A 56,411-nucleotide genomic window follows, 5' to 3' on the forward strand; every position below is an offset into this window, starting at 1 on the left:
GACGATGTCGTCGGCTTCCCCGGTTCACGGCTCACCGCCGCCCTGACCGTGCTCGCCGCCCCCGACCGGCGCGGGGCGTGGCGCACCTGGCGGGCCGACGGCCCGAAGCACCCGAGCCCCAACGCCGGTCCGGTGGAGGCGTCGTTCGCGGGCGGGTTGGGCGTACGACTGGGCGGAACGCTCTCCTACGGGGGCCGGATCGAGCGCCGCCCGGTGCTGGGAGGCGCCAACCGGCCGGTGGAGGTGGCGGACATCGACCGCGCGGTGCGGCTGTCCCGCCGGGTGAGCGCGCTGGCGTTGGCGGTGTGCGTGGTCGGACGGCTGGCGGTCAGGAGGGGACGATGAGCGGTGGACTGCTGATCGCGGGGACGACGTCCGACGCGGGCAAGAGTGTGGTGACGGCGGGCATCTGCCGTTGGCTGGCCCGCAAGGGCATGCGCGTCGCCCCGTTCAAGGCGCAGAACATGTCGTTGAACTCGTTCGTGACCCGCGAAGGGGCGGAGATCGGGCGCGCCCAGGCGATGCAGGCGCAGGCCGCCCGGGTCGAGCCGAGCGCGCTGATGAACCCGGTACTGCTCAAGCCGGGCGGGGACAGCACCAGCCAGGTGGTGCTGCTGGGCAAACCGGTGGGCGAACTCAGCGCCCGCGGGTATTTCGGGGGGGCTGGGGGGTCGTCCCCCGGGGAAACGCTGTACGAAGGGCGGCGGGAGAAGCTGCTGGCGACCGTGACGGACTGCCTCCAGCAACTGCGCGACGCCCATGACGTGGTGATCTGCGAGGGCGCGGGCAGCCCCGCGGAGATCAACCTGCGCCGCACCGACATCGTCAACATGGGCCTGGCGCGGGCCGCCCGGCTCCCGGTGGTGGTGGTCGGGGACATCGACCGCGGTGGTGTGTTCGCGTCCTTCTTCGGTACCACGGCGCTGCTCAGCCGCGAGGACCAGGCGCTGGTCGCCGGGTATCTGGTCAACAAGTTCCGCGGCGATGTCTCGCTGCTGGAACCGGGGTTGGAGATGCTGCGCGGCATCACCGGACGCGCGACGTTCGGTGTGCTGCCGTTCGCGCACGGTCTGGGCATCGACGAGGAGGACGGCCTGCGGGTGTCCCTGCGCGGCACGGTCCGGGAGTCGAACTCGGCTCCCCCGTACGGCGAGGACGTGCTGCGGGTGGCGGTCGCCGCCGTGCCGCTGATGTCCAACTTCACCGATGTCGACGCCCTGGCGGCCGAGCCCGGCGTCGTGGTGCGCTTCGTGGACCGCCCCGAGGAGCTCGCCGACGCCGATCTGGTGGTGCTGCCCGGCACCCGTGGCACCGTGCGGGCACTGCGGTGGCTGCGCGAGCGGGGACTGGCGGACGCGGTACGGCGGCGGGCCGCCGAGGGCAGGCCGGTACTGGGCATCTGCGGCGGTTTCCAGATCCTCGGCGAGACCATCGAGGACGAGGTGGAGTCGCGGGCCGGGACGGTCGAAGGACTCGGACTGCTGCCGGTACAGGTCCGGTTCGCGCCGGAGAAGACCCTCGCCCGCCCGTCCGGCAAGGCGCTGGGCGAGCCGGTCGAGGGCTACGAGATCCATCACGGCGTCGCCCGACTCGGCGACGCGGACGAGCCGTTCCTGGACGGGGTGCGCGTCGGCGCGGTCTGGGGAACGCACTGGCACGGGTCGCTGGAGAGCGACGGCTTCCGCCGGGCGTTCCTGCGCCGGGTGGCGCAGGCCTCCGGCCGCCGCTTCGTACCGGCACCCGACACCAGCTTCGGCGCACTGCGCGAGGAGCAGTTGGACCGCCTCGGCGATCTGATCGAGGAGCACGCCGACACCGCCGCGCTGCTTCGGCTCGTCGAGGACGGCGCGCCCGCCGGTCTCCCGTTCCTGGCTCCGGGGGCACCGTGACATCCGGCGCGGCCTCTCGCACCGCACCATCACTCGTAGGAGGAACCCCCGCGTGAGCACCCACTACCCCTTCACGGCGATCGTCGGGATGGACGACCTACGGCTCGCGCTGCTGCTGAACGCCGTGTCGCCCGCGGTCGGCGGTGTGCTGGTGCGGGGCGAGAAGGGCACCGCCAAGTCGACCGCGGTACGGGCGCTTTCGGCGCTGATGCCGGAGGTCGAGGTCGTCCCGCACTGCCGCTTCTCGTGCGATCCGCGGTCCCCGGACCCCGGTTGCCCGGACGGACCGCACACCGCGGACGCGGAGGCGGGTGTCCACCGTCCGGCGCGGATGGTCGAGCTGCCGGTCGGCGCTTCCGAGGACCGGCTGGTGGGCGCGCTGGACATCGAACGAGCCCTCGCCGAGGGCGAGAAATCCTTCGAGCCCGGTCTGCTGGCCGCCGCGCACCGCGGGGTGCTCTACGTCGACGAGGTCAACCTGCTCCACGACCATCTGGTCGACCTCCTGCTGGACGCCGCCGCGATGGGCGCCTCGTACGTCGAACGCGAGGGCGTCTCGGTACGGCACGCCGCACGCTTCCTGCTCGTCGGCACGATGAACCCCGAGGAGGGCGAGCTGCGCCCGCAGCTGCTGGACCGGTTCGGGCTCACCGTCGAGGTGACGGCGTCCCGCGAGCCGGACCAGCGGGTGGAGGTGGTGCGCAGGCGGCTGGCGTACGACGAGGACCCGTCGGGGTTCGCCGCGCGGTGGGCGGCCGAGGAGGACGCGCTACGGCAACGCATCGCCGCCGCACGGCAGTTGCTGCCGTCGGTGCGGCTCGGTGACGCCGCGCTGCGCCAGATCGCCGCGGTGTGCGCGGCGTTCGAGGTGGACGGGATGCGCGCGGACATCGTGACCGCCCGCACCGCGACCGCGCTGGCCGCGTGGGCGGGCCGTACCGAGGTGCTGGACGAGGACGTACGGCAGGCGGCGCTGCTGTCGCTGCCGCACCGGCGGCGCCGCAACCCCTTCGACGCACCGGGGTTGGACGAGGACAAGCTGGACGAGACGCTGGAGCAGTCCCGCGGGGAGGACGACGACCCAGATCCGGGCGGCCCGAACGGCCCGGACGGCGGCGGTCAGCCCCCGCAGGACGGTCCGATGGGTGACCCGCCGGTACCGGAGCAGCGCACCGGCGAGCAGGACGACGCCCCGCAGCCGACGCCGCAGGACAGCACGGCCGGCCGGGCGGACGGCGGCGAGCAGGCCGCCGTGGCCGCGGACGAGCCGTTCAGGACCAGGCCTTTCACCGTGGCGGGCCTGGGCGACGGTGCGGCCGGGCGGCGGTCCAGGGCGCGTACCGAGCACGGCCGCACCACCGGCGCCCGCCGCCCGCAGGGCACCTTGACCAAGCTGCATCTGGCCGCCACCGTGCGCGCCGCCGCCCCGCACCAGCGGGCGCGCGGGCGCAGCGGTCCCGGGCTCGTGGTCCGCAAGGACGATCTGCGACAGGCGGTACGGGAGGGCCGGGAGGGCAATCTGGTGCTGTTCGTGGTCGATGCCTCCGGTTCGATGGCCGCCCGGCAGCGGATGGCCGCGGTGAAGGGCGCGGTGCTGTCGCTGCTGCTGGACGCCTACCAGCGGCGGGACAAGGTGGGGCTGGTGACCTTCCGCGGCTCCGGCGCGGAGTTGGCGCTGCCGCCGACCTCGTCGGTGGAGGCGGGCGCGGCACGGCTGGAGAGGCTGCCGACCGGCGGCCGTACCCCGCTGGCGGCCGGGCTGCTCAGGGCGCGCGAGGTGCTGCGGGTGGAACGGCTGCGGGACGCGTCGCGGCGACCGCTGCTGGTCGTGGTGACCGACGGCCGGGCGACGGACGCGACCGCGGGCTCCGGTGGACGACGGGCGGACGGCTCCGCACCGGTGGCGTTGGCGTCGCGCGCGGCGCGGCTGCTGGCCGCCGAGGGGGTGTCGTCGGTGGTGGTGGACTGCGAGACCGGCCCGGTACGGCTGGGCCTGGCGGGCGCGCTGGCCCGTGAACTGGCCGGTACCGCGGTGACGTTGGACGAGTTGCGCGCGGACGCGGTGTCCGCGCTGGTACGAGACGCCAGGAGGGCCGCGTAATGCCGCAGGGGAAGCCGAGTGTGGTGCCGGACGACGGCCTGACGACCCGTCAGCGACGTAACCGGCCGTTGACGATGGTGCACACCGGCACCGGCAAGGGCAAGTCGACCGCGGCCTTCGGTCTGGCGCTGCGCGCCTGGAACCAGGGTTGGCCGATCGGGGTGTTCCAGTTCGTCAAGTCCGCGAAGTGGCGGGTCGGCGAGGAGCGGGCGCTGCGGGTGCTCGGCGACTCGGGCGAGGGCGGCACGGTCGCCTGGCACAAGATGGGCGAGGGCTGGTCGTGGGTGCAGCGCGATCTGGAGTCCAGCGAGGAGGCGGCCCGGGAGGGCTGGGAGCAGGTCAAGCGCGATCTGGCCGCCGAGACGTACCAGCTGTACGTACTGGACGAGTTCGCGTACCCCATGCACTGGGGCTGGGTCGACACCGATGAGGTACTGGCGGTGCTGCAGGACCGCCCCGGCGCCCAGCACGTGATCATCACCGGCCGCAACGCGCCGCAGCAGCTGCTCGACGCCGCCGACCTGGTGACCGACATGACCAAGGTCAAGCACCCGATGGACGCCGGGCAGAAGGGCCAGCGGGGCATCGAGTGGTAAGTGTTCCGCGACTCGTCATCGCCGCACCCGCCTCGGGCAGCGGCAAGACGACCGTAGCCACCGGTCTGATGGCCGCCCTCGCCCAGCGCGGCCTGGCCGTCTCACCGCACAAGGTCGGCCCGGACTACATCGACCCGGGCTACCACACGCTGGCGACCGGCCGCCCGGGCCGCAACCTGGACGCCTATCTGTGCGGCCCGCAGCGCATGGCGCCGATGTTCCTGCACGGGGCGCGCGGCGCTGACGTGGCCGTGATCGAGGGCGTGATGGGGCTGTACGACGGTGCGGCCGGTCAGGGGGAGCTGGCCTCCACCGCGCAGGTGGCGAAGCTGCTGCGGGCACCGGTGGTCCTGGTGGTGGACGCTTCGTCGCAGTCCAGGTCGGTGGCCGCGCTGGTGCACGGTTTCGCCTCCTGGGATCCCGAGGTGCGGATCGGCGGCGTCATCCTCAACAAGGTCGGCTCCGACCGCCACGAGGAACTGCTGCGGCAGGCGCTGGACGAGTCCGGCGTGCCGGTACTGGGGGTGCTGCGCCGGGACGGCCAACTGGCGGTCCCGGCCCGGCACCTGGGCCTGGTGCCGGTGGCGGAACGGCACACGGACGCGGTGGCCGCGGTACACGAGATGGCGTCCCGGGTGCTGGCGGGCTGCGACCTGGAGCAGCTCCTTTCGCTGGCCCGCAGCGCACCGCCGCTCACCGACGCCGCATGGGATCCGGCAGCGGAGATAGCCGGTTGCGGGCCGTCGCCGCACCGGGGCGGAACGGGTGGGCGGGGGCCGACGGCGGAGCCGCGCCCGGTCGTCGCCGTCGCGGGCGGCGCCGCGTTCACGTTCTCGTACGCCGAGCAGACCGAGCTGCTGGCGGCCGCGGGCGCGCAGATCGTCCCCTTTGACCCGCTGCGGGATGAACACCTTCCGGACGAAACGGCCGCTTTGGTCATCGGCGGGGGCTTCCCGGAGGTGTACGCACCGGAACTGTCCGCGAACGAACCCCTGCGCGAGGCAGTGGTGGAACTGGCCGCGAGCGGCGCCCCGGTGGCCGCCGAGTGCGCGGGACTGCTCTATCTGGCAAGGGAGTTGGACGGCGCCCCCATGTGCGGCGTACTGGACGCCACCGCCCGGATGACCGACCGGCTGACGCTCGGCTACCGCGAGGCGGTGGCGGTGTGCGACAGCGCGCTCGCCGTGGCCGGAACCCGGGTACGCGGCCATGAGTTCCACCGCACCACGATCGAACCCGGCGCCGGGCAGGCCGCCGCATGGGGCTGGTCCCGGCCCGTACGCCGCCTTGAGGGCTTCGTCTCGGGGCCGAGCGGAGGCGTCCACGCCTCGTACCTCCACACGCACTGGGCGGCCGAGCCCGCGCTGGCCCGCAGGTTCGTCGAGCGGTGCACCAGGTGAGCGAGCGGCGGATCGTCGTCGGTGTGGGGGCCAGCAGGGGTGCGCCCGCCGACGAGGTGTACGCGCTGATCGAGGCCGTCCTCGCCGAGGCGGGCCTGCCGCCGGGCTGTGTCGCCGCGCTGGCGACCGTGGACGCGAAGGGCGGCGAGCCCGGGATCACCGAGGCGGCCCGGCGGCTCGGCGGAGTGCCCGTGGTGACGTACGACGCCGAGACGCTCGCCCGGATCACGGTTCCCACGCCGTCGAACGCCCCGCTCACCGCCGTCGGCACACCCAGTGTGGCCGAGGCCGCCGCCCTCGCCTCGGCCCCCGGCGGCGAACTCCTGGTCCGCAAGCGGAAGTCCACCCCGCTCGCCGGCCGGGCCCCGATGGCCACCGCCGCGCTGGCCCGGCGGCGCCGCGGATAACAGACGTGATCAGTCCCGTAACAACCCCGCAGGCCAGCGGGTTCACTCCTTGGTACGGCCGGTAGTGTGCCGCACGCACCAACCCAGCACCACCCGCAGCAAGGAGACACCTCTGTGACCTCGCCGCCCGCCCTACTGCTGATCGGTCACGGCACGCGCGACGACGAGGAGGCCGAAGCCTTCCGCTCGCTCGTCAGAACGCTCGGCGAGCGCAACCCCGGGCTACCGGTGGGCGGCGGCTTCGCCGAGTTGTCCACCCCGTCGCTCGACGACGCCGTCGAGGAGCTCATGGCGCGGCACGGCGCACGGCGGTTCGTGGCGGTGCCGCTGGCGCTGGGCGCCGCCGGTCAGGCCACAGGAGGGGCGCCGGCCGCGCTGTCCCAGGCGGCGCCGCGCCACCCCGGTACCTCGTACCTGTACGCGCCGCTCGGTTGCCGCCCGGCGCTGCTGGAGGCGTTGGAGCGGCGCCTCGACAACGTACTGGGCGACGGCCGCCGCTCCCCCTCCGACCGGGCGGCGACCACGGTGCTGCTGGTCGGCCGGGGGTCCACCGATCCCGGCGGCAACGCCGAGGTGGACAGGGCGGCCCGGTTGCTGTGGGAGGGGCGCGGGTACGCGGGCGTGGAGACCGCCTTCGTCTCCCTGGCCGCCCCCGACGTCCCGTTGGGCCTGGACCGGTGCCTGCGGCTGGGCGCGAAGCGGGTGGTCGTGCTGCCGTACTTCCTGTTCACCGGTGCGCTGCCGGACCGGGTGCGTCAGCAGGCCGAGGGCTGGGCGGAGGCGCACCCGCAGATCGATGTGCGGTACGCCGATGTCATCGGCCGCGCGCCGGAGTTGGCCGATCTGGTGATGGAGCGGTATCGCGAGGCGCTGGCCGGCGGCCTGCGGATGAACTGCGACTCCTGCGGATACGTCATCGGGCGGCCCGGCCCGGACGAGCGGACGCCCCCGTCGCACCACCGCCCCGAGGACCCCGCGCACAGCCGCGGACACCACCATGACGGTCATGCGCACTCGCACTGACCCCACCGACGGCCACGACCTGCGCCACGACCTGCGCCACCACGGCGACGCGGAGGTACGGGACGACGGCGAGGACCTGGTGGACCTCGCCGTCAACGTCCGCACCGGAACACCTCCTCCATGGCTGGTGGACCGGATCGCCTCCTCGCTGACCGGACTTGCCGCCTACCCGGACGGCCGGGCGGCCCGGCGCACGGTCGCGGAGCGGCACGGCAGGCCGCCGGAGGAGGTCCTGCTGACGGCGGGCGCGGCGGAGGCCTTCGTCCTGCTGGCCCGCGCGCACACGCCGCGCCGGGCCGTCGTCGTACACCCCCAGTTCACCGAGCCCGAGGCGGCGTTGCGGGACGCGGGCCACGATGTGCACCGAGTGCTCCTGCGGTACGAGTCCGGCTTCCGCCTCGATCCGTCGGACGTCCCCGAGGACGCCGACTTCGTGGTCATCGGCAACCCGACGAACCCCACCTCCGTCCTGCACCCTGCGCGGACGCTCGCGGAGTTGGCCCGCCCGGGCCGGACCCTGGTGATCGACGAGGCGTTCATGGACGCGGTCCCCGGCGAACCCGAGTCGCTCGCGGCGCGCCGCGATCTGCCGGGCGTGGTGGTCCTGCGCAGCCTGACCAAGACCTGGGGCCTGGCGGGCCTGCGGATCGGCTATGTACTCGCCGCCACGGAGACGATCGCGGCGCTGCAGCGCGCGCAGCCGCTGTGGCCGGTCGGCACCCCTGCGCTGGCGGCCGCCGAAGCGTGCTGTGCGCCGTCCGCGGTGGCGGAGGCCGAGGAGGCGGCGCGGCACATCGCGCGGGACCGCGCGTACCTGCTGTCCCGCCTGGCGGACTTCCCCGCCATCGAGGTCACGGGCCCGGCCGCCGCGCCGTTCCTGCTGCTGCGGTCGCGCGGCGCGGCGGAGGTACGCGAACGCCTGCGCAAGCTCGGCTTCGCGGTCCGCCGCGCCGACACGTTCCCTGGCCTGGGCCCGGACTGGCTACGGGTCGCGGTCCGCGACCGCGGCACGACCGACGCGTTCCTGAACGCCCTGGCGCAATCCGTCAGTTGACCTTCATCACAACTGCCGCATCCAGGATCGCCGAGGTGGGGGCGGGCGCGTCGCCCGCCTAAGATCTTCGAGCATGGACCTACTGAACCCCGGCTCATCAATGAAGCTCGACCGCATCGACCGCAGGCTGGAGCAGTTGGAGCGCAAGCTCGACGCCATCCTGGACCACCTGGGCATCGAGGTGGCCGGCCCGGACCTGGGAAGGGTCAACGAACTCCTACGGGAAGGCAAGACGATCCCCGCCATCAAGGCCTACCGCGAGGCCACCGGCGCGGGCCTGAAAGAAGCCAAGGAGGCGGTCGACGAACTGGCCGGCCGGATCTGACCCGGCCCGCCCCGCGGAACGCCCACCGATCGGCCGTCGAAGCGGCGGACCGGTGAGCGTGGGCGGGTGGGGGCCGTTACTGGCCGCCCAGTTCCTGGGGTGGGGTGTCGCGGCCCGGGACCTCGTTGGGGGCGAGGATGCGTTGGTCGCCGGGGTACGGGCGGGTCCAACCGGTGGCGGCGTACCAGTCGATGCGGTTGAGCTGGGCCGGGTTGACCTGGTCCAGCTTGGGCTTGGAGCCGCCGGTCTGCTGCATGGCGCTCCACGCCTGCCACTGCTGGGCGATGTCCTTGAACCGCTGCGGCACGTTGCCCGCTTCGGTGCCGGCGGCCGTCGACTTGGCGTCGGCCGTGCCGACGGCGGGCTTCAGGCCGTAGTCCAACGGGACCTGGTTGGACAGCGCCGTGTACGGGGTGAAGTCGGGGTGCTCGGTGAACAGGTCGTACATCGGCTCAGCGGCGCGGTCCACCTGGTTCATCGGCTGGGCACCGAGGATCTGCTCGATCGTCTTGACCACGTTGACCTGCGAGTAGTACGTGGAGACCACGGCGTTGCGCTTCGCGTACGGGCTGACGACCCACAGCGGGGCGCGGTGGCCGTCCACGTGGTCGACACCGTTTTGCGAGTCGTCCTCCAGGATGAAGACGGCGCTGTCCTTCCAGAACCTGCTGTGCGAGATGGTGTCGATGATGCGGCCGACGGCCAGGTCGTTGTCCGCGGCCATCGCGGTCGGATACGGGTCCTTGCCGCTGATGCCGTTGGTGTGGTCCTGCGGCAGCTGAATCATCGTCAGGTTGGCCAGCTTGCCCGACTTGACGGAGTCGGCGAAGTGCCGCTGCCAGATGTCGACCCGGTACTGGTCGGGGATGTCGGTGTCGAAGGTCGGGTAGTCCGAGTGGTTGATGGCGTTCACCGACGGCACGTCGGACGTGGTCGGGTACTTGCCGATCGGGGTGTTCAGCGGACCGGACGCCTTGCCCTCCAGGACCTGGGAGTCGTGGTACCACTGGGCCCAGGTCGGCGCGCCGGTGGCGGGCAGTGCGATGTTGCCCGCGTACTCGCTGAAGTCCTCGGCCGTCTTGCCCGCTCGCTGCACCGTGTTCCACAGGAAGCCGCTGCGCTGGTAGGCCAGCGCGTCATTGCCCAGTGCGGGGTAGCTGCGGTAGAAGGCGCCGAACTCCTTCTCGATGTAGTCGTTGGCGTCGGCCTGCACCAGCCAGTTGTGTCCGTCGGCGGACAGCGTGCCGATGTCGTAGAAGTTGTCCATCACGCCGTAGGTGTTCGCCAGCGCGTGCAGATTGGGGGTGACGCCCTTGCCGAACTGCGCGAGGGACGGATTGCCGTCACCCTTGCCGACGTCGCCCAGCACCTGGTCGTAGGTGCGGTTCTCCTTGTCGATCAGGAAGACGTGCTTGATCTTCGACGGACTGCCGAGGTGCGCCGGGATGACCCCCGCCCGGTCCTTCGCCGAACCGTACGAGGATCCGCCGCGCAGCAGCTTCTCCCAGTCGTTGTTGACGAAGACCTGGTGGGTGAGCTTGCCGAGCGCGGCCTCGGACGGCTGCCGGAACGTGGTGATCGATCCGGTGTCGTTGTAGGTGTTGTGGCCGGTGGCCGGATTGGTGCCCGGGCCCTCGCTGATGGTCGAGGGGGCGCCGCGGGTGCCGATGCCCTTGTCGTTGGTGACGACGATCCTGCCGGTGGCGTTGCTGCGCTGCACGTTGACCGGGTACCAGTCGGTCGGAATCAGCCCCTGATACTGGACGGGCGCTCGGCCGCCGTCCCAGTGGTACCGCACCAGCGCGTTGTCGCGGCCCACGCTGACCAGCAGGGTGTGCGGGTCGGTGAAGGCGAAGGCGTTGGGGTAGCTGCCGACCGAGGAGCCGGGCAGTGGGTTGACGTTGAAGGTCTGGGTGACGCGCCGGGCGCGGGTGTCGATCACCGAGACGCTGTCGTCGTTGGAGTTGGCGACCAGCAGTGAACCGCCGTGCAGGGTGAGGGCGGTGGGTTCGAGGCCGACCTTGATGGTGCTGCTCTGGGTCTGGGTGCCGAGGTCGACGACGGAGACGGTGCCGTTGGTGACGGCGCCGTTGCGCCGGTCGGCGACCACCGGCGTGCCGTCGGTCAGGTTGGTGTTGTCGCCCGCACCGGCCGGACGGCCGCCCTCGTTGGACACGTACGCCTCGTTGCCGGAAACCACCACCTGACGCGGGGCGATGCCGACCGGAATCTCCTTGACCAGGGCGTTGGCTGTGGTGTCGATGACACCGAGGGTGTTGCTGCCGTTCAGCGCCGTGTAGAGGGTGCGGCCGTCCTGCGACAGCGCCATGCCGGACGGCAGGTCCGCGCCGTTCTTGCCGGTCAGCGGGATGACGGTCGGGGCCGCGGCGGTCACCTTGCCGTCGGCGTCAAGGGAGAACCGCACGAGGTCGGAGGCCTGCGGAAACCAGAGGGACCTGCCGTCCGGCGAGTACAGCGGACCGTCGGCGGCCACCTTGCCGTCGCCGATCCGCTTGTCCGTGCCGACCCCGGTACCGATCTGCTGGACGATGTTCCCGGTCGCCACGTCCATGATGGTCAGGAAGCCGGTGCCCTGCTTGTAGGTGAGGGCGGCGAGCTTCCTGCCGTCGGGGCTGAGGGTGCTGGACAGCAGTCGGCCGTTGTCGACCAGGTGCCGGGTGCCGAGCGGGGTGACGCGCTGGTTGGACGGGAGCAGGATGCCCTTGGCGGTCTGTTCTCCGTCGACCTTGTCGGTGCCGAAGCCGCCGCAGGCGCCGACGGCGGTCGCCCCGGCGGTGACGCCTAGTACGACCGTGACGGTGAGTGCGGCGGTGGTCGTTCCGCGCAGTCCGCGGGATCTGGCCCGGCGGAAGGTGCTGTGTGGCTTCCTCATCCTGTCCCCTGTCGAGTGTCCGTGGCGTCGGAGCGGGCACCTGATGCGGCGCCGCATGTCACGTGGTGTCGAAGCAACCGTCGAACTCATAGAGCGGATTGGTGTGTTGTTGCCCGTCGGCCCCCCGTATCCGCTGCTGGCCCACCAGGGTCGCCGGGCCCTGGGCGCGGTAGCAGCCGGTGGGCTGCACGTTGACCTCGTACGCGATGGGCTGGGTGATCCCGCTCGGCGAGGGCCAGTGCACCAGGCAGACCCAGTCGTCACCGGGGCCGCTGCCACCGGACTTGCGGCCGCCCTTGGCGCAGTTGGCCCAGGTGTCCGGTGACGGCATGTTGTCGGTACCGTGCAACTCGGTCTGCTGCAGGACGAACAGGTTCCGGAACGTCGGGCCGATCGCGTGCTCCAGCCGCGGGCTGGTGATGTCGGGACCGGCGCCGCATCCGGCGGTCCCGCCCAGCAGGGCCAGCGCGGCCGCGGCCGTGGCCGCGCACCCCAGCAGTCTGTTCAACGGTCAGCCCTTCGTGAAGTCCCGGCGCCGCAGCAGCACATATCCGGCCGCCAGGCAGACCACGGCGTAGACAGCGCTCACCACACAGCCCTCGACCAGCGGTCCGTAGTACGGCGTGGCGGACATCAGCCCGTGCCAGGCGTCGAACGGCGTCGTCAACAGCGCGTGCCGGATCACGTCCAGCGCGTCCACGTACGCGTACAACTGCATCAGCAGGCCGACCAGCACCGGCCCCATGACCCCGGCCGCGCTGTGCCGGGTGGCGATGGAGAACAGCACGCCCAGTGCGGTGAAGCCGAGCGCCGGAGGCAGCACGCACAGCCAGCTCAGGGCGGCGAGTTCGGCCGCCCGGCCGGAGGACACCAGGCTGCCGTCCAGGGCGACCAGCGGCTGATGGCCCACCAGCAGTACGCCCGCCGCGATGCTGCCCGCGCCCGCCAGCGCCACGACGACCACGGTGAACGTGGCGGCGGCCAGCACCTTGCCGGTGAAGATCTGCCCCCGGGTGCGGGAGCGGATCAGGATCGTCTGCCATGTCCCGTGATGGTCCTCGGCGGCGAAGATGTCCCCCGCGACCACACAGGTGAGCAGCGGAAACGCCCACTGCCCGGCGAATCCGAGGACCACCCCCGGAATCGCGTAGCCCGTGTCGTGCACCCAGCGGCCGAACAGCGTGTCGGACGGGACGGTGTCCTGCGTCTTCAGCGCCAGAACGAACGCGAAGGGCGCCAGCAGGCAGACCGCGGCGACGGCCCGGATCCGCCACTGGGCGGTGAGCTTCTCCAACTCCCACAGGTAGACGGTGCGGACGCCGCCGCGCGGGCGGGTCACGGCAGGCTCGTCCAGCGCGACCGCCGTCACCGCTCGGCCCCTTCGGTCTCTTCGTCGGACTGTTCCTCAGTCAGCGTGAGGAACAGCGACTCCAGCGGAGTCGACTCCAGCCGCAGCGCACGGACCGCGATCCCGCGACGGCCGAGCGCCAGGACGTACGCGTCGAGTTGCTCGGGTCTCGCCCGTACGGCCAGACCGCCGTCGGGATGACCGGCCACCTCGACGCCGGGTTGGCCGGCGGCGAGGGCGGCGGCCGATTCGTCGTCGTTGGTGGCGAGTTGGTGGGCGGGGTCAGGGGCACGGGACCGCAGCTCGGCGAGCGAGCCCGCGTAGACCACCCGGCCGGTGCGCATGATGGTCACCGTGTCGCAGAGCTCCTCGACCTCGGCCATGTGGTGGCTGCTGAGCAGCACAGGCAGTCCGTCCGCCGCGAGCGAGCGCACCAGCTGCCGCATGTCCCGAATGCCCGCCGGGTCGAGGCCGTTGCCGGGTTCGTCCAGTACCAGCAGATCGGGGGCGCGCAGCAGCGCGGCGGCGATGCCGAGCCGTTGGCGCATGCCGAACGAGTAGCCGCCGACCTTGCGGCGCCTGCGCTCGGTCAGGCCGACACGGGCCAGCACTTCGCCGATGCGGTGGGGGGCGTCGCCGCCGTCGAAGTCGGCGAGCAGCGCGAGGTTGCGCTCCGCGCTCAGGTAGGGATAGAAGCGCGGGCTCTCCACGAAACCCGCCAGCCGGTACTGCTGGTTCGCCAGGCGGTCGTCGCGGCCGAACAGGCGCAGGGTTCCGGCGTCCTGGCGCACCAGCCCGAGCAGTATGCGCAGCAGCGTGGTCTTGCCCGCGCCGTTGGGTCCGAGCAGCCCGTGCACACCGCCGGAGGCGACGGTCAGATCCACGCCGTCGACAGCCGTGGTCTCCCCGAACCGTTTGACGAGCCCCCGCGCTTCCACCGCTTGCCCCACCGCACAACACCTCCCGGCGATCGGCGCCAACTCGGCTGAAGGTACGGCGCGTTGGCGTACGCGGGAAGACGGCCGGACGAACAACAGGTGCGTCGCGGGGGACGGCGCGCCATCCCCCGCGACTTGTCCGGCGGATCGTTGCCGGGTGCGGCTGGTGGGACACCGCCGGTCCGCGCGGGTGCGGCTACTCGCGGTTGGCGTGTCACCGCCGATCCTCACGGTGCGGTTCCTCGCCGTCGCGGCGGAAGAGGTTGCGGTCGCCGTGCCGAGCGCCAGAACCGGGCTACGCGCCGTCGCGGCGAAAGGACGCCCCGCCGCGACGGCGAGCAACCACGATGACGCGGACCGTCGGTCATGCGACCACCGTGACCCACGGGACGGCGCCGGGCACCGGGTAGGTACTACCCCTGGCCGCGGGCGGCCCTACGCCGCCGGCTGACGTAGAGGACCGCGCCGCCCCCGGCGACCAACGCCACCGCGCCAGCGGCCAGATACGGGGTGCTGGAGTCCGCACCGGTCTCCGCGAGGTTCCGCTTGGCGGCGGCCGCATCGGTCCGCGCTCCGGTGCCGTCGGTGGCGTTGCCACCGCCCTGCGAGGCACCGCCGGTCTTGCCGCCCGACGGAGTACCGCCGGTGGCCCCCTTGGTGGCGCCCCCATCGGACGAACCGCCGGTGTTGCCGTCGCCCTGCGGCGTCTGGCAGGTCGCGTGGGCCAAGGTGACGTCTCCGGTCACCTGCGCGACATTGAGCTGCGCCGGGTTCACCGAGACCTGGAGGTTCAGCGCGGTCGCGGCCGACGTGCTGGAGGTGGTCTGCGTCTTCGACAGGTCGAGGCGGACCTCGCCCACACCGGGTGCGTCGACCTTGGTCGTACCGCCCACGGTGAGCGTGACGCGCTTGCCCAGGACTTCCACATCGCCCAGCAGGTCGGAGGAGGCGCTCGGCTTCTGTCCGGCGTCGCACGTCGCCTTGGAGGTCACCTGCTGTACCTGGATCAGCGGTGTGTCCGGCAGCCCCGGCAGATGCACCCGGGCGTGCACGAGGTTCACATACCCCTCGGCCCGCCGGGTCTCGGCGGTGGCACGTGCGGTGGCGACGTCCGCGCTCAGCACGTTGAACGGTTTTCCGCCGTCGACGCCGTCCAAGTGGGCGGTGAGCGCCGTCTCGTTGGCGTTGGCGGGCGCGTGCACGTCGTTGAGCGTGACGTTCAGCGGCATGTCGACGGCCTTGTTGAGCAGGGAGACGTCAAGGCCGGTGCTGAGTACGGCCGCGGTCGAGCGGCCGCTGCCGGAACCACCGTCTCCGGCGGTGGTGGCCTGCGCGGCCGGCGCGAGGACCAGGGCGCTCGCGGTGAGCGCGAAGGACGCGCCGATCGCCGCCGCCGAACGGCGTGCGGGCAGGCTGAGGACAGAGCTGTACAACGGAGGAACCCCCACAGATGGCATGGCGTCGTCGGCACCGCTGAAGGGGACAGCGCGCCCGCCGACGACATCGACCCGGCAATATTTACGCACCGCGCGTGCACGGGCAGCTACCTGGAGCCACTTCACCTGAAAGGGTGGTTTCCGGCACTACGTTCGACGACAGGCCATCGTCAACCCACGGTTGACACGTCGAAGGGCGACAACCTACGGTTGACGCATGGCGAAGCAACCCGTACGGCTCGACGACCTGATCGAGCACGTCCTCACCCAGCACCCGGACGGCGGCGCCCTACAGCACCTCTCGGACGCCGTCGAGACCTCCGCCCACCTGGGCGAGGTCGCCGACCACCTCATAGGCCACTTCGTGGACCAGGCCCGACGCACCGGCGCGTCATGGACCGAGATCGGCCAGTACATGGGGGTGACCAAACAGGCCGCACAGAAGCGGTTCGTTCCAAAGGAGACCGAAGCCGACGAACTCGACTTGCCCAGCTCCAACTTGTTCACCCGGTTCACCCCGCGCGCCCGCGCCGTGGTGGAGCAATCCGAGAAGCAGGCGCGCGAACTCGGCCACGCCCAGATCCACTCGCAGCACATCGCCCTCGCCCTGCTCGGCGAACCGGAGGGGCTCGCCGCCAAGGCCATCGCGGAAATCGGCACACCCGAACAGCAGACGGTGCGCGATGCGCTCCTCGCCACGCTGGGCCCCACCGACGAGTCGGTGCCCGAGCGGCTGAAGTTCACCCGCGGCTCCAAGAAGACGCTCCAACTCGCCCTGCGCGAAGCCCTGCACCTCGGCCACAACTACATCGGCACCGAGCACATCCTGCTCGGCCTGCTGCGCAACGACGACGAACCGGGCGCGCAGGTGCTGATCGGCCTGGGGGTCACCCGGGACGCCACCGAGGAGTGGGTGCGCGCCGCCCTCGACGAGATCCAGCAGCGGCTCAAGGCCTGACCCGCCGGATCATCACCCGACCACCCGGCCCCGCAGCACCACCTGCTGCGGGGCCGCCAACACCCGTACGTCCGCGCGCGGATCGGCCTCGTACACCACCAGGTCGGCGGGCGCGCCCTCGTCGAGCAGCGGCCGGCCGAGCCAGGCCCGGGCCCGCCACGTCGCCGCCGCCAGCGCGTCAATCGCCGGGATTCCGGCCGCGACCAGTTCCGCGACCTCGTCCGCGACCAGCCCGTGCGGAAGCGAACCGCCCGCGTCCGTGCCGGTGAAGATCTGGATCCCGGCGTCATGAGCGGCCCGCACGGTGTCGTAGCGGCGGGCGTGCAACCGCCGCATATGGGCGGCCCAGTTGGGGAACTTCGCCTCTCCCCCGGACGCCAGACCGGGGAAGGTCGCGATGTTCACCAGTGTCGGAACGATCGCGACGCCGCGTTCCGCGAACAGCGGAACGGTCTCCTCGGTCAGCCCGGTGGCGTGCTCGACGCAGTCGACGCCCGCCTCGACGAGGTCGCTGAGCGAGTCCTCGGCGAAGCAGTGCGCGGTGACCCGTGCCGCCTCCTCGTGCGCCGCGGCGATCGCCTCGTCGATCGCCCAACGCGGCCAGCAGGGCGTCAGGTCGCCGGCCTCGCGGTCGATCCAGTCGCCGACCAGCTTGACCCAGCCGTCGCCGCGCCGCGCCTCCCGGCGCACATAGGCGGCCAGGTCACCGGGCTCGATCTCATGGGCGTAGTTGCGGATGTAGCGGCGGGTACGGGCGATGTGGCGACCAGCGCGGATGATCTTCGGCAGGTCCTCGCGGTCGTCCACCCAGCGGGTGTCGGCGGGCGAACCGGCGTCCCGCAGCAGCAGCGCGCCCGCGTCGCGGTCGGCCAGCGCCTGCTTCTCGCTCGTCGCGTCATCGACCGCGCCATGCGCGTCGAGCCCCACATGACAGTGCGCGTCGACCAGCCCCGGCAGTACCCAGCCGGTGACAGTGCGCACATCGCGGGCGTGCGTCGGCCGCTCGTAGGTCACCCGCCCGCCGACCACCCACAGCTCATCCCGTACGTCTTCGGGTCCGGCCAGAACCCGCCCCTTGATGTGCAGCACCGCGGCATCCGTCATGAACAGGACTCTACGAGCCGCCCGGTACGCTCCTTCAAGTCCCCTCCCCAGGAGAATCGCCGTGACCCACCCCCTGCTCGATCTCGAACCGCTCACCGCCGACCGTTTCGCCGCCATCGAGCGCCGGATCGCGGAACTGCTCGACACCCGGCAGGACGTCGTGATCACGCAGGGGGAAGCACTGCTGCCGCTGGAGGGCTGCATCCGCTCCGTCGCCCGGCCGGGATCCACCGCGCTGAACGTGGTGACCGGTCCCTACGGCCAGACCTTCGGCAACTGGCTGCGCGACTGCCGGGCGACGGTGGTGGACCTCGCGGTGCCGTACCACACGGCCGTGACCGCGGAGCAGGTCGAGCGGGCTCTGGCGGAGCGTCCGGAGATCGACTTCGTCTCGCTGGTGCACGCCGAGGCGGCGACCGGAAACACCAATCCGGTGGCGGAGATCGGCGAGGTGGTGAGCGCGCATGGCGCGCTGCTGATGGTGGACGCGGTCGCCTCGGTCGCCGCGGAACCGCTGCTCCCCGACGTGTGGGGGGTGGATCTGTGTGTGATCGGTGCGCAGAAGGCGATGGGCGGTCCGGCCGGGGTGTCGGCGGTCTCGGTGAGCGAGCGCGCCTGGCAGCGGATGGCGGACAACCCGGCGGCGCCGCGCCGCTCCTATCTGTCGCTGATGGACTGGAAGGAGCGCTGGATCGACACCGGGCGGACGGCACTGCCGCACGCACCCGCGCAGTTGGAGATGCTCGCGCTCGAAGCCTGCCTGGCGCGTATCGAGGAGGCCGGTCGGGAAGCGGTCATCGCCCGGCACCGCGCCGCCGCCGCGGCGACCCGGGCGGGCGCGGTCGCACTGGGCGACGGCATCGAGCCGTATGTGCACCAGGCGCATGAGGCGGCACCGGTCGCGACGACCCTGCGCACCTCGGCGGACGCCCGCGAGGTGGTGGCCGCCGCCCTCGCCGCCGACCCGTCGCTGCCGCTGATCGCGGGCGGCGGCGCGCTCGCCAAGGAGATGGTGCGGGTCAACCACTATGGGCGGGATGCCGAGTTGGGCGTGGTGCAACGCACGCTGACCGGCCTGGCCGAGGCGCTGGACGCCGACCCGTCGCAGGCGTGGCAGGCGGCCGCCGAGGCGTGGGAGTCGGTACTCGCGCGGTAGGGCGGCGGCAGATCACCGCGCGGGGTCGGGTGCGTCGTGTCGAGACGGTCACCCCGCGCGCCTGCCCCGGCCCTTGCGGCGCAAACCCATCGGTGGACGCGGAAACAATTCTGCGCCATGATTCCGGTAATTCCCCCCGGAATTCTCGGCACGACATTCGCCCGTCTTCTTCTGCCCAGCCCGCCCCAGGCTAAACACCAAGATTTCGCTAACACCGAATGGCCTGCGTCCAGCGGATCTCACGGGCGTTACGGAGATGTGACCGACTCCACACTGCGCCCGATTGACCCGGTTATATCCGGGCAAAACCCCACTCCAGACGGCCAATTCAGCCATCGGGTCGCGTGCGCGCGATAACATATCCAGGCGCCGCTGTTAACCCCGGACCCCGATGCATTTCGCTTTCCACCTCGGTAAGTTCAATTCGCATGACCGCCGCACAAGAAGACCTTGTACGCGAAGCCATGAACACCATGAATTCCCCTTGCCGACTGGATACACCGACCGTCGACGACGGCGCCGCCATCTGGCGCATCGCCCGTGACTCCAAGGCGCTGGACCTCAACTCCTCGTACAGCTACCTGCTGTGGTGCCGGGACTTCGCCCGCACCTCCGTGGTGGCCCGCGACGGCAGTGGAGAGCCAGTGGGGTTCGTGACCGGCTACGTACGCCCCGAGCGGCCGGGGACCCTGGTCGTCTGGCAGGTGGCGGTGGACCACTCGTACCGCGGCCGGGGACTCGCCGCCGCGATGCTCGACGGGCTGACCGAGCGGGTCGCCGCCCTCGGCATCGACCGCGTCGAGACCACGATCACCCCGGACAACGACGCCTCCAACCGGCTGTTCACCTCGTACGGAAAGCGGCACGGCGCCCCGATAGAGCGCGAAGTGCTGTTCCACGGCGGGCAGTTCCCGGACGGGCACGGCACCGAAGTGCTGTACCGGATCGGCCCTGTCCGGGCCTCCCGGTGAGGTCCTCTCATGCGGGGGCCGCGCCCCCGCACTCCCGCTGACGCACCCCCCACTCCCGCTGACGCCGCAACACACCCAGCTCACAAGGAGCATCACGGTGACCATCACCCCGCCCGAACTCAGTGTCTTCGAGTCCCTTGAGTCCGAGGTTCGCAGCTACTGCCGCGGCTGGCCCGCGGTGTTCGACCGCGCGCAGGGCAGCAGGATCCACGACGAGGACGGGCACACCTACCTCGACTTCTTCTCCGGTGCGGGCGCACTCAACTACGGCCACAACAACCCCGTACTGAAACGCGCGTTGCTGGACTATCTGGAACGCGACGGGATCACCCACGGCCTGGACATGAGCACCACAGCCAAACGCGCGTTCCTCACCACCTTCCAGGACGTGATCCTGCGACCGCGGGACCTCGACTACAAGGTGATGTTCCCCGGCCCCACCGGCACCAACGCCGTGGAGGCGGCGCTGAAGCTGGCCCGCAAGGCCAAGGGCCGCGAGGCGATCGTCTCGTTCACCAACGCCTTCCACGGCATGTCGCTCGGCTCGCTCGCGGTGACCGGCAACGCCTTCAAGCGGGCGGGCGCCGGGATCCCGCTGGTGCACGGCACCCCGATGCCGTTCGACCACTACCTCGACGGGCGGGTGCCGGACTTCCTGTGGTTCGAGCGGCTGTTGGAGGACCAGGGGTCCGGCCTCAACCAGCCCGCCGCGGTGATCGTGGAGACCATCCAGGGTGAGGGCGGCATCAACGTCGCGCGCGCCGAGTGGCTGCGCGGCCTCGCCGACCTGTGCAAGCGCCGCGACATGCTGCTGATCGTCGACGACATCCAGATGGGCTGCGGTCGCACCGGCCCGTTCTTCTCCTTCGAGGAGGCCGGGATCGTCCCGGACATCGTCACCCTGTCGAAGTCCATCAGCGGCTACGGCCTGCCGATGTCGCTGACACTGTTCAAACCGGAGCTCGACCTGTGGGAGCCCGGCGAGCACAACGGCACGTTCCGCGGCAACAACCCGGCCTTCGTCACCGCCACCGCCGCCCTCGACACCTACTGGGCCGACGGCCAGATGGAGAAGCAGACCCTGGCCCGCGGTGAGCAGATCGAGGCCGCGCTGCGCGACATCGCCCGCGAACACCAGCGTTCCGGTGCCGAGTTCCGCGGCCGTGGACTGGTCTGGGGGCTGGAGTTCACCGACAAGCAGCGGGCCGCCAAGGTGTGCGCCCGGGCCTTCGAGCTAGGGATGCTGCTGGAGACCTCGGGACCGGAGAGCGAGGTCGTCAAGCTGCTGCCCGCACTGACCATCAGCCCCGACGAGGTGGACGAGGGGCTGCGCACCCTCGCCCGCGCCGTCCGCGAGACCGCCTGAACCCGCATCGCGTAGCAACCGCACAGAAAGGCACCGCACCACCGTGATCGTCCGATCGTTCAAGGAACTGGAAGGCACCGACCGGCATGTGAAGGCGGCCTCGGGCACCTGGGAGAGCAAGCGCATCGTCCTCGCCAAGGAGCGCGTCGGCTTCTCCCTGCACGAGACGGTCCTGTACGCGGGGACCGAGACGTCGATGTGGTACGCCAACCACATCGAGGCCGTGGTCTGCGTCGAGGGCGAGGCCGAGCTCACCAACGAGGAGACCGGTGAGAAGCACTGGATCACGCCGGGCACGATGTACCTCCTCAACGGCCACGAGAAGCACACGATGCGTCCCAAGACCGACTTCCGGTGCCTGTGCGTCTTCAACCCGCCGGTCACCGGAAGGGAGGACCACGACGAGAACGGCGTCTACCCGCTGCTCACCGAGGAGGCCTGAGCGATGACGACGATCACCGACCTGTACCCGACCCGCGGCGCGGCGGAGGTCAGCACCCCGCGCCAGGATCCGGTGGTGTGGTCCACCGCGGCCACCTCGGGCCCGATCCAGCCGTCCGACCTGCGCGGTTACGACCGCGACGGCTTCCTGACGGTGGACCGGCTGCTGGCGCCGGAGGAAGTGGCCCGATATCGCGCCGAGTTGGACCGTCTGATCGCCGACCCGGCGGTACGGGCCGACGAACGCTCGATCGTCGAGCCGAAGTCCCAGGACATCCGGTCGGTCTTCGAGGTGCACAAGATCAGCGAGGTCTTCGCCGAGCTGGTCCGTGACCCCCGGGTGCTCAGTCGCGCCCGGCAGATCCTCGGCTCCGAGGTGTACGTCCACCAGAGCCGGGTCAACGTCAAGCCGGGCTTCGGGGCGAGCGGCTTCTACTGGCACTCGGACTTCGAGACCTGGCACGCCGAGGACGGTCTGCCGCGGATGCGTACCGTGTCGGTGTCGATCGCGCTGACCGAGAACCACGACACCAACGGCGGCCTGATGATCATGCCGGGGTCGCACCGTACGTTCGTCGGGTGCGCGGGTGTGACGCCGAAGGACAACTACAAGCAGTCGCTGCGGATGCAGGAGGCGGGGACGCCGTCGAACACGGCGCTGACCGAACTGGCCCAGCGGCACGGCATCAAGCTGTTCACCGGCCCGGCCGGTTCGGCCACCTGGTTCGACTGCAACTGCATGCACGGCTCGGGTGACAACATAACCCCGTTCCCGCGCAGCAACGTCTTCATCGTCTTCAACAGCGTGGAGAACACCGCGGTCGAGCCGTTCGCCGCACCGGCCCCGCGCCCCGGGTTCATCGGGGCACGGGACTTCACGCCGGTGCGTTGAACATCATTCGCCAGCGGGCCAGTTGAAGCTGCTGGGGATCTTCACCTGGGCGTTCGCCGGGCCGTAGACAAGGGCGATCTCGTCGTGGGCCTTGAGCTCGATCGCGGCGGGATCGCCCTTGATCTGCTTGCCGTTGACGTAGGCGTGCAGTTCCTTGCCGCCCTCCGCCTTCAGTCCGCCGAGCTGCTGCGGGCTGAGGGCGACGTTCCACTCGGTCATGAACTGGCCCAGGGTGAAGGCCGCCTTCACCGGCGACTCGATGTGGATCACGCCGTCCGGGGTGTGGGTGTGCAGCGGGCTGATCCGCTGCTGCTTGGCGTCGATGCCGATGAAAGCGGGGACGGTGACCGGCTGGCCGTTCACCAGGATGTCCAGGTGCGTGTGGATGTGCATCACCTGGCCCTCGGCGCCGAGCATCGGCAGCTGGGCGGCCTGGGCGCGCGCACTGGCGTCGGCCGGGGCGTCCCACGGCGGTGCGGTGGTACGGCCCTGCGCGGTGGTGCGCGGGGTGGCCGGGACACCGGCTCGGTCGGTGCCCTGCGAGGCCGAGACGCTGGGCCCGGTCTTGCCGGAAGCGCTGCCGCCGTCGGGGCCGCACGCGCAGAGCGTGAGGCCCGCGGCGACGGTGAACACGGCGGCGGCGGTACGGAGCGCGGTGCGGTGCGTACGTGGCGAGTGGTCTGTGCGGTGAGACACGGCAGGCGGTCTCTTTCTGTGCGGCTGAGTTGCGGTACGGGCCCGAGCGGCGCCCAGGATAGCCGCACCGCACGCCCAGTTCAGTGGTACCGCTGGCCGTCGACGCGTCGCGGCAGACCGAGCGGATTGTCGTCCCGCAGCTCGGGCGGCAGCAGCGCGGGCGGGGTGTCCTGGTAGGTGACCGGACGCAGCCAGCGCTCGATCGCCGTACCGCCGACCGAGGTCGAGACCGATGTGGTGGCCGGGTAGGGCCCGCCGTGGTGCTGCGCGGGGGCGACGGCGACGCCGGTCGGCCAGCCGTCGACCAGGACACGTCCGGCGAGCGGGGTGAGCCGGGCGATCAGCTCGGCGGCCGCGCCCTGTTCCCCGGCGGCCTCCGCCGCGGACAGCTGGACGGTGGCGGTCAGGTTGCCGGGCAGCCGGGCGAGGACGGCGGCGGCCTCAGCGTCGTTCTCGTAGCGCGCGATGACGGTGACCGGCCCGAAGCACTCCTGCGTCAGCAGTTCGTGGGGGCCGTCCTGGGTGAGCCGGAACGCGGGGACGGTCAGGAAGCCCGGCCGTACCGCATTCGCACCGTCCTCACCGGGCTCGACGGGCGCGGCGACGTCGCGCAGCCGGGCACGCTCCCGCACCCCGGCGAGGAAGTGATCGCGCATCCGGCCGTCCAGCAGCACACCGGAGGGCGCTTCGGCGGCGGCCTCGGTCAGCGCCTTGACCAGGCGGTCGCCGTCGGCACCGGCCGGTGCGAGGACGAGTCCCGGCTTGGTGCAGAACTGGCCCACCCCGAGGGTGAAGGACGCGGCGAGACCGCTGCCGATCCGCTCGGCGCGTTCGGCCGCGGCGGCGGCGGTGACGATCACCGGATTGAGGCTGCCGAGTTCGCCGTGGAACGGGATCGGCCGCGGCCGGGCGGCCGCCGCGTCGTACAGCGCGCGCCCGCCGGGGATGGAGCCGGTGAATCCGGCGGCGCTGATCAGCGGATGCTCGATGAGGTCGACACCGGCCTGGAAGCCGTGCACGACCGTGACGGTGTCCTCCGGCAGCCCGGTCGCGACGGCCGCGCGGCGCAGGATCGCCCCGCACAGCTGCGAGGTGGCCGGATGGCCGGGATGCGCCTTGGCCACGACGGGGCATCCGGCGGCCAGCGCGCTTGCGGTGTCCCCGCCGGGGACGGAGAACGCCAGCGGGAAGTTGCTGGCCGCGTAGACGGCGACGGCCCCGAGCGGCACCTTGTAGCGGCGCAGATCCGGGCGGGGTACGGGCAGCGCGTCCGGGTCCGCGTGATCGATGATCACGTCCAGGAAGGCGCCTTCGTCCACCACGTCCGCGAAGGCGCGCAACTGGTAGGTGGTACGGGCGAGTTCACCGGTCAGCCGGTTCGCGCCGAGCGCGGTCTCGGCGTCGGCGGTCGCCACGACCCGCTCCCGCTCCGCCTCCAGCAGGTCGGCCGCGGTGCGCAGCAGCGCGGCGCGAACCGGGCGGTCGGCGAGGGCTGGGGCGGCGGCGGCCGCTGCCCGTACCGCCGTGTCGACCTGGTCGGCGGTGGCTTCCACGGTCACCTGCTCCCGCTGCTTCCCTGTGCGGGGGTCGACGCTCCAGACTGGTACGGCCACCGGTACAACCACCGTGAACCTCCAGGGCTCCCTCAACCAGAACATTGCCTGTTCGGTATACTGAACGCCGTCTTCGTTTGTGAATCCTGTGGGGAGCCTACTGGCGGCGCCCCACTCGGACAAGAGGGGTCGGATCATGACTGTGGGCGAGGGCGGCGGGTCCCAGGTCAAGTCGGCGGTCCGCACCGTGGAGTTGCTGGAGTTCTTCGCGGGCCGCCCCGGCATGCACAGCCTCGCCGCCGTACAGGAAGCCGTCGGCTACCCCAAGTCCAGCCTCTACATGCTGCTGCGCACCCTGGTGGACCTCGGCTGGATCGAGACGGACGCGACCGGCACCCGCTACGGCATCGGGGTCCGCGCCCTGCTGGTCGGCACCTCGTACATCGACGGCGACGAGGTGGTGGCGGCCGCCCGGCCGACCCTCGACCGGCTCTCCGACGACACCACCGAGACCATCCACCTCGCCCGCCTCGACGGCACCAATGTGGTGTACCTGGCAACCCGTCAGTCGCAGCACTATCTGCGGCCGTTCACCCGCGTCGGCCGCCGACTGCCCGCGCACAGCACCTCGTTGGGCAAGGCGCTGCTCGCCACGTACTTCGACGAGCAGGTGCGCAAGATGCTCCCGGAAACCCTCGATCCGCTGACCGAGCACACCATCACCGACCGCGAGCAGCTGATCGAGGAACTGCACGTGATCCGTGAGCAGGGGTACGCGGTGGACCGCGAGGAGAACACCCTCGGGCTGCGCTGCTTCGGCGTCGCGATCCCCTACCGCACCCCGGCGCGCGACGCGATCAGCTGCTCGGTGCCGGTGGCCCGGTTGACCCCGGCCCATGAGCAGATGATCAAGGACGCCCTGTTCGACGCCCGCGACCGGCTGACGCTGGCCACCCGGCGGCTGTGAGTCGCCGTCCGGTATTGCGGCGTGTTGGCGTCGGCCGGGTGGCTGTCAGTGACCCGGGCTACCGCGATGCTCAGGGAGTTGCCGCGACTCTCGGGCGTTGACGCCCTGTCAGGCAGCACCGAACCTGCCGATGCTGGTCGGGAACGCCCGTCGGGCACACTGCACTTGAGGGGCACAGCCCCGTGCGTGGTTCGGAATGCGACCTGATCTCCGAACGCTAGGCTCGTGCGCATGACTGAGTTTGTCCAGGTAGCGACGGCGACCGAGAGTCGCGACGAAGCGGAGAAACTCGCCCGCTCGGTGGTCTCGGCCCGGCTGGCGGCGGGGGCTCAGATCATTGGGCCGGTGATCTCCGCGTTCTGGCATGAGGGCGAGTTCGGCACTGGTAGGGAGTGGCAACTACTCCTCAAGACCCGTGCTGATCGGTACGCCGATCTTGAGGCACATTTGTTGCAGCACCACCCATGGACAAACCCAGAGATCTCGGCTGTGCCGATCGTCGCGGGGTCGGACGCGTGCCTGCGGTGGGTCGAGCGGACTACTGCGCCAGACGATAGGGGCTGACCTCACATTGCGGCCTTCTCCAGGGTCTCGGCCACCAACGGCAGTTCCCGGTGGGCGCTGAGCTGCTGGAGGGCAGGCGCGATGCGCTGGCGCGGGCGGACTGACGCCACTGCTGCTGACAACTCCATTGCGCGGCCGGTGATGGCTGCGGCTTGCTCGACTTCTCCGGCTGCTAGGTACGAGTCGGCCGGCCACGACAGATACAGGGCTTAGTCGCGTGCGTTGCCGGTTGCGCGTGCCGGGGCTGTCTGTTGTTGCGCTGCGTGCCTACGCGATCAGTAGGTACCGGTAGTCGTTGAGTACCGTTCGAACCTCCGGCACGTCTTGGAAGTCCTGCAGACGGCGTAGCACGACGCGCGAGCGTTCGGCGGTGCGTGCGCTGGCAACCTCAACCGCCGTGGAGACGACGTGATGGGCTTCTGAGGCTGCTTGCTCTGGTTCGTTGGCGTCGACGAGAGCGACCGCGAGCCACGAGCGGTACAGGGTGATTTCGCGCGCGTGGGTGGAGTCATAGCGCATGAGTACGTCGGTGAGCAGCGGTACGGCACGCAGTGGTCGGCGCAACTCGGTGTAGACGCGGGCTTCCATCACTTGCAGCTCGATGCCGTCGACCCAGTAGAGGTAGGCAGGTTCTTCCTCTTGGGAGTGCTCGGCCAACGCCGCTTCTGCTTCGCCAAGGGCACGCATGGCGTCTTGGGCGTCTTGAGCTTTTGTGTATGCCCAAGCCAGTCGGTCGAGGTACAGCGCGCGTGCCCGAGGAGGCGCCTGTCCAATGGCTTCTTCAACGGCCGCTTGTGCCATCGTCACGGCCTGGCGTGCGTCACCGGTGTTCGCTACTTGGTACGAAAGGGAGCTGAGGAGGTTCGCGGCCAAGGTGGCGTCTCCGGCGCTGTGCGCGGCGGACAGACCCACACGGTAGATGCGCTCTGCCTGCCTGTGCTCGCCCGCGTCGGACGTGATCCATCCGGCGATCTGTGCCAGTTCGCCAATGGCGCGCAATAGCGCTTGGCCGGTGTCCTCGGGAAAGGTGCTCTCGCGGTAGAGACGGATGGCCGACTTCAGTTCTCGCACAGCGGGGGGCAGCAGGTCACGCCCCGCCAGCACGTCGTCGGCCAGTCGCAATCCATGAACGCGAGCAACGAGATCTTGCACAGTGCCCGCGCCGATGCGCTGGCCCGTCTGGGCAACCAGCGGCGCCAGGAGGTCACCTTCGGGGAGGAAGTCCGCCACGGTCGGTGTTACGGGCCGGACGTTGTCGGGCCACCGTGCGGGAGCTGCCGCGCGTTCAAGGTCGGCCAGTGGCATCCCGGCAACCTGGGCGATGAAGGGTAACCACGTCTCCGGTAGTCGTTCACCGCGCTCCCAGCGGCTCACTTCGTTACGTGTCAGCGTCTGCACGCCGGACAGGGCACACAGCAGCTCTGCGAACTCCCGCTGACTCTTGCCCGTCGAACGGCGCAGCCGGGCAAGGTGCTGCCCGAACCGCTGTCTCTCCCTCACCGCTGGCCCCCTTTCTGGCCCCCCCGCTGCGCCCATTGTGGCCCCCGGCGCGGCCTCCTGTCTGGCTCCTCTGCGACTCAACGGTGAGCGTTTCGATGGGGTCACGTGGCCGCAGCTCTGAAAGAGCACAGACCCCGGCGACCGCTGACACGGCCCCGGGGCATGGCCAACCTGACGGAAGCAGGCTGACATGACAGACCTTATCGGCCGATGGTTTGGAAGGGGCAGGGCGTGGTTGACGCCTCGATCCCCCGGTCGTCACTCGCGCGTCTACCAGCCTCCGGCTGATCCCGCGCGGGCCGAGGTGCGGCGGGTACCGTACCGGTCGGCGATGTTGCTGGATGGGGAAGCGCTGGCCATCGTGCGCCCGTATGTGCTCGCTCACGGGCGGCGGCAGCAACGGCCACGGCGGTGCGCCCTGGTGCTGGCCACGATGGGCATTGATCTCGGCCCCCGCATCATCCACGGTGCGGAGGTGGCCAGGTGATCACTCCACCCCTGCCGTACCAGGATGGGTGCGCAGAGTGCGGGCGGCTGAAGTCCGCTGAGGCAACGGCGCGGCTGAGGCGGAACCCGAGCAAGGAAGTGGACTACCGGGTGCTGGCGCGGCGTCACCTACGGACGGTTCACGGCGTGGTGTCGGTGGTCCGTCCATGACCGACGAGATCGAAGTGCAGGAGAGCGATGAGATTCCTCGGTCGGCGGTCGTTGACCGGTCGCTGATCGAGTACATCCCTCCTGGTGGAGAGGTTCCGCCGTGCCCCTTCCCGTGTTCGATCTGCGTGGAGAAGGGGCGGCAATGAGGCGCACGGCGGCCCGTCTGGGCCGGTTCTCCGATGCGGCGTTCATCTTCGTGATCGCGTTCACCATGGGGTTGACCACCGGCCTGTCGATCATCAGTACCCCCTACCACTTCCCGTGAACGCCTGCTCCGGTCGCCGTGAAGCTGCCGGTGATCGGGGCGGGATAGAAGTCCCCCGGTGGGGTCTTGCCGGAGCAGGGGAAGGCCGTTCCCCGCACTGAGCTGTCCTCCCGGTGCCCCCGATACCGCCTCGGCGGGTTGGGCGGTATGAACACCCGTCCGGTTACCGACCGGCAGGGGTCAGCAAGTGCACCAACGGTCACACAACAACCGCGCAGCGTGGGACGCTGGCCTCACGCCGGAGCCGACAGGAGTGATCGCATTGCGCCCACAGCCAGGATGCGGCGGCACCATGCAGGACACCGGCCAGGGCAACGAGATGTGCTCAAAGTGCGGGTATATCGAGCTTAGTTGATTGGAGTCCGATGAACGCCTCTGAGGTCGAGGAACTGTACCGGTCCATCCAACGGTTCCGGGGCACACCATGCGTCAAGTGTCGCAGCCATGACACGTGGCCCCTGTCTACGACTGGTCAGGATATCCAGCCTCTGCTGAACCTCCTGTGTGACGGTTGCGGACATGTGGAGACGCGACGACTGGCTACCGCCCGCTGACTATCTGGTCGGCGTTGATGACCTCGATCTCGGAGCCGAAGCCGTGCTCGGCGCAGAAGTCCACGGACCGGATCAGAGAGCGGTGAGCGCCTCCCGTACGGCGGCGAGATCGGTGTCGGAGGCCAACCCGGCGTGGTAGAGCCGGAGTTGGTTGGCGCCCAGCTGAGCCGCGTGCGCCGCGTCGGCGGCCAGTGTCCGGGGACTGCCGCCCATTCCGGAGACGACGGTGAAGTTCGCGGCGATCACCTGGCGCCGCGCGCCGAACGGCGCCAGCACCGCCGCACGCTCCGCCGCTCCTCCCGTACAGGGCAGCACCACACCGTCCGCATGATCCAGTACGTCCGCCGGATCGACCCCGACGTTCGCACCGCAGCGGTGCGCGGCCGGATCGGCGTGCAGCAGCACCTGGAAGCGGGCGGCGCTCGAAGCCGCCCGCACCGCGGCGACCGCCGCCCGCTGGAACCGGCTGGCCACCTGGTGGCGCCAGGCCAGGGTCAGCGCGGCGGCATCCGTCCCCAGCAGTTGCTCGACCTCGCTCCACTCCCCCGCGCGGTCAGCGGGCCCCGGACCGCGCTCCCCCGCCCAGACCGGGGCAAGCGCCGCCCGCACCGCCAGGCGCAGTTCGGCGGGGTTCGCGCCCAGCGCCGTGTACCCCGCGCAGCACACCTCGCAGAAGCACAGCGACATCAGATAGCCCGCGCCGCCGCCGAGCGGCACTCCAGCGGTCTTGTCGTGGGCGTGCAGATGCGCGAGGCCGTACCAGCCGCAGGACTCCAGCTCGACTCCGGCGGCGCCGGGGCGCGCGCCCGCCTCCGCCGCCAGGTCGACCGCGTAGCGCTGCACTTCCGGCCGGGCTATGCACAGCGCCCAGGGGTAGGTGTCGCCGTACGCGTTGCGCACCCGGACGTCCGGAAACTGCTCCCCCAGACGGGAGTTGTGGGCCAGTACAACCCAGCTGTGCACGTCGATACCGGCGGCGGCCAACGCCTCGGCCGCCTCGTTCCATGGATCGGCCGCCGGTAACCACGCCTGCGGATGCGGACGCAGCCGCCGGCCTCGCCAGCGCTCGGCGGACGGCGGATAGAGCACCGCCGAGTGGCCAGCGGTGATGACACGATGCCGGGGATGGCGCGGGGTCAGCGCACGGGTGGAGTGGTAGGCGGCGGCCAACGTGACCTGGCTGACGCCGAGTTCCGCGATCCGCCGCGGTCCGTCCGGGTCCCCCACCACATCCCATGGATACAGGAAGACCGAAACCTTGGAGGCTCGGGCAGCGCTCCCCGGGGTGAAACCCATCAGCTCTCACCCAGCAACGCCAGCCCGCGTTCGATGAGTTGCCCCAGCTCCTTGATGTGCGCGGCCGACGGCTCGGTGAGCGGTGGCCGAACCTCGCCGACCTCCCCACCGCGCAGCCGTACCCCCGCCTTGACCAACGAGACCGCGTATCCCCTGCCCTGGCCGCGCAGTTCCACCAGCGGCCGGTAGAAAACGTCCAGCAGCCGGTTCACCGTGGCGTCGTCGCCGGTGGTGAGGGCGCGGTGGAAGGCGAGGGCGATCTCGGGGGCGAAGCAGAACACGGCGGAGGAGTACAGGGTGATGCCGATGCCGCGGTAGGCGAGGCCGGTGAGTTCGGCGGTGGGCAGTCCGTTGAAGTACTGGAAGTCCCGCCCGGGCAGCGCGGTGCGGACCGCGGAGACGATGCGCTGCATGAGGTCGAGATCGCCGAGGCCGTCCTTGAGACCGATGATGTTCGGCACATCGGCCAGTCGGATGACGGTTTCCGGGGTGAAGACCGCGTTGTCGCGCTGGTAGACGATGAGGTCGAGCCCGGTGCCGGCGGCCAGTGCCGTGTAGTGCCGCAGCAGCCCTTCCTGGTCGGGGGCGACGAGGTACGGGGGCATGGCGAGCAGTCCGTCGGCGCCCGCCCGCTCGGCGAGCGCCGCGTACCGCAGGGCGAGCGCGGTCCCGTATCCCGTGCCCGCGACCACCGGCACCCGGCCCGCGGCCTCCTCGACGGCGGCGGCCACGCAGTCGTGGAACTCCTCCGGGGTCAGCGCGTGGAACTCACCGGTGCCGCAGCACGCGAAGACCGCGCCCGCACCCGCCTCGACACCGCCGCGCACATGGGCACGGTAGGCGTCGAGATCCAGCTCACCGTCGGGGCCGTACGCGGTCACGGGGAAGAACAGCAGTCCGTCAAGACGCTCGGCCAGCGGCGCTGCGGTCATCGAGACACCCCTATCGTTCTGCATTGTGATTCACGTACATATGCGTGAACGAGGCCAAGCTAGGGCAGCCCCCTGCGGCCGGTCAAGCACTCAACCCGCTGCCGAGGGCGGCAATATCCCCATGCATGCACACACAGGCAAGCATCCTTGACGGCAGCGGCTACGGCTCTCTAGTGTCCACGAATGTGAACGCTGTCCATGGATGAGACTGAGATCGAACCGAGGAGACCGCCGATGCCCGCTCCCCGTACCCTTCTGCTCACCGGCGCCGCAGGCGGCCTGGGCAGCATGATGCGCGGCCTACTGCCGGACCACGGCTACGAGTTGCGGCTGTTCGACCTTCTACCCATCTCCGGTGAACCGAACGCCATCACCGCCGACCTGGCCGACAGGGACGCCCTGCGCGAGGCGGTACGCGGCGTCGACGCGATCCTGCATCTCGCCGGGATCTCGCTGGAAGCACCGTTCGAGAAGATCCTGCGCGCCAACATCGAGGGCGTCTACAACCTGTACGAGGCCGCGCGCGCCGAAGGGGTGCGCAGGATCGTCTTCGCCTCCAGCAACCACGCCGTCGGCTTCGTTCCACGACCCGTCGGCGACGACCCGCTGATCCCCGTCGAGATCCCGCACCGCCCGGACACCTACTACGGGCTGTCCAAAGGGTTCGGCGAGGATCTCGCCTCGCTGTACTGGCACCGGCACGGCATCGAGACCGTCTCGGTGCGCATCGGCTCCTGCTTCCCCGAGCCGACCACGGTGCGCATGCTGTCGCTCTGGCTGAGCCCGGCCGACGGTGCCCGGCTGTTCCACGCGGCGCTGACGGCCGAGAACGTCGGGCACACCGTGGTCTACGGCAGCTCCGCCAACACCCGCCTGTGGTGGGATCTTTCACCGGCGCGCGCACTCGGATACGAGCCGCAGGACGACTCCGAGCAGTACGCCGCGGAACTCATCGCCAAGCACGGCGAACTCACCCCGGACGATCCCGACCACACCCATCTCGGCGGCAGCTTCTGCACCCGTCCGCCCATGTGGCCGCACTGAGCGGCGTTCGCTAGCCGCGCCCGGCCGAGGACCGCGCCTTGAACGCCGCCTTGCGGGCTTCCTTCGCGGTCTTACGGTCCGGGTGCAACCGGCCCATCGCCTCCAGCACCTCGGCGGTCGACGGGTGGTCCACCCGCCAGGCCGCGTCGAAGAAGCCATCGTGCCGGGCCACCAGATCGCGCACCAGGTCGCCCAGCAGCTCGGGGTCGTCGTCGACGTCGAGCTGCGCGGCGATGGTATCGATGGTGAGCCAGAAGACCATCGCCTGATCGGGCGCCGGCACATCCGCGGCGCCGCGCTCCACCAGCCACACCCGGGCGAGTCCGCCCAGCTCACGGTCGTCCAGCACCTCGCGCAGCGCGGGCTCGGCATCCGTCCCCAACCGGCTGAGGGTCTGCTGGCAGGCGAGGCGCCGCGCGGGCGCGCCCGGATCGCTGCCGCGTGCGGCGGCCAGCAGTTCCCGGGCGGCGTCCACCGGCGAGCGCCTGGCCAGCCAGTGCTCGCCCTCCACGTAGGCCGCCGCCTCGGGGTAGGAGACCAGCGCGTCGAGGAGTACAGCGGCGTCCTGTCCGGCGAGGTCGCCCAGCGCGGGGGCGTGCACCCCGGCGTCGGCCAGCCGATCGCGTACGCCCAGTACGCCGAGCGGGGTCAGGCGCACCATTCCGTACCGCGAGACCTCCTCCTCGCCCAACTCCTCGGGCAGTTCCCCGGCGGCCTCCGGCTCCTCCGCCGCCTCGGGGTCCTCCGAGATCAGCGCGTCGTCCACCGGCTGGTAGTCGACCAGACCGGTCGGGGCGAGCAGCCGGAAGTGGTCGTCCAGCCGCATCATCGCGTCCGACACCTCCTCCAGCACGGCGTCGGTCGGTACGTCCATGTCGTCCGGCACCACCATCGAGGCGGCCAGTACGGGCAGCGGCACCGCCCTGGCCGAGGCGGCGTTCCCGTGCGCCGTGCCGGGAGCGTCGCCGTTCGAGTCGGTGTCGAACGCCTCCAGCGCGGTCAGCAGATAGAGGTTGGCGAGCGCACCGTCCAGGAACGCGGCCTCCTCCTGCGGGTCCCACTCCGGCTCCGCCGGGCCCTCGCCGTCCAGGTCGTCGAACAGTTCGGTCAGCCCGGGCTCCGAGGCCTCGGCGACCACCGACTCCAGACCGATCCGCCACAGTTCGATGACATCGCGCGGCCCGCCGCGGGTCAGCAGTTCAAGCGCCTTGCCGGGAACGGCCGTTCCGCCCTGTTCGGACAGTTCCTCCGACCCGGTCGCTTCCTCGGCGAGGTCCACCTCCACCAATCCGGTGTCCACGGCGAACGCCCAGGCGTCGGCGGCCTCGGTGTCGCCCTCCGGCTCGTCGCCGAGTTCCAACTCGACGACCGCGCGGGCCAGTTCGTCCTCGACCAGTTCGGCGGTCGCGTCAATGCGCACCTGCGGCGCGGCCCACCGGGCGAGCCGCACCGCCCGTTGGAACAACGGCGCGGCGAGCGCGAGCCGCGCGAGTTCGACGTCGGGAAGCAGCCGCACCGGCGGCATGTCGCGGCTGTCAGCAGCCATGGGGGGTGTTCTCCTCGTACGAGATAAGGACCGGGACCGGAATCCGGAGGCGCGCGAGCGCTCGCGTCCCAGCCTAGACGTATCGCGCGGGCTGCTGCCCGATTCACCTCTTCCGGACCCCTATTACCCCAGACCGGAACGCACATTACGGTACGCGAGCTCACTCTTACGGTAGGCGAGTACCGATCGCGGACAGAACCTGACCGCAAGGGTCCGTAACGTTCTTCTCACCGAAGCCGACAGGGACAGGGAAGGTGACCGGGATGCCGGCTCCAGGGTGCGGCTGGGTGCGGCACCGCCGGGCTCCGCTGCTCGCCGTAGCGGCGGGAGCGCCTTCGCGCCGGAGCACCCCTGGTCACGGTGGTCGCGTGACCGCCGGTCTCCGCCGTGGTGGTTGCTCACGGTCGCGGCGGAAGGATTCTTCGCTCCCGTGATGGAGGCCACGATCGGGTGATCGTAGGAGAATCTCCGCCACTGCGGCGGAGCCCGGCGGTGACGAACCAGCCGTACCCGAATCGAATACAGACCCGCGCCGGAGAGGCCTCATCCACATCGATCCGGCATCGGCCCACCGGGTCGGCGCCGGATCGATGGGCGGGAGGCGTCAGTTGTGGCTGTGGAGTACCGCGTTGAGGCCGCCCCACGAGCCGGTGCGCTGCAGCGCCTCGACCGTGCCGGTCATGGAGTTGCGGCGGAAGAGCAGGTTGTCGGCGCCGGACAGCTCAAGTGCCTTGACCACCTGGCCGTCCGGCAGGGTGACCCGGGTGCCCGCGGTGACGTAGAGGCCCGCCTCGATGACGCAGTCGTCACCGAGCGAGATGCCGAGGCCCGCCTCGGCGCCGAGCAGGCAGCGCTCGCCGATCGAGACGATCTGCTTACCGCCCCCGGAGAGAGTGCCCATGATCGAGGCACCGCCGCCGATGTCGGAGCCGTCGCCGACCACGACGCCCTGGCTGATCCGGCCCTCGACCATGGAGGTGCCCAGCGTGCCCGCGTTGAAGTTGCAGAAGCCCTCGTGCATGACGGTGGTGCCCGCGGCCAGGTGGGCGCCGAGGCGCACCCGGTCCGCGTCGGCGATGCGCACGCCGGAGGGCACCACGTAGTCGGTCATCCGCGGGAACTTGTCGACGCCGTACACCGAGAGGTGCAGCCCCTCGGCGCGGGCGGCGAGCCGGGCGCGCTCCACGTTGTCCACCGGCACCGGGCCGATGGAGGTCCAGGCGACATTGGCCAGCAGGCCGAAGATCCCGTCCAGGCTCTGCCCGTTGGGGTGGACCAGCCGGTGGCTGAGCAGGTGCAGGCGCAGGTACGCGTCGTGCGTGTCCAGCGGCTTGTCGTCCAGCGACGCGATGACCGTACGGACCGCGACGACCTCGACCCCGCGCCGCGGGTCGGATCCGAGGGCGTTGGGCGCGGTCTCGCCCAGCAGCTCGGTGGCACGCTCGGCGGACAACCGCTCGGTCCCGGCCGGGCCGGGCTCCGCGACCAGTTCGGGGGCCGGGAACCAGGTGTCGAGGACGGTGCCGTCAGCGGCGATGGTGGCGAGTCCGGCCGCGACGGCGCCGGTTGCGCGGGAAGGGGCAGTCGTTTCAGTCATGCACCGAACGCTAGTCGCTGGCCGGGGGCGATGCCCAACCGGCCCGGATGCCGGAATATCGATTCCGTGCGGGCGCGGCAGCGGGTCAGTCGAGGAGTCTGGCGATCATCGCGCGGGCCTGTTCGCGGTCGTAGTCGCGTCCGGTGAGCAGCACCTGGAGCGAGATCCCGTCGATCAGCGCGACCAGCGCCTGCGCGGTGGCCCGGCCGGTGCGCGCCGAGAGGACGTCGACCATGCCGTCCACGCACTCCGCGGCGATCGGCCGCACCGGGCCGCGGCGCAGCGCGGTCAGATAGATCTCATACTCAAGGATGCTGCGGTCCCGTTTCTCGGTCAGCGACTCGCCCACCAGATCGGCGAGTTCACCGGCGAGATCGGCGTCGGGGGCGATCCGCTCCGCCCGCCGCCCGAGATCCTCGAACAGCACCGTGTTCACCTGTCGAAGCGCCGCGACCAGCAGGTCGTCCAGAGTCGCGAAGTGATACGTGGTCGACCCCAGCGGAACATCCGCCTCCGCGGCCACCGCGCGATGGCTCAGCCCCGCGATACCGCGTTCGCCCACCACCCGGATCGCCGCGTCGATGATCCGCTGCCGCCGCTCGGGGTCGTACCTCCGAGCCATCTCAGTGCGCCCCGCCGAGGTTGAGCACGACCACTCCGGCTATCACCAGGACGACTCCGATCAGCTTGGCGAGGTTCGCGGTCTCCCCCAGGAAGGCCATCCCGATGGCGGCCACCGCGGCTGTCCCTACCCCCGCCCAGATCGCATATGCCGTGCCGACCTGCATGGTCTTCAACGTCTGCGCGAGCAGCGCGAACGCGACCAGGTAGCCGACCAGCGTCCCCAGTGACGGCCACAGCCTGGTGAAGCCATGGCTGAACTTCATCGACGTGGTCCCCAGGACCTCGGCGCAGATGGCGCCGGTCAGCATCAGATATCCCATGTGTACGAGTGTACGCATCGTTGTGTACGGCCGTACATAAACGCGGGGTGAACGCATGAAAAACGGCCCCCACGCCAGTGGCATGGGGGCCGTCGAATGGCCTCAGACGTTGAAGCCGAGCGCCCGCAGCTGCTCGCGGCCCTCGTCGGTGATCTTGTCGGGGCCCCACGGCGGCATCCAGACCCAGTTGATCTTGAGGTCGTTGACGATGCCCTCGGTCGCGGACTTCGCCTGGTCCTCGATGACGTCGGTCAGCGGACAGGCCGCCGAGGTCAGGGTCATGTCCAGGGTCGCGACATTGGAGTCGTCGATGTGGATGCCGTAGATCAGGCCGAGGTTGACCACGTCGATGCCCAGCTCGGGGTCGACGACGTCGTAGAGCGCCTCGCGGATCTCTTCCTCGGTGGCGGGCTTCGTGGTGGTCTCGTTCTCGCTCATGCCGTCTCCTTCACGGACAGCGCCTGTGCGGTCGCGTCCTTCCACGCCATCCAACTCAGCAGGGCACACTTCACGCGTGCGGGGTACTTGGAGACACCGGCGAACGCCACGGCGTCCTCCAGCACCTCCTCCATCGCGTCATCCGGCGTGAGCTGCCCCTTGGACTGCATCAGCGCCAGGAACAGCTCCTGGACCTTGCTCGCCTCGGCCAGCTCCTTGCCGACCAGCAGCTCGTGCAGCACGGAGGCGCTGGCCTGGCTGATCGAACAGCCCTGGCCCTCGTACGACACGTCCTCGACCCGCCCGCCGTCGAGCTTCACGCGCAGCGTGATCTCGTCGCCGCACGTCGGATTGGTGTGGTGCACCTCCGCGTCGCCGTCCCGCAGACCCCGCCCCTGCGGGTGCTTGTAGTGGTCCAGGATCACTTCCTGGTACATCGAATCAAGCTTCACAGCGTCAGCACCCTCGTCAGCCGAAGAAGTTCCGAACGTGCTCCAGCCCGTCGACCAGGGCGTCAACCTCGGCCGGGGTGGAGTACAGATAGAACGACGCTCGCGTGGTCGCAGGAATTCCGTAGCGCAGGCAGACCGGCCGTGCGCAGTGGTGGCCGACGCGTACCGCGATGCCCTGCTCGTCGAGCACCTGGCCGACATCGTGCGGGTGGATGTCGCCGAGGGTGAACGAGATCGCCGCGCCGCGGTCCTCGGCCGTGGTCGGGCCGATGATGCGCAGGTCCGGGACCTCCAGCAGCCGCCGCACCGCGTACTCGGTGATGGCATGCTCATGGGCCTGGATGTTGTCCATGCCGATGCCGGTCAGGTAGTCCACCGCCGCACCGAGCCCGATCGCCTGGGCGATCGGCGGCGTACCGGCCTCGAACTTGTGCGGCGCGGGAGCGTACGTGGACGAGTGCATCGAGACGGTCTCGATCATCTCGCCGCCGCCCAGGAACGGCGGCAGGTCCTCCAGCAGCTCCTGGCGGCCCCACAGCACGCCGATGCCGGTCGGGGCGCACATCTTGTGGCCGGTGAAGGCCACGAAGTCGGCCTGCAGCGCCTGCACGTCCAGCGCCATGTGCGGCGCGGCCTGCGAGGCGTCGATGACGACCAGCGCGCCGACCTCCTGGGCCCGGCGGACGATCTCCTCCACCGGGTTGATGGTGCCCAGGATGTTGGAGACCAGCACGAACGAGACGACCTTGGTCTTCTCGGTGATGACCTGGTCGATGTTGGACAGGTCGAGACGGCCGTCGTCGGTGAGGCCGAACCACTTCAGCTTCGCGCCGGTGCGCTGCGAGAGCAGCTGCCACGGAACGATGTTGGAGTGGTGCTCCATCTCCGTGATGACGATCTCGGTGCCACGGTCCACCCGGTACGGCTCATCGGCCCAACCCAGCATGTTGGCAACGAGGTTGAGCGACTCGGAGGCGTTCTTGGTGAAGATCACCTCGTCGCGGCTCGGCGCGTTGATGAACGCGGCGACCTTGTCGCGGGCGCCCTCGTACCCGGCCGTGGCCTCCTCGGCGAGTACGTGCACGCCGCGGTGGACATTGGAGTTGTGGCGCTCGTAGTACTCGTTCAAGACGTCCAGCACCTGGCGCGGCTTCTGCGAGGTCGCCGCGTTGTCCAGGTACACGATCTTCTTACCGTCGTGGACCGTGCGGTCCAGGATGGGGAAGTCCTTGCGGATCGCCTCGGTGTCGAGGAGGCCCGGCAGTGAAATCACTCTGATGCGCCGCCCTTCACGTATGCCTCGTAGCCCTCGTTCTCCAGCTTGTCCGCCAGTTCGGCGCCGCCGGACTCGACGATCCTGCCCTTGGCGAAGACGTGGACATAGTCGGGCTTGATGTAGCGCAGAATGCGCGTGTAGTGGGTGATCAGCAGGGTGCCGACCTGGCCGGACTCACGGACCCGGTTGACGCCCTCGGAGACGACGCGCAGCGCGTCGACGTCGAGACCGGAGTCGGTCTCGTCCAGGATCGCGATCTTCGGCTTGAGCAGTTCGAGCTGGAGGATCTCGTGGCGCTTCTTCTCACCACCGGAGAAGCCCTCGTTGACGTTGCGCTCGGCGAAGGACGGGTCCATCTGGAGACCCTCCATGGCCTCCTTGACCTCCTTCACCCAGGTACGCAGCTTCGGGGCCTCACCGCGCACGGCGGTGGCCGAGGTGCGCAGGAAGTTGGAGACCGAGACACCGGGGACCTCGACCGGGTACTGCATGGCGAGGAAGACACCGGCCCGCGCCCGCTCGTCGACGGACATCGCGAGGACGTCCTCGCCGTCGAGGCTGACGGTGCCGCCGGTGACCGTGTACTTGGGGTGCCCGGCCAGCGAGTACGCCAGGGTGGACTTGCCGGAGCCGTTGGGGCCCATGATGGCGTGCGTCTCGCCCTGCTTCACGGTCAGGTCGACACCGCGCAGGATCTCGCGGGGGCCGTTCTCGGCCTCGACGGAGACGTGCAGGTCGTGGATCTCAAGCGTTGCCATGGGTGCCTCAGGACTCCTGGGTGACGGAGACGAGCACGTCGTCCCCTTCGATCTTGACGGGGTATACGGGGACGGGCCGGGTTGCGGGCAGCCCGGACGGCTTTCCGGTGCGCAGGTCGAAGCTGGAGCCGTGCAGCCAGCACTCGATCTGGCAGTCCTCCACCTCGCCCTCGGACAGCGAGACGTTCGCGTGCGAGCAGGTGTCGTTGATCGCGAACACCTCGCCCTCGGTGCGGACGATGGACACCGGCGTGTCACCGATCTCGACGCGCTTGGGCGTGTCCTCTTCGAGCTCGCTCAGCGCGCACACGCGGACGTAGCCATTGGCGGTCATGCGACGGACGCCTCCAGCTCCTGCTCGATCTTCGCCAGCAGCCGCTCCTCGATGTCCGGCAGGCCGATGTGCTGGAGCAGCTCGGCGAAGAAGCCGCGCACCACCAGGCGACGGGCCTCGTCGTGCGGGATGCCGCGGGCCATCAGGTAGAACAGCTGCTCGTCGTCGAAGCGGCCGGTCGCCGAGGCGTGGCCGGCGCCGACGATCTCGCCGGTCTCGATCTCCAGGTTGGGCACCGAGTCGACCCGGGCACCGTCGGTGAGGACGAGGTTCCGGTTGAGCTCGTAGGTGTCGGTGCCCACGGCGACGGCGCGGATGAGCACGTCGCCGATCCACACCGCGTGCGCGTCCTTGCCCTGCAGCGCGCCCTTGTAGGCGACGTTGGAGCGGCAGTGCGGGGTGTCGTGGTCGATGAAGAGCCGGTGCTCCTGGTGCTGGCCGTTGTCGGTGAAGTACAGGCCGTACAGCTCGGCCTCACCGCCGGGGCCGCCGTAGATGACCCGCGGGTGCAGCCGGACCAGGTCGCCGCCGAAGGTGACGATCACCGACTTGAAGCTGGCGTCCCGGCCGACCAGCGCGGTGTGCTGGGCGACGTGCACGGCCGGACGGTCCCAGTCCTGGACCGAGACGACGGTGAGCTTGGCGCCGTCCCCGATCACGTACTCGACGTTGGCGGCCAGCGTGGCGTCGCCGGTGTGGTCGATGACCACGACGGCCTCGGCGAACGCGCCGACCTCGACCACCTGGTGGCCGTAGGCGACGCCGCCCTCGCCGTGCACGGAGATGCGCACCGGCTCGGTCAGCACCGCGTCCTTGGCGATCGAGACGACCGAGGCCTTCTCGAAGGAGCTGTACGCCTGGGCCGCCACCCGGTCGACCGGCTTGCCCGCCTTGCCGAGGCGCGGGTCGGTGCGGTCCACGGTCTCGACGGTGACGCCCTCGGGGGCGGTCACCTCGACCCGCAGGCCGCCGGTCGCCTCCGCGGTGCCGTCGTGCAGACCGCGCAACCGCTCCAGCGGGGTGAAGCGCCACTCCTCCTCACGGCCGTGCGGCACGGGGAAGTCGGCCACGTCGTAGGACGGGGCGGCGCTGACCCGCGCATCGGCGGGCTGGCCTACCTGAATCGCACCGTCGGTGGTGCTGCCGGCCGGGATGGTTTCAGCCATGGCTGATTTGTGCTCTCTCTCGTAAGAACGTCGTCGCTGCAGTCGGTGGGGCGGGGTCAGCCGACCGCGCCCTCCATCTGCAGCTCGATCAGCCGGTTGAGCTCCAGCGCGTACTCCATCGGCAGCTCGCGCGCGATGGGCTCCACGAAGCCACGGACGATCATCGCCATCGCCTCGGTCTCGCTCAGGCCGCGGCTCATCAGGTAGAACAGCTGGTCCTCGCTGACCTTCGAGACGGTCGCCTCGTGACCCATCGAGACGTCGTCCTCGCGCACGTCCACGTACGGGTAGGTGTCGGACCGCGAGATGGTGTCGACCAGCAGCGCGTCGCACAGCACGTTGGACTTGGCGCCGCCGGCGCCCTCGCCGATCTCGATCAGGCCGCGGTACGAGGTACGGCCGCCGCCGCGCGCCACGGACTTCGAGACGATGTTGGACGAGGTGTTCGGCGCCATGTGGACCATCTTGGCGCCCGCGTCCTGGTGCTGGCCCTCACCCGCGAAGGCGATGGACAGCGTCTCGCCCTTGGCGTGCTCACCCATCAGGTAGACGGCCGGGTACTTCATCGTCACCTTGGAGCCGATGTTGCCGTCGACCCACTCCATGGTCGCGCCCTCGTAGGCGACGGCGCGCTTGGTGACCAGGTTGTAGACGTTGTTCGACCAGTTCTGGATGGTCGTGTAGCGGCAGCGGCCGCCCTTCTTGACGATGATCTCCACGACCGCGCTGTGCAGCGAGTCCGACTTGTAGATCGGCGCGGTGCAGCCCTCGACGTAGTGGACGTAGGCGTCCTCGTCGACGATGATCAGCGTCCGCTCGAACTGGCCCATGTTCTCGGTGTTGATCCGGAAGTAGGCCTGCAGCGGGATCTCCACGTGCACGCCCTTCGGCACGTAGATGAACGATCCACCGGACCACACCGCGGTGTTCAGCGAGGCGAACTTGTTGTCACCGGCGGGGATGACGGTGCCGAAGTACTCCTTGAACAGCTCCGGGTGCTCCTTGAGCGCGGTGTCGGTGTCCAGGAAGATGACGCCCTGCTCCTCCAGGTCCTCGCGGATCTGGTGGTAGACGACCTCCGACTCGTACTGGGCGGCGACACCCGCGACCAGGCGCTGCTTCTCCGCCTCGGGGATGCCCAGCTTGTCGTAGGTGTTCTTGATGTCCTCGGGCAGGTCCTCCCAGGACTCCGCCTGCTTCTCGGTGGAGCGCACGAAGTACTTGATGTTGTCGAAGTCGATGCCCGACAGGTCGGAGCCCCAGGTGGGCATGGGCTTCTTCTCGAACAGCTTCAGACCCTTGAGTCGCAGCTTCAGCATCCACTCCGGCTCGTTCTTCTTCGCCGAGATGTCGCGGACGACCTCGTCGGACAGACCGCGCCGGGCGGAGGCGCCCGCCACGTCGGAGTCGGCCCAGCCGTACTCGTAGGTGCCCAGGCCTTCGAGCTCCGGGTGAGTGGTCTCCGTGGGAGCAGTCATGCGGGGTTCCTCCCGGACTTGCTGACAGATGCGGGTGCGGACGCAGGTGCGCTGTCGGACTGGTGGGTTTGCGGTGCTTTCGGAATGAACGTCGTGCACACACCGTCGCCGTGGGCGATGGTGGCCAGACGCTGCACATGGGTTCCGAGCAGGCGGGAGAAGACCTCGGCCTCCGCCTCGCACAGCTGCGGGAACTGTTCGGCGGTGTGAGCCACCGGGCAGTGGTGCTGGCAGAGCTGCTCGCCCCCTACGCCTGGCGGCGTGGAGGTGCCCCCTGCGGAGGCGTGCGCACTGCGCGTGGTAGCAGCGTACCCGTCCTCGGTCAACGCCTTGGCGAGTGCCCTGGCGCGGTCCTCGGGCGCCGCCGACTCGACCTCGGCGCGGTACCGCTCCGCCTGGCCCGCGGCGCGGGCCCGGGCGAACGCGGCCACCGCCGCATTGCCGGCCGCCTCGTCGCCCGCGCTCTGCGCGATCCAGCGCATCGCGTCGGCGGCGAGCTGGTCGTACGCCTGGTAGAACGCGTCCCGGCCGCAGTCGGTGAGCGCGAAGACCTTCGCGGGGCGGCCGCGCGAGCGTGATCCGTAGACCCGCTGCTCACGGGGCTCGACGATGCCCTCGGCGACCAGGGCGTCGAGGTGACGGCGGACCGCCGCGGGGGTGAGCTCAAGCCGTTCGGCGAGGTCGGCCGCGGTGGACGGGCCGTGGTCGAGGATGGAGCGGGCGACCCGGTTACGGGTGCCGCGGTGTGACTCGGCCTCGCTGCCCTCGGTCACGGGCACAGCGGAGACGGCGGCCGCAGCGGCGGTCGCCTTCTTCTGCGCTACCTTGCCCGTGTATTTCACAACGCCATTGTTGCGTAATTCCCCTCACAACGACAAGCGCCGAATGGATCACGCCCCGGTTAGGTCCATCACGTAAGGCAAACCTCATTTTCCGTCCACGTAAGGCAGACTTTCCGAACCCCGTGCTGACGGCGCCCCGCGGCTCCCTACACTCGGGCTCATGCAGAGCACCCCCGCGGTCGAGGTCGTCGGCCTGGTGAAGCGGTACGGGGCCAAGGCCGCGGTGGACGGGCTCGAACTGTCCGTCGCGCGCGGCTCCCTCACCGCGGTCCTGGGACCGAACGGCGCAGGAAAGACCACCACGATCGAGACCTGCGAGGGATACCGCCGTCCCGACGCGGGAACGGTGCGGGTCCTCGGCCTCGACCCGGTCACCCAGTCGGCTCAGCTACGGCCCCGCATCGGCGTGATGCTCCAGTCCGGCGGCGTCTATCCGGGCGCCCGCGCCGAGGAGATGCTGCGGCACACCGCGAAGCTGCACGCCGACCCGATCTACCCGGCGCTCCTCATCGAGCGGCTGGGCCTCGGCTCGTGCGGCCGCACCCCCTACCGGCGACTGTCCGGCGGGCAGCAGCAGCGGCTCGCGCTCGCCATGGCCGTGGTCGGCCGCCCCGAACTGGTCTTCCTCGACGAACCGACCGCGGGCCTCGACCCGCAGGCCCGCCGAGCCACCTGGGACCTGGTGCGGGAGCTGCGCGCGGACGGGGTGACGACGGTACTGACCACGCACTTCATGGACGAGGCCGAACAGCTCGCCGACGATGTGGTGATCGTCGACGGCGGCAAGGTGATCGCCCAGGGCACCCCCGAGGAGCTGTGCCGAGGCGGCGCCGAGGACACCCTGCGCTTCTCCGGACGGCCGGGCCTCGACCTGCTGTCCCTGCTCAAGGCGCTGCCCTCGGACAGCGCGGCGGCCGAGCTGACCCCCGGCAACTACCGGGTGGCGGGCAAGGTCGACCCGCAGATGCTGGCCACCGTCACCTCCTGGTGCGCCCAGCACGGCGTGCTGCCGGACCGGATAGCGGTCGAGCGCCGCACGCTGGAGGACGTCTTCTTGGAGCTGACGGGAAAGGAACTGCGCTCGTGATGGGGTACGTACGACCCGGCCGGGGGTCCGGGGGTTGCCCCCGGGAAGAACGCAGCCTGGAGCTGACGGGAAAGGAACCGCGCTCGTGACCACCTTCACCCCGGCGCCGGGCGCGGCCCCGCTCCCCCGCATGATCGGCGCGCAGACCGCGCTGGAGACGCGGATGCTGCTGCGCAACGGTGAGCAGCTGCTGCTGACCATCGTGATCCCGACAGTGCTGCTGGTGCTGTTCAGCGCCGTGCCGATCATCGACACGGGCAGCGGCAAGCGCGTGGACTTCCTCGCTCCCGGTCTGCTGGCACTCGCGGTCATGTCCACGGCCTTCACCGGCCAGGCCATCGCGACCGGCTTCGAGCGGCGGTACGGGGTACTGAAGCGGCTCGGCGCGTCGCCGCTGCCGCGCTGGGCGCTGATGACCGCGAAGACCGGTTCCGTACTGGTCACCGAGATCCTGCAGATCGTGCTGCTGACGGTGATCGCGCTGGCGCTGGGCTGGTCGCCGCAGGGCAGTCCCGTGGCCGTGGTCCTGCTGCTGGTGCTCGGCACGGCGGCGTTCTCCGGGCTCGGGCTGCTGATGGCCGGAACGCTCAAGGCGGAGGCGACGCTGGCCGCCGCCAATCTGGTCTTCCTGCTGCTGCTGGTCGGCGGGGGTGTGATCGTCCCGCTCGACAAGTTCCCCGGCGTTGTGCGTTCCGCGCTGGACCTGCTGCCGATCTCCGCGCTGTCGGGCGGGCTGCGCGGCGTGCTGCAGCACGGGGCCGCGATGCCCTGGTCGGACCTGGGGATCCTCACGGTGTGGGCGGTGCTGGGACTGGGCGCGGCGGCGCGCTTCTTCCGCTGGGAGTGACCCTGCCGGGACCCTGCCCAAGGCATGCCGGGACCCTCGTGAAGGAATGCACAAGCGCCCGCCTACGATAGGCGGGTGCCGAAATCGCTCAATCCCTTCGCGCTCATCGCCGAGCGCTGGCAGCCCTCCGCCAAGTTCGTGGAGCGGGCCGCGCTGGCGACCGTGGTGATGGCCGTGATCATCGTGGTCACCGGCGGTGCGGTGCGGCTGACCGACTCCGGTCTCGGCTGCTCGACCTGGCCGACCTGCACCGCGCAGAGCCTGACGCCGACGAAGGCGATGGGCCTGCACGGAATCATCGAGTTCAGCAACCGCATGCTGACCGACGTGCTGTGCGTCTTCGTCGGCCTCGCGATCGTCGCCGCCCGGGCCCGCACCCCCTGGCGGCGCAGCCTGACCAGGCTCGGCTGGGCGCAGTTCTGGCTCGTCATGAGCAACGCGGTGCTCGGCGGCATCGTCGTACTGACCGGCCTGAACCCGTACACCGTCGGCGCCCACTTCCTGTCGGCGACCGCGCTGCTGACCGTCGCCGTGCTGATGTGGCAGCGGGCCCGCGAGGGCGACGGCCCGGCCCGCGATCTGGTGGCGCGCCCGGTACGGCAGTTGGCCTGGCTGCTGGTCAGCGCGGCGGGCTTGCTGATCGTGATCGGCACGGTGGTCACCGGCGCCGGTCCGCACGCGGGCGACGCGCACACGGTGCACCGCATCCCGGTCGACTGGCGGGAGATCACCCAGCTGCACGTCGACTTCGTCTACGTCGTCATCGGACTGACGGTCGCGATGTGGTTCGTACTGCGCGCGGTCGACGGCCCAACCACCGCCCGGCGGCGGGTGGTTGAGCTGTTCGCGGTGCTGATGTCGCAGGGTGTGGTGGGTTACGTCCAGTACGCGACGCATCTGCCGGAGATCGTGGTGGGCATCCACATGCTCGGTTCATGCCTGGTGTGGATCGCGGTGCTGCGGGTGGCGCTGGCGCTGCGCGAGCGGTCGTACGAGGTAGCGGGCACCGCCGCGGTCCCGGCGCAGGACTCTGCCGTTCCGGCCGCCGTCTGACCGATCTCACAACCGGTACACCCGCAGGGCGTTCCCCGCCGCGAGCATCGCGGCGACCCGTCCGGCGTCCTCGGCGGACCATGCGCCCTCCTCGACCCACCCGCCGAGCAGCCGTTCCAGCGCGTCGGTGAACAGCCGGGCGCCGACCACGTACAGCTCCGGCAACCCGTAGGCGTCCGTGGAGAACAGCAGCTTGCCGAAGGGCGCGAGTTCCAGCGTCTCCGCGAGCACCGCCGCCGCTCGTGCGCCGGTGTGCGTGAGGGCCAGCCCGACGTCCGCGTACACATGCGGGAAGACGTTCGCCAGATAGGCGGCCTGCCGGTGGTACGGATATCCGTGCAGCAGCACCAGATCCGTACCGAGGCCGTCCGTCGCCCGTACGAAGTCGGTGAGCAGCGCCGGATCGGCCTGGTCGAGTCGCAGGTCGGGATCGCCGAACCCGGTGTGCAGTTGCAGCGGCAGCCCGGTGGCGACCGCGGTCCACAGCAGGTGCCGCAGAAGTACCGGGTCGCTGACCCGGTCGCCGGTGCGCCGGGCGGCGAGCCACTCCTCGGCGGCCCGGCGCACCTCGGCGGGGCCCGGCGGATCGGGGGTCAGCGACAGGCCGTGCCGGTAGGCGGCGATTGACTTGAAACCGACGGCCGCCCGCGCCGCGGTGTGTACCGCCTCGGCGAGGTTGGCGACGAAGGCGGCGGCGGTGCCGGAGGTGTCGGCGACCTGCTCCGCCAGGGTTTCCAGTCGGACGATCTCCTGCCCCGATCCCCCTGCCGCCGCGGCGAGTTCGGCCGGTTCCGTCAGATCGCCGGGCAGCCCGGTGTCCACCAGGAACGTTCCGATACCGGTGCCGCGCAGCAGCAGCCGGGTCGCCTCGTACGCGCCCAGCTCACGGCGGCGGGCGAGGTAGTGCGCGGGCGGGCAGTGCGGTTCCAGGCCGAGCAGCGGCGGGCACCAGCGGCGTACGGCGAACCCGGTCTGGGTGTCGAAGTACGTGGTGCCGCGCGCGGCGGGCGCGTGCGCCTCGGTGAGGTACGGCTCGAACGAGCCCAGGCCGAGGTCGCGGCGGACCACCCCGTGGCAGTGCTGGTCGACCAGTGGTGGCAGTGGCGGCAGTTCGGGCATCAGTAGCGCCAGCGGATGGCCGAGGCGATCTCTTCCGGGCCGTGGCCGGCGAACTGCCGCGCCTCCGCCCTGCGTACGGCGAGCACCGCGCCGTGTGCCGGCGCGCCCAGCGCCGTACGCAACGGCTCGTACTCCGCGAAGCGGTCCGCCGCCTCGGTCAGCGTCTCCGGCAGCCTGGGCGTGTCGGGCGCGCTGACGGCGGGGTCGCCCTGCACCGGATCGGGCAGTGTCAGGCCCGCGTCGATGCCGTGCAGCCCGGCGGCGATCACCGCGCCCACCACCAGGTACGGATTGGCGGCCGCGTCAAAGCACTTGACCTCGGCGTTGGCGCTGCCGGACTCGTCCGGCGGGCCGGGGACCAGCCGGAGCGCGGCCTCCCGGTTCTCCAGCCCCCAGCACTGGAAGACGCCCGCCCAGTGCGAGGGGACCTGCCGCAGATAGCTGGCGGGCGATGGCGCGCCGATCGCCATCAGGGCCGGGAGCGCGTCCAGCACTCCGGCGAGGAAGGCCTCGGCGGTGCTGGTCAGCCCATATCGTCCCGGGCCGCCCCGGAAGAGGTCCTCGCCGCCCCGCTGCAGGCTCAGGTGCAGATGGCAGCCGTTGCCCACCTGGCCCGCCATGACGATGGGGGCGAAGGAGGCGCGCAGCCCGTGCCGCGCGGTGACCGCCCGTACCGTCTCGCGGGCCAGGATCAGCTCGTCGGCGGCGCGCAGCGGATCGGCGCTGGCGGTGGAGATCTCGAACTGGCCCGGGGTGTACTCGGGATGGATCTGCAGCAGGTCCAGGTTCTCGGCGGCGAGCGCCTCGACGATGTCGCGCACGTAGTCGGAGAGTTCGACGATCCGCGTCATCCCGTAGGCGGGCGCCGTGGTGACCGGTGTGGGCGGCTCACCCGGCCGCATGGCCACCCATTCCGTCTCGAACCCCATGCGCGCCCGCAGCCCGCGCGCCTCGGCCTGCGCCATCATCCGACGGGCGAACAGCCTCGCGCACACCGGGTGCGGGGCGCCCTCCTGGTCGTAGCGGTCGACCGGGGCCCAGGCCCAACCGGGTTGCGCGGCAAGGACGGTGAGACGGTCGAGGTCGGGGATGAGCCGTAGATCGCCGTCGGGGCTGCCCAGGCCGAGTTCGGGGACCGCGGCGATGGCGTCATCGGAGGTGTAGACGTCGAAGACCGGTGACATGCCGACGCCATGGCGTACGGCGTGCGCGAGGCGGTTGGTCGGTACGGCCTTCACCCGGGTCACTCCCGCGGTGTCCACCCAGCTGAGGGCGACCGCGTGAATGCCCTCGGCACCGAGCCGCGCCGCCTCCTGGCGCGCGAGCCGGTGCCGTTGTTCCCGTACTTCCCGCGCGCCCATGCAGCTCCCTCGTCCAGGCTCGGTTCGCGATCAATGCGTCGGACCGTGTCCATGGTGCTAACGGGACGGGTGGGTGTCAGGCTACTTTCGTCCCCCCACCTGAATTCCGGCCATTCGCGCCCACTCGTAAGGACCGGTACGGACCTTGGCCGCGAACTCGCCGTCGAAGTCCTCATGAACGGTGATATCGGACAGTTCGACCGCACGCTTGGCGATGTCGTACGAGGGGGCCACCAGGTCGCCCCACTCGCCGTCCTCGCCGACCAGGACGATGCGGGTGCCGATCTCGCCGATGTAGGCGATCTGGCCTTCGGCGCTGCCGCCGTGGGCGCGCGCGAAGGCGCCGATCTGCTGGGCGAGTTTGTGTGCGCGGCGCTCGGCGCGGGCGTCGGGCGTGCTGTGCGGGGCCTCGGTCTCTGCCATGAACACAATGCTACCCGCGAGTAATTAATGGCGGAAGAGCGACCGGAAAAGGGTGTCTCAGCGCACGAAGGGGTCCACGGCGACCACCACGAACAGCAGCGTCGCGTAGGTGATCGACCAGTGGAACAGCCGCATTTCCTTCAGCTTGGGGCCGGTCACGCCCTTCTTCGCCCGGGAGTACAGCGCGTGCGCCTCCTGCAGCCAGAAGCCGCCGAGCAGCGCCGCCGCCGCCGGGTACAGCCAGCCCGTGGCACCCAGCGGCCACCACAGGGTCAGCGAGACCAGCACCATCACCCAGCTGTAGATGACGATCTGCTTGGCGACGACGAGGTTGCCCGCGACCACCGGCAGCATGGGCACGCCCACCCGCGCGTAGTCGTCCTTGACCTTCATCGACAGCGGCCAGTAGTGCGGCGGCGTCCAGAAGAACAGGACCAGGAAGAGGACGAACGGCGGCCAGGCGAGCTCGTTACGGACCGCGGACCAGCCGATGAACACCTGCATACAGCCGGCGACGCCGCCCCACACGATGTTCTGCGTGGTGCGACGTTTCAGACCCAGCGTGTAGACGAAGACGTAGTAGAGGATGGCCGTGAGCGACAGTGCGGCGGAAAGCCAGTTGACAAGGAAGCCGAACCAGGCGGTCGAGATCACCGAGAGGGAGATGCCGAAGACCAGGCACTCGCGCGGCGAGACCATGCCGGTGACCAGCGGACGCTGCTCGGTGCGGTGCATCAGCGCGTCGATGTCGCGGTCGATGTACATGTTGAGGGCGTTCGCACCGCCCGCCGACATGTAGCCGCCGACCATCGTCGTCAGCACCAGCCACATGTCCGGGACGCCGTTCGCGGCCAGGAACATCACCGGCACCGTGGTGATCAGCAGCAGCTCGATGATGCGCGGCTTGGTCAGCTCCACGAACGCCTTGACCCGGGCCCCGAACGGCCGGTGCCCAGGGCTCGTCCCGACGACCCCTGGGGGTCGGGTTTCGACGGCCGTCACGAACACCTCTGAGAGGAAGAAAGACCAGCAAGGCCCTCCCAGTTGTGAAGACCGGGTAAGTCCCTGCGCGTACCACGCCACTCTAGACGTTGCTGTTACATGACCTGCCGCGGGGGGCACCCGTGTTGACGGGCGGGGGCCGGCGCGGCTTCGAAGGTGACATTCACAGCGCCGTTCTGCGCACTCCGCCGGGCGGAACGGCCCCCGATGAACCAGGCTTGAACCGACGGGACAGAATATGTACCGGGAATGAACAAAGTGGGACTCTCGTTGCCTGAGACGTAGCCGAACGCCTGCCCGCACAAGGGTAGGCTCGAAATCGCCGGTGGCCGCAAGGGCTGACTGGCGTTGCAGACATGTGGAGAGGAGCCCTGACCCAGGGTGAGCACGCAGCCGACCACCGCAGACCTCGACTGGACCGATCTGGACAAGCGGGCAGTAGACACCGCCCGGGTTCTGGCCATGGACTCCGTCCAGAAGGTCGGAAACGGCCATCCGGGCACGGCCATGAGCCTGGCACCCGCCGCCTACCTGCTGTTCCAGAAGCTGATGCGGCACGACCCCGCCGACCCCGACTGGACGGGCCGTGACCGGTTCGTCCTGTCCTGCGGTCACACCAGCCTGACCCTCTACATCCAGCTCTACCTGTCGGGTTACGGCCTCGAACTCGACGACCTGAAGGCCTTCCGCACCTGGGGCTCGCGTACCCCGGGCCACCCCGAGCACGGCCACACCGCGGGCGTCGAGACCACCACCGGTCCGCTCGGCCAGGGCATCGCCAACGCGGTCGGCATGGCGATGGCCGCCCGCTACGAGCGCGGCCTGTTCGACCCGGAGGCCCCGGCGGGCGAGTCCCCCTTCGACCACACGATCTGGGCCATCGTCTCCGACGGTGACCTGGAAGAGGGCGTCTCCGCGGAGGCGTCCTCGCTCGCCGGCCACCAGAAGCTCGGCAACCTGGTCGCGCTCTACGACGACAACCACATCTCCATCGAGGGCGACACCGAGACGGCCTTCAGCGAGGACGTCGCCAAGCGCTACGAGGCGTACGGCTGGCACGTGCAGCACGTCGCGCAGTCCGCCGACGGCGACATCGACGTCCACACGCTGTACCAGGCGCTGAAGGCGGCTCAGGCCGAGACCGAGCGCCCCTCGCTGATCGTCGCCCGTACCATCATCGCCTGGCCGGCCCCGGACGCCCAGAACACCGCCGCCGCGCACGGCTCCGCGCTCGGCGACGAGGAGGTCGCCGCCACCAAGCGGGTGCTGGGCTTCGACCCCGAGAAGCACTTCGAGGTCACCCCCGAGGTGCTGGCGCACGCCCGTGCGGTCGCCGACCGCGGTCGCGAGGCGCACAGCAACTGGAGCAAGCGGTTCGAGGAGTGGCGCACCGCCAACCCCGAGCGCGCCGCCGAGTTCGACCGCATCGCCGCGGGCGAACTGCCCTCCGGCTGGGAGCAGTCGCTGCCGTCCTTCGCCCCCGGCAAGGCGGTCGCGACCCGCAAGGCCTCCGGTGAGGTGCTCAAGGCGCTGGGCACGGTGATCCCCGAACTGTGGGGCGGCTCGGCCGACTTGGCCGGCTCCAACAACACCACCATCGACGCCTCGTCGTCCTTCCTCCCGGCGGACAACCCGCTGCCGGAGGCCAGCCCGTACGGCCGTACCGTGCACTTCGGCATCCGCGAGCACGCCATGGGCTCGACCATGAACGGCATCGCGCTGCACGGCAACACCCGTGTCTACGGCGGCACTTTCCTGGTCTTCTCCGACTACATGCGCCCGGCCGTCCGGCTGGCCGCGCTGATGAAGCTGCCGGTCACCTACGTGTGGACGCACGACTCCATCGGCCTCGGCGAGGACGGCCCGACCCACCAGCCGGTCGAGCAGATGGCCGCGCTGCGCGCCATCCCCGGGCTGAACATGGTCCGCCCGGCCGACGCCAACGAGACCACGATCGCCTGGCGCGAGATCCTGCGCCGCCACTCCGCCAAGCCGGCCCCGCACGGCCTGGCGCTGACCCGGCAGAACGTCCCGACCTACGAGGCCAACGAGGACGCGGCCAAGGGCGGTTACGTCCTGCTCGACGCCGAGGGCGGGCAGGCGCAGGTCGTCCTGATCGGCACCGGTTCCGAGGTCCAGCTGGCGGTCGAGGCCCGCGCGGTGCTGCAGGCCGAGGGCATCCCGACCCGGGTGGTCTCGATGCCGTCGGTGGAGTGGTTCGAGGAGCAGGACCAGGCGTACCGCGACCACGTGCTGCCGCCCAACGTCAAGGCGCGGGTGGCGGTTGAGGCCGGCATCGGCCTGACCTGGCACAGGTTCGTCGGTGCCGACGGACGGATCGTCAGCCTGGAGCACTTCGGCGCCTCCGCCGACTACAAGGTGCTGTACCGGGAGTTCGGGATCACCTCCGACGCCGTCGTCGACGCCGCCCGCGACTCCATCGCCGCCGCGAACCGCTGATCTCTCAACGACCTTACGAGGAGATGCAAGACCTATGACAGACGCACTCAAGCGCCTCTCCGACGAAGGCGTCGCGATCTGGCTGGACGACCTGTCGCGCAAGCGGATCACCTCCGGCAACCTCGCCGAGCTGATCGACGCCAGCCATGTCGTCGGTGTCACCACCAACCCGTCCATCTTCCAGAAGGCGATCTCCGGGGGCGACGGCTACGAGGAGCAGCTCGCCGACCTCGCCGCCCGCAGGGTCACCGTCGACGAGGCCATCCGCATGATCACCACGGCGGACGTCCGCGACGCCGCCGACATCCTGCGCCCGGTCTTCGACGCCACCGACGGCCAGGACGGCCGGGTGTCCATCGAGGTCGACCCGCGGCTGGCGCACCAGACCCGGCCGACGATCGCCGAGGCCAAGCAGCTGGCGTGGCTGGTGGACCGGCCGAACACACTCATCAAGATCCCGGCGACCAAGGCGGGCCTGCCCGCGATCACCGAGGTCATCGGCCGGGGCATCAGCGTCAACGTCACGCTGATCTTCTCCCTGGAGCGGTACCGCGAGGTCATGGACGCCTACCTGGCCGGTCTGGAGAAGGCCAAGGCCGCCGGGCAGGACCTGTCCAAGATCCGTTCCGTCGCCTCGTTCTTCGTGTCCCGGGTGGACACCGAGATCGACAAGCGCCTGGACAAGATCGGCACCGACGAGGCCAAGGCGCTGCGCGGCAAGGCGGCACTGGCCAACGCCCGGCTCGCCTACCAGGCGTACGAGGAGGTGTTCTCCGGCGAGCGCTGGGAGGCGCTGGAGAACGCAGGTGCGAACAAGCAGCGTCCGCTGTGGGCCTCGACCGGCGTCAAGGACCCGGCGTACCCGGACACCCTGTACGTGACCGAGCTGGTCGCCCCCAACACGGTCAACACCATGCCGGAGGCGACCCTGCTGGCCACCGCCGACCATGGCGAGATCACCGGCGACACGATCCAGGGCACCTACGAGCAGGCCAAGGCCGACCTCGACGCGCTGGAGGCGCTCGGCATCTCCTACGACGACGTGGTCCAGCTGCTCGAGGACGAGGGCGTGGAGAAGTTCGAGGCGTCCTGGAACGACCTGCTCAAGTCCACCGAGGCGGAGCTCAACCGTCTCACCCCTTCGGAGGCGTGAGAAAAGTGAGCACCAGCAGCAATCCGCTGCGTGACCCCCAGGACCGGCGGCTCCCGCGCATCGCGGGGCCGTCCGGCCTGGTCATCTTCGGCGTCACAGGCGATCTGTCGCGTAAGAAGCTGATGCCCGCGGTCTACGACCTCGCCAACCGCGGATTGCTGCCGCCGGGCTTCTCGCTCGTCGGCTTCGCCCGCCGCGACTGGGAGGACGAGGACTTCGCCCAGGTCGTACACGACGCGGTCAAGGAGCACGCCCGGACCCCGTTCCGCGAGGAGGTCTGGCAGCAGCTCGCGGAGGGCTTCCGGTTCGTACCCGGTGAGTTCGACGACGACAACTCCTTCGAGGCGCTGCGCGCCACCATCGACGAGCTGGACAAGGCGCGCGGTACCGGCGGCAACTTCGCCTTCTACCTCTCCGTACCGCCGAAGTTCTTCCCCAAGGTCGTCCAGCAGCTCAAGAAGCACGGACTGTCCCAGGGCCAGGGCGACTCCTGGCGGCGCGCGGTCATCGAGAAGCCGTTCGGCCACGATCTGGCCAGTGCCCAGGAGCTCAACCGGGTCGTCCACGAGGTCTTCGAACCGGTCGACGTCTTCCGGATCGACCACTACCTGGGCAAGGAGACGGTCCAGAACATCCTGGCGCTGCGTTTCGCCAACACGATGTTCGAGCCGATCTGGAACCGGTCGTACGTCGACCACGTGCAGATCACCATGGCCGAGGACATCGGCATCGGCGGCCGGGCCGGGTACTACGACGGCATCGGCGCGGCCCGTGACGTCATCCAGAACCACCTGCTGCAGCTGCTGGCGCTGACCGCGATGGAGGAGCCCGGCTCCTTCCACCCCAAGGCGCTGGTGACCGAGAAGCTGAAGGTGCTCAGCGCCGTCGAGCTGCCGGAGGACCTGGGCAGGTACACCGTGCGCGGCCAGTACGCGCACGCCTGGCAGGGTGGCGAGGAGGTGCTCGGCTATCTGGAGGAAGAGGGCATCGACCCCAAGTCGAAGACCGACACCTACGCCGCCATCAAGCTGACCATCAACAACCGCCGCTGGGCGGGCGTCCCGTTCTACCTGCGCACCGGCAAGCGGCTCGGCCGCCGGGTCACCGAGATCGCGGTGGTCTTCAAGCGGGCGCCCTACCTTCCGTTCGAGTCCGGCGCCACCGAGGAGCTCGGGCAGAACGCGCTGGTCATCCGGGTCCAGCCGGACGAGGGCATCACGGTGCGGTTCGGCTCCAAGGTGCCGGGCACCTCGATGGAGGTCCGCGACGTGACGATGGACTTCGCTTACGGCGAGTCCTTCACCGAGTCCAGCCCGGAGGCGTACGAGCGCCTGCTGCTGGACGTCCTGCTCGGCGACGCCAACCTCTTCCCGCGCCACCAGGAGGTCGAGCTCTCCTGGATGATCCTCGACCCGATCGAGGAGCACTGGGAGAAGCACGGCAGGCCCGCCCAGTACCCCGCCGGAACCTGGGGACCGGTGGAGGCGGACGAGATGCTCGCACGAGACGGCAGGAGCTGGCGCCGGCCATGAAGATCGATCTCACCAACACCACCTCGTCGAAGATCAACGCGGGCCTCATCGAAGCCCGCCGGGCGATCGGCACCCCGGCGGTCGGCATGGTGCTCACCCTGGTCATTGTCACCGACGAGGGCAACGCCTACGACGCTCTCAAGGCCGCGGGGGACGCCTCCCGCGAGCACCCGTCGCGCACCCTGGTCGTCATCAAGCGGCCGGGCCGCACCCCGCGGGACCGTGCCAAGTCCCGGTTGGACGCCGAGGTCCGGGTGGGCTCCGACGCGGGCACCGGCGAGACCGTACTGCTGCGGCTGCACGGCGAGCTGGCCAACCACGCCGAGGCGGTGGTCCTGCCGCTGCTGCTGCCGGACGCGCCGGTCGTGGTGTGGTGGCCGGAGGAGGCGCCGGAGAAGCCCGCGGAGGACCCGCTGGGCAAGCTGGCCCAGCGCCGGATCACCGACGCCGCGTCGGCCGAGGACCCGGTCGGCGCGCTGGGGGTGCGCGCCGGTTCCTACTCCCCCGGCGACACCGATCTGGCCTGGACCCGGATCACCCCGTGGCGCAGCATGCTGGCCGCCGCGCTGGACCAGAGGCACTCGGCCATCAGCGCAGCGGAGGTCGAGGGCGAGCCGTACAACCCGAGCACCGAGCTGCTCGGCATGTGGCTCGCCGATCGGCTGAAGGTGCCGGTCGCGCGCAAGGTCTCGGACGGTCCTGGGCTGACCGCCGTACGGCTGGACACCGCGGACGGTGCCATCTCCCTGGACCGCGCCGACGGCGCGCTGGCGGAGCTGGCGATGCCCGGTCAGCCGGACCGCCATGTGGCGCTCAAGCGGCGGGAGACCGCCGAGCTGATCGCCGAGGAGCTGCGCCGTCTCGACCCGGACGAGATCTACAAGTCCGCTGTGCAGTTCGGCGTGGAGCGACTGAAGTTCGACCGGTCGCAGGAGGATTCGGCGACCCGGCCGCTGCCGGACGAGGACGAGCAGAAGGCCGCCGCGCCCGCCAAGAAGAGCGCGGCTACGGCCAAGAAGGCGGCCGGCTCGGCCGCGGGGAAGTCGAAGTGACCACGCCTCAGGTCGTGGTGCACCGCGACAAGGATCTGATGGCGCAGGCCGCGGCGGCCCGGGTGATCACGAAGGTCGTGGACGCCCAGGCCGCTCGCGGCTCGGCCAGCCTGGTGCTCACCGGCGGGCGCAACGGCAACGCGCTGCTGGCGGCGCTCGCCGGGG

General features: G+C 70.5%; 55 protein-coding genes and 1 pseudogene (2 of these 56 running past the window's edge). 29 read left to right on the plus strand and 27 right to left on the minus strand.

The annotated features are described in order from the left end of the window. From P2L57_RS14575 to P2L57_RS14615, 9 genes and pseudogenes are all read left to right on the plus strand, one after another. A protein-coding gene (locus P2L57_RS14575) for a cobalamin biosynthesis protein (protein WP_275813952.1) crosses the window boundary here: on the plus strand, positions 1–345 show its 3' end. It extends 594 nt beyond the left edge of the window; only the last 345 of its 939 coding nucleotides appear in the window; its start codon lies off the left edge, out of view; its stop codon occupies positions 343–345. Beyond that, positions 342–1,889: a cobyric acid synthase gene (locus tag P2L57_RS14580; protein ID WP_275813953.1), complete on the plus strand. Its 1,548-nt coding sequence runs from the start codon at positions 342–344 to the stop codon at positions 1,887–1,889. The genes P2L57_RS14575 and P2L57_RS14580 overlap by 4 nt, the downstream gene beginning before the upstream one ends. Positions 1,890–1,941: 52 nt before the next feature. Continuing rightward, positions 1,942–3,990, plus strand: a complete 2,049-nt coding sequence (locus P2L57_RS14585) for a putative cobaltochelatase (RefSeq protein WP_275813956.1) — start codon at positions 1,942–1,944, stop codon at positions 3,988–3,990. Continuing rightward, on the plus strand, positions 3,990–4,586 hold the full coding sequence (cobO, locus tag P2L57_RS14590; protein ID WP_275813959.1) for a cob(I)yrinic acid a,c-diamide adenosyltransferase: 597 nt from the start codon (positions 3,990–3,992) through the stop codon (positions 4,584–4,586). Before P2L57_RS14585 ends, cobO begins: the two co-directional genes overlap by 1 nt. Continuing rightward, positions 4,580–5,986, plus strand: a complete 1,407-nt coding sequence (locus tag P2L57_RS14595; RefSeq protein ID WP_275813962.1) for a cobyrinic acid a,c-diamide synthase CobB — start codon at positions 4,580–4,582, stop codon at positions 5,984–5,986. Before cobO ends, P2L57_RS14595 begins: the two co-directional genes overlap by 7 nt. A gap of 11 nt (positions 5,987–5,997) precedes the next feature. After that, a pseudogene (locus P2L57_RS14600) lies at positions 5,998–6,381 on the plus strand (cobalamin biosynthesis protein); the annotation flags it as partial. A 126-nt stretch (positions 6,382–6,507) separates the two neighbouring features. Further along, complete coding sequence (locus P2L57_RS14605) at positions 6,508–7,416, plus strand: sirohydrochlorin chelatase (RefSeq protein ID WP_275813965.1); 909 nt, start codon at positions 6,508–6,510, stop codon at positions 7,414–7,416. Continuing rightward, the gene (cobC, locus tag P2L57_RS14610) at positions 7,400–8,470 is read left to right on the plus strand and encodes an Rv2231c family histidinol phosphate aminotransferase CobC (RefSeq protein ID WP_275813967.1); all 1,071 of its coding nucleotides are present in this window, start codon (positions 7,400–7,402) and stop codon (positions 8,468–8,470) included. The genes P2L57_RS14605 and cobC overlap by 17 nt, the downstream gene beginning before the upstream one ends. A gap of 73 nt (positions 8,471–8,543) precedes the next feature. Next, on the plus strand, positions 8,544–8,795 hold the full coding sequence (locus P2L57_RS14615) for a ribosomal protein L7/L12 (protein ID WP_275813969.1): 252 nt from the start codon (positions 8,544–8,546) through the stop codon (positions 8,793–8,795). A 76-nt stretch (positions 8,796–8,871) separates the two neighbouring features. On the opposite strand, the gene P2L57_RS14620 is transcribed toward P2L57_RS14615, so the two are convergent. The 5 genes from P2L57_RS14620 to P2L57_RS14640 all read right to left on the minus strand — a co-directional run bounded on the left by P2L57_RS14620 (position 8,872) and on the right by P2L57_RS14640 (position 15,431). Next, entirely contained in the window at positions 8,872–11,688 is a 2,817-nt protein-coding gene (locus P2L57_RS14620; protein ID WP_275813972.1) for a bifunctional YncE family protein/alkaline phosphatase family protein, read from the minus strand. 58 nt (positions 11,689–11,746) lie between these two features. Further along, positions 11,747–12,196 carry a hypothetical protein gene (locus P2L57_RS14625; protein ID WP_275813975.1) on the minus strand — a complete coding sequence of 150 codons (450 nt, stop codon included), beginning with the start codon at positions 12,194–12,196 and terminating at the stop codon, positions 11,747–11,749. 3 nt (positions 12,197–12,199) lie between these two features. Continuing rightward, the gene (locus tag P2L57_RS14630) at positions 12,200–13,057 is read right to left on the minus strand and encodes an ABC transporter permease (protein ID WP_275813978.1); all 858 of its coding nucleotides are present in this window, start codon (positions 13,055–13,057) and stop codon (positions 12,200–12,202) included. Next, complete coding sequence (locus tag P2L57_RS14635; protein ID WP_275813980.1) at positions 13,054–13,986, minus strand: ABC transporter ATP-binding protein; 933 nt, start codon at positions 13,984–13,986, stop codon at positions 13,054–13,056. The genes P2L57_RS14630 and P2L57_RS14635 overlap by 4 nt, the downstream gene beginning before the upstream one ends. Positions 13,987–14,387: 401 nt before the next feature. Beyond that, positions 14,388–15,431, minus strand: a complete 1,044-nt coding sequence (locus P2L57_RS14640) for an SCO1860 family LAETG-anchored protein (protein ID WP_372515709.1) — start codon at positions 15,429–15,431, stop codon at positions 14,388–14,390. A 196-nt stretch (positions 15,432–15,627) separates the two neighbouring features. On the opposite strand from P2L57_RS14640, the gene P2L57_RS14645 reads away from it, so the two are divergent. Next, positions 15,628–16,368, plus strand: coding sequence for a Clp protease N-terminal domain-containing protein (locus tag P2L57_RS14645; protein WP_275813984.1), 741 nt, complete (start codon positions 15,628–15,630; stop codon positions 16,366–16,368). A 12-nt stretch (positions 16,369–16,380) separates the two neighbouring features. Here the strand turns inward: P2L57_RS14645 and P2L57_RS14650 are convergent, their stop codons facing one another. After that, positions 16,381–17,472 (minus strand): amidohydrolase family protein, encoded by a 1,092-nt coding sequence (locus P2L57_RS14650; protein WP_275813987.1) that lies wholly within the window; start codon positions 17,470–17,472, stop codon positions 16,381–16,383. 61 nt (positions 17,473–17,533) lie between these two features. Between P2L57_RS14650 and P2L57_RS14655 the strand changes: the two genes are divergently transcribed. The 5 genes from P2L57_RS14655 (at position 17,534) to thpD (ending at position 22,298) form a co-directional block, all read left to right on the plus strand. After that, positions 17,534–18,628, plus strand: a complete 1,095-nt coding sequence (locus tag P2L57_RS14655; RefSeq protein WP_275813990.1) for a pyridoxal-phosphate-dependent aminotransferase family protein — start codon at positions 17,534–17,536, stop codon at positions 18,626–18,628. Positions 18,629–19,056: 428 nt separating this feature from the next. Continuing rightward, the gene (ectA, locus tag P2L57_RS14660) at positions 19,057–19,599 is read left to right on the plus strand and encodes a diaminobutyrate acetyltransferase (RefSeq protein ID WP_275813993.1); all 543 of its coding nucleotides are present in this window, start codon (positions 19,057–19,059) and stop codon (positions 19,597–19,599) included. 97 nt (positions 19,600–19,696) lie between these two features. Then, entirely contained in the window at positions 19,697–20,965 is a 1,269-nt protein-coding gene (gene ectB / locus P2L57_RS14665) for a diaminobutyrate--2-oxoglutarate transaminase (RefSeq protein ID WP_275813996.1), read from the plus strand. Positions 20,966–21,008: 43 nt separating this feature from the next. Beyond that, on the plus strand, positions 21,009–21,407 hold the full coding sequence (locus P2L57_RS14670) for an ectoine synthase (RefSeq protein WP_275813999.1): 399 nt from the start codon (positions 21,009–21,011) through the stop codon (positions 21,405–21,407). A 3-nt stretch (positions 21,408–21,410) separates the two neighbouring features. Further along, a complete protein-coding gene (gene thpD, locus P2L57_RS14675; RefSeq protein ID WP_275814002.1) occupies positions 21,411–22,298 on the plus strand; it encodes an ectoine hydroxylase in 888 nt (295 codons plus the stop codon). Between the two features lie 3 nt (positions 22,299–22,301). On the opposite strand, the gene P2L57_RS14680 is transcribed toward thpD, so the two are convergent. Together P2L57_RS14680 and P2L57_RS14685 are read right to left on the minus strand one after the other, a co-directional pair. Further along, entirely contained in the window at positions 22,302–22,994 is a 693-nt protein-coding gene (locus tag P2L57_RS14680; RefSeq protein WP_275814005.1) for a hypothetical protein, read from the minus strand. An 80-nt stretch (positions 22,995–23,074) separates the two neighbouring features. Further along, positions 23,075–24,607: an aldehyde dehydrogenase (NADP(+)) gene (locus tag P2L57_RS14685; RefSeq protein ID WP_275814008.1), complete on the minus strand. Its 1,533-nt coding sequence runs from the start codon at positions 24,605–24,607 to the stop codon at positions 23,075–23,077. Positions 24,608–24,743: 136 nt separating this feature from the next. Between P2L57_RS14685 and P2L57_RS14690 the strand changes: the two genes are divergently transcribed. Beyond that, entirely contained in the window at positions 24,744–25,514 is a 771-nt protein-coding gene (locus tag P2L57_RS14690; protein ID WP_275814011.1) for an IclR family transcriptional regulator, read from the plus strand. 231 nt (positions 25,515–25,745) lie between these two features. Next, on the plus strand, positions 25,746–26,078 hold the full coding sequence (gene cutA / locus P2L57_RS14695; protein ID WP_275814014.1) for a divalent-cation tolerance protein CutA: 333 nt from the start codon (positions 25,746–25,748) through the stop codon (positions 26,076–26,078). 267 nt (positions 26,079–26,345) lie between these two features. Here the strand turns inward: cutA and P2L57_RS14700 are convergent, their stop codons facing one another. Then, positions 26,346–27,578, minus strand: coding sequence for a helix-turn-helix domain-containing protein (locus P2L57_RS14700; RefSeq protein ID WP_275814017.1), 1,233 nt, complete (start codon positions 27,576–27,578; stop codon positions 26,346–26,348). A gap of 331 nt (positions 27,579–27,909) precedes the next feature. Between P2L57_RS14700 and P2L57_RS14705 the strand changes: the two genes are divergently transcribed. The 3 genes from P2L57_RS14705 (at position 27,910) to P2L57_RS14715 (ending at position 28,500) form a co-directional block, all read left to right on the plus strand. Further along, complete coding sequence (locus P2L57_RS14705) at positions 27,910–28,065, plus strand: hypothetical protein (RefSeq protein WP_275814020.1); 156 nt, start codon at positions 27,910–27,912, stop codon at positions 28,063–28,065. A 166-nt stretch (positions 28,066–28,231) separates the two neighbouring features. Beyond that, the gene (locus tag P2L57_RS14710; protein ID WP_275814023.1) at positions 28,232–28,381 is read left to right on the plus strand and encodes a hypothetical protein; all 150 of its coding nucleotides are present in this window, start codon (positions 28,232–28,234) and stop codon (positions 28,379–28,381) included. Next, positions 28,378–28,500, plus strand: coding sequence for a hypothetical protein (locus P2L57_RS14715; RefSeq protein ID WP_275814026.1), 123 nt, complete (start codon positions 28,378–28,380; stop codon positions 28,498–28,500). Before P2L57_RS14710 ends, P2L57_RS14715 begins: the two co-directional genes overlap by 4 nt. A gap of 626 nt (positions 28,501–29,126) precedes the next feature. On the opposite strand, the gene P2L57_RS14720 is transcribed toward P2L57_RS14715, so the two are convergent. Continuing rightward, positions 29,127–30,350 (minus strand): hypothetical protein, encoded by a 1,224-nt coding sequence (locus P2L57_RS14720; RefSeq protein ID WP_275814029.1) that lies wholly within the window; start codon positions 30,348–30,350, stop codon positions 29,127–29,129. Beyond that, a complete protein-coding gene (locus P2L57_RS14725; RefSeq protein WP_275814031.1) occupies positions 30,350–31,282 on the minus strand; it encodes a 5-dehydro-4-deoxyglucarate dehydratase in 933 nt (310 codons plus the stop codon). The genes P2L57_RS14720 and P2L57_RS14725 overlap by 1 nt, the downstream gene beginning before the upstream one ends. Positions 31,283–31,516: 234 nt before the next feature. On the opposite strand from P2L57_RS14725, the gene P2L57_RS14730 reads away from it, so the two are divergent. After that, positions 31,517–32,326: an NAD-dependent epimerase/dehydratase family protein gene (locus P2L57_RS14730; RefSeq protein WP_275814034.1), complete on the plus strand. Its 810-nt coding sequence runs from the start codon at positions 31,517–31,519 to the stop codon at positions 32,324–32,326. 10 nt (positions 32,327–32,336) lie between these two features. Here P2L57_RS14730 and P2L57_RS14735 read toward each other — a convergent pair whose 3' ends face one another. The 12 genes from P2L57_RS14735 to P2L57_RS14790 all read right to left on the minus strand — a co-directional run bounded on the left by P2L57_RS14735 (position 32,337) and on the right by P2L57_RS14790 (position 43,157). Continuing rightward, positions 32,337–33,872, minus strand: a complete 1,536-nt coding sequence (locus P2L57_RS14735; RefSeq protein ID WP_275814038.1) for a hypothetical protein — start codon at positions 33,870–33,872, stop codon at positions 32,337–32,339. Between the two features lie 604 nt (positions 33,873–34,476). Continuing rightward, on the minus strand, positions 34,477–35,469 hold the full coding sequence (dapD, locus tag P2L57_RS14740; protein ID WP_275814041.1) for a 2,3,4,5-tetrahydropyridine-2,6-dicarboxylate N-succinyltransferase: 993 nt from the start codon (positions 35,467–35,469) through the stop codon (positions 34,477–34,479). An 85-nt stretch (positions 35,470–35,554) separates the two neighbouring features. After that, positions 35,555–36,091 (minus strand): TetR/AcrR family transcriptional regulator, encoded by a 537-nt coding sequence (locus P2L57_RS14745; protein ID WP_275814044.1) that lies wholly within the window; start codon positions 36,089–36,091, stop codon positions 35,555–35,557. 1 nt (position 36,092) lies between these two features. After that, positions 36,093–36,413, minus strand: coding sequence for a DMT family transporter (locus tag P2L57_RS14750; RefSeq protein WP_275814048.1), 321 nt, complete (start codon positions 36,411–36,413; stop codon positions 36,093–36,095). Positions 36,414–36,515: 102 nt separating this feature from the next. Beyond that, positions 36,516–36,851, minus strand: coding sequence for a metal-sulfur cluster assembly factor (locus P2L57_RS14755; RefSeq protein WP_275814051.1), 336 nt, complete (start codon positions 36,849–36,851; stop codon positions 36,516–36,518). Next, the gene (gene sufU / locus P2L57_RS14760) at positions 36,848–37,303 is read right to left on the minus strand and encodes a Fe-S cluster assembly sulfur transfer protein SufU (RefSeq protein WP_275814054.1); all 456 of its coding nucleotides are present in this window, start codon (positions 37,301–37,303) and stop codon (positions 36,848–36,850) included. The genes P2L57_RS14755 and sufU overlap by 4 nt, the downstream gene beginning before the upstream one ends. Positions 37,304–37,319: 16 nt before the next feature. After that, positions 37,320–38,576, minus strand: a complete 1,257-nt coding sequence (locus P2L57_RS14765; protein WP_275814057.1) for a cysteine desulfurase — start codon at positions 38,574–38,576, stop codon at positions 37,320–37,322. Beyond that, on the minus strand, positions 38,573–39,337 hold the full coding sequence (sufC, locus tag P2L57_RS14770; protein ID WP_275814060.1) for a Fe-S cluster assembly ATPase SufC: 765 nt from the start codon (positions 39,335–39,337) through the stop codon (positions 38,573–38,575). Before sufC ends, P2L57_RS14765 begins: the two co-directional genes overlap by 4 nt. Positions 39,338–39,344: 7 nt before the next feature. Continuing rightward, positions 39,345–39,671, minus strand: a complete 327-nt coding sequence (locus tag P2L57_RS14775; RefSeq protein ID WP_275814063.1) for a bifunctional 3-phenylpropionate/cinnamic acid dioxygenase ferredoxin subunit — start codon at positions 39,669–39,671, stop codon at positions 39,345–39,347. Beyond that, positions 39,668–40,837, minus strand: a complete 1,170-nt coding sequence (sufD, locus tag P2L57_RS14780; RefSeq protein WP_275814066.1) for a Fe-S cluster assembly protein SufD — start codon at positions 40,835–40,837, stop codon at positions 39,668–39,670. The genes P2L57_RS14775 and sufD overlap by 4 nt, the downstream gene beginning before the upstream one ends. A 56-nt stretch (positions 40,838–40,893) precedes the next feature. Next, positions 40,894–42,315, minus strand: coding sequence for a Fe-S cluster assembly protein SufB (gene sufB / locus P2L57_RS14785; RefSeq protein WP_275814068.1), 1,422 nt, complete (start codon positions 42,313–42,315; stop codon positions 40,894–40,896). After that, a complete protein-coding gene (locus tag P2L57_RS14790) occupies positions 42,312–43,157 on the minus strand; it encodes a helix-turn-helix transcriptional regulator (RefSeq protein ID WP_275814070.1) in 846 nt (281 codons plus the stop codon). The genes sufB and P2L57_RS14790 overlap by 4 nt, the downstream gene beginning before the upstream one ends. A 160-nt stretch (positions 43,158–43,317) precedes the next feature. On the opposite strand from P2L57_RS14790, the gene P2L57_RS14795 reads away from it, so the two are divergent. From P2L57_RS14795 to P2L57_RS14805, 3 genes are all read left to right on the plus strand, one after another. Continuing rightward, positions 43,318–44,244 (plus strand): ABC transporter ATP-binding protein, encoded by a 927-nt coding sequence (locus tag P2L57_RS14795; RefSeq protein WP_275814072.1) that lies wholly within the window; start codon positions 43,318–43,320, stop codon positions 44,242–44,244. Between the two features lie 130 nt (positions 44,245–44,374). Beyond that, the gene (locus P2L57_RS14800; RefSeq protein WP_275814606.1) at positions 44,375–45,091 is read left to right on the plus strand and encodes an ABC transporter permease; all 717 of its coding nucleotides are present in this window, start codon (positions 44,375–44,377) and stop codon (positions 45,089–45,091) included. A 75-nt stretch (positions 45,092–45,166) separates the two neighbouring features. Beyond that, positions 45,167–46,144, plus strand: coding sequence for a COX15/CtaA family protein (locus tag P2L57_RS14805; protein WP_275814075.1), 978 nt, complete (start codon positions 45,167–45,169; stop codon positions 46,142–46,144). 6 nt (positions 46,145–46,150) lie between these two features. Here the strand turns inward: P2L57_RS14805 and P2L57_RS14810 are convergent, their stop codons facing one another. The 4 genes from P2L57_RS14810 to P2L57_RS14825 form a co-directional block, all read right to left on the minus strand. Continuing rightward, a complete protein-coding gene (locus P2L57_RS14810; RefSeq protein ID WP_372515710.1) occupies positions 46,151–47,263 on the minus strand; it encodes an amidohydrolase family protein in 1,113 nt (370 codons plus the stop codon). Next, positions 47,263–48,624 (minus strand): glutamine synthetase family protein, encoded by a 1,362-nt coding sequence (locus P2L57_RS14815; RefSeq protein WP_275814078.1) that lies wholly within the window; start codon positions 48,622–48,624, stop codon positions 47,263–47,265. Before P2L57_RS14815 ends, P2L57_RS14810 begins: the two co-directional genes overlap by 1 nt. An 81-nt stretch (positions 48,625–48,705) precedes the next feature. Then, the gene (locus P2L57_RS14820; protein ID WP_275814083.1) at positions 48,706–49,047 is read right to left on the minus strand and encodes a hypothetical protein; all 342 of its coding nucleotides are present in this window, start codon (positions 49,045–49,047) and stop codon (positions 48,706–48,708) included. A gap of 57 nt (positions 49,048–49,104) precedes the next feature. Next, positions 49,105–50,049, minus strand: a complete 945-nt coding sequence (locus P2L57_RS14825; RefSeq protein WP_275814086.1) for a heme o synthase — start codon at positions 50,047–50,049, stop codon at positions 49,105–49,107. Between the two features lie 381 nt (positions 50,050–50,430). On the opposite strand from P2L57_RS14825, the gene tkt reads away from it, so the two are divergent. The 5 genes in view from tkt to pgl are tightly spaced (at most 34 nt apart) and all read left to right on the plus strand, a layout consistent with a single transcriptional unit that may run on beyond the window. Then, a complete protein-coding gene (gene tkt, locus P2L57_RS14830; protein WP_275814089.1) occupies positions 50,431–52,509 on the plus strand; it encodes a transketolase in 2,079 nt (692 codons plus the stop codon). Positions 52,510–52,543: 34 nt separating this feature from the next. After that, positions 52,544–53,662 (plus strand): transaldolase, encoded by a 1,119-nt coding sequence (tal, locus tag P2L57_RS14835; RefSeq protein WP_275814093.1) that lies wholly within the window; start codon positions 52,544–52,546, stop codon positions 53,660–53,662. Positions 53,663–53,667: 5 nt separating this feature from the next. Next, complete coding sequence (zwf, locus tag P2L57_RS14840; protein ID WP_372515711.1) at positions 53,668–55,194, plus strand: glucose-6-phosphate dehydrogenase; 1,527 nt, start codon at positions 53,668–53,670, stop codon at positions 55,192–55,194. Further along, a complete protein-coding gene (gene opcA, locus P2L57_RS14845; protein WP_275814099.1) occupies positions 55,191–56,246 on the plus strand; it encodes a glucose-6-phosphate dehydrogenase assembly protein OpcA in 1,056 nt (351 codons plus the stop codon). The genes zwf and opcA overlap by 4 nt, the downstream gene beginning before the upstream one ends. Continuing rightward, positions 56,243–56,411, plus strand: the 5' end (the start) of a protein-coding gene (gene pgl / locus P2L57_RS14850) for a 6-phosphogluconolactonase (protein ID WP_275814101.1). It continues 638 nt past the right edge of the window; only the first 169 of its 807 coding nucleotides appear in the window; it begins with the start codon at positions 56,243–56,245; its stop codon lies beyond the right edge, outside the window. The genes opcA and pgl overlap by 4 nt, the downstream gene beginning before the upstream one ends.

The organism is Streptantibioticus ferralitis (genome assembly GCF_029223525.1).
Lineage (GTDB): Bacteria > Actinomycetota > Actinomycetes > Streptomycetales > Streptomycetaceae > Streptantibioticus_A > Streptantibioticus_A ferralitis.

Coding starts and splice junctions, on each gene's coding strand:
- P2L57_RS14580 (WP_275813953.1), top strand. CDS start 342: ATGAGCGGTGGACTGCTGATCGCGGGGACGACGTCCGACGCGGGCAAG.
- cobO (WP_275813959.1), top strand. CDS start 3,990: ATGCCGCAGGGGAAGCCGAGTGTGGTGCCGGACGACGGCCTGACGACC.
- cobC (WP_275813967.1), top strand. CDS start 7,400: ATGCGCACTCGCACTGACCCCACCGACGGCCACGACCTGCGCCACGAC.
- P2L57_RS14615 (WP_275813969.1), top strand. CDS start 8,544: ATGGACCTACTGAACCCCGGCTCATCAATGAAGCTCGACCGCATCGAC.
- P2L57_RS14620 (WP_275813972.1), bottom strand. CDS start 11,688: ATGAGGAAGCCACACAGCACCTTCCGCCGGGCCAGATCCCGCGGACTG.
- P2L57_RS14640 (WP_372515709.1), bottom strand. CDS start 15,431: ATGCCATCTGTGGGGGTTCCTCCGTTGTACAGCTCTGTCCTCAGCCTG.
- P2L57_RS14645 (WP_275813984.1), top strand. CDS start 15,628: ATGGCGAAGCAACCCGTACGGCTCGACGACCTGATCGAGCACGTCCTC.
- P2L57_RS14650 (WP_275813987.1), bottom strand. CDS start 17,472: ATGACGGATGCCGCGGTGCTGCACATCAAGGGGCGGGTTCTGGCCGGA.
- ectA (WP_275813993.1), top strand. CDS start 19,057: ATGACCGCCGCACAAGAAGACCTTGTACGCGAAGCCATGAACACCATG.
- thpD (WP_275814002.1), top strand. CDS start 21,411: ATGACGACGATCACCGACCTGTACCCGACCCGCGGCGCGGCGGAGGTC.
- P2L57_RS14690 (WP_275814011.1), top strand. CDS start 24,744: ATGACTGTGGGCGAGGGCGGCGGGTCCCAGGTCAAGTCGGCGGTCCGC.
- cutA (WP_275814014.1), top strand. CDS start 25,746: ATGACTGAGTTTGTCCAGGTAGCGACGGCGACCGAGAGTCGCGACGAA.
- P2L57_RS14705 (WP_275814020.1), top strand. CDS start 27,910: ATGTTGCTGGATGGGGAAGCGCTGGCCATCGTGCGCCCGTATGTGCTC.
- P2L57_RS14710 (WP_275814023.1), top strand. CDS start 28,232: ATGACCGACGAGATCGAAGTGCAGGAGAGCGATGAGATTCCTCGGTCG.
- P2L57_RS14715 (WP_275814026.1), top strand. CDS start 28,378: ATGAGGCGCACGGCGGCCCGTCTGGGCCGGTTCTCCGATGCGGCGTTC.
- P2L57_RS14720 (WP_275814029.1), bottom strand. CDS start 30,350: ATGGGTTTCACCCCGGGGAGCGCTGCCCGAGCCTCCAAGGTTTCGGTC.
- P2L57_RS14725 (WP_275814031.1), bottom strand. CDS start 31,282: ATGACCGCAGCGCCGCTGGCCGAGCGTCTTGACGGACTGCTGTTCTTC.
- P2L57_RS14730 (WP_275814034.1), top strand. CDS start 31,517: ATGCCCGCTCCCCGTACCCTTCTGCTCACCGGCGCCGCAGGCGGCCTG.
- P2L57_RS14735 (WP_275814038.1), bottom strand. CDS start 33,872: ATGGCTGCTGACAGCCGCGACATGCCGCCGGTGCGGCTGCTTCCCGAC.
- dapD (WP_275814041.1), bottom strand. CDS start 35,469: ATGACTGAAACGACTGCCCCTTCCCGCGCAACCGGCGCCGTCGCGGCC.
- P2L57_RS14745 (WP_275814044.1), bottom strand. CDS start 36,091: ATGGCTCGGAGGTACGACCCCGAGCGGCGGCAGCGGATCATCGACGCG.
- P2L57_RS14750 (WP_275814048.1), bottom strand. CDS start 36,413: ATGGGATATCTGATGCTGACCGGCGCCATCTGCGCCGAGGTCCTGGGG.
- P2L57_RS14755 (WP_275814051.1), bottom strand. CDS start 36,851: ATGAGCGAGAACGAGACCACCACGAAGCCCGCCACCGAGGAAGAGATC.
- sufC (WP_275814060.1), bottom strand. CDS start 39,337: ATGGCAACGCTTGAGATCCACGACCTGCACGTCTCCGTCGAGGCCGAG.
- P2L57_RS14775 (WP_275814063.1), bottom strand. CDS start 39,671: ATGACCGCCAATGGCTACGTCCGCGTGTGCGCGCTGAGCGAGCTCGAA.
- sufD (WP_275814066.1), bottom strand. CDS start 40,837: ATGGCTGAAACCATCCCGGCCGGCAGCACCACCGACGGTGCGATTCAG.
- sufB (WP_275814068.1), bottom strand. CDS start 42,315: ATGACTGCTCCCACGGAGACCACTCACCCGGAGCTCGAAGGCCTGGGC.
- P2L57_RS14795 (WP_275814072.1), top strand. CDS start 43,318: ATGCAGAGCACCCCCGCGGTCGAGGTCGTCGGCCTGGTGAAGCGGTAC.
- P2L57_RS14800 (WP_275814606.1), top strand. CDS start 44,375: ATGATCGGCGCGCAGACCGCGCTGGAGACGCGGATGCTGCTGCGCAAC.
- P2L57_RS14810 (WP_372515710.1), bottom strand. CDS start 47,263: ATGCCCGAACTGCCGCCACTGCCACCACTGGTCGACCAGCACTGCCAC.
- P2L57_RS14815 (WP_275814078.1), bottom strand. CDS start 48,624: ATGGGCGCGCGGGAAGTACGGGAACAACGGCACCGGCTCGCGCGCCAG.
- P2L57_RS14820 (WP_275814083.1), bottom strand. CDS start 49,047: ATGGCAGAGACCGAGGCCCCGCACAGCACGCCCGACGCCCGCGCCGAG.
- tal (WP_275814093.1), top strand. CDS start 52,544: ATGACAGACGCACTCAAGCGCCTCTCCGACGAAGGCGTCGCGATCTGG.
- opcA (WP_275814099.1), top strand. CDS start 55,191: ATGAAGATCGATCTCACCAACACCACCTCGTCGAAGATCAACGCGGGC.